This is a genomic window from Niallia nealsonii, assembly GCF_002835805.1.
GTDB lineage: Bacteria > Bacillota > Bacilli > Bacillales > Cytobacillaceae > Niallia > Niallia nealsonii.
On sequence record NZ_PISE01000019.1, the window covers coordinates 57,672 to 109,693 of the forward strand.

43 protein-coding genes and 1 riboswitch (1 of these 44 only partly in view) are annotated in these 52,022 nt (G+C 35.6%); of the genes, 12 read left to right on the forward strand and 31 right to left on the reverse strand.

What is annotated here, in order from left to right; translation table 11 throughout:
• The 13 genes from thiM to CWS01_RS10040 form a co-directional block, all read right to left on the reverse strand.
• Positions 1-34 carry the 5' portion of a hydroxyethylthiazole kinase gene (gene thiM / locus CWS01_RS09980; protein WP_407938554.1) on the reverse strand. 791 nt of this gene lie to the left of the window's left edge, so only the first 34 of its 825 coding nucleotides appear in the window; the start codon lies at positions 32-34; the stop codon falls past the left edge of the window.
• 193 nt (positions 35-227) lie between these two features.
• Positions 228-337, reverse strand: a riboswitch (TPP riboswitch).
• Positions 338-400: 63 nt separating this feature from the next.
• Entirely contained in the window at positions 401-1,165 is a 765-nt protein-coding gene (locus tag CWS01_RS09985; RefSeq protein ID WP_101177050.1) for a TIGR03943 family putative permease subunit, read from the reverse strand.
• Between the two features lie 57 nt (positions 1,166-1,222).
• Positions 1,223-2,230 (reverse strand): permease, encoded by a 1,008-nt coding sequence (locus CWS01_RS09990; protein WP_157827621.1) that lies wholly within the window; start codon positions 2,228-2,230, stop codon positions 1,223-1,225.
• Positions 2,231-2,341: 111 nt separating this feature from the next.
• Positions 2,342-3,256, reverse strand: coding sequence for a CobW family GTP-binding protein (locus CWS01_RS09995; protein WP_168714380.1), 915 nt, complete (start codon positions 3,254-3,256; stop codon positions 2,342-2,344).
• Positions 3,257-3,374: 118 nt separating this feature from the next.
• Positions 3,375-3,560, reverse strand: coding sequence for an H-type small acid-soluble spore protein (locus CWS01_RS10000; RefSeq protein ID WP_101177053.1), 186 nt, complete (start codon positions 3,558-3,560; stop codon positions 3,375-3,377).
• Between the two features lie 464 nt (positions 3,561-4,024).
• A complete protein-coding gene (locus tag CWS01_RS10005) occupies positions 4,025-5,248 on the reverse strand; it encodes a Zn-dependent hydrolase (RefSeq protein WP_101177054.1) in 1,224 nt (407 codons plus the stop codon).
• 108 nt (positions 5,249-5,356) lie between these two features.
• Entirely contained in the window at positions 5,357-6,763 is a 1,407-nt protein-coding gene (locus CWS01_RS10010; protein WP_101177055.1) for an amidase, read from the reverse strand.
• A 17-nt stretch (positions 6,764-6,780) separates the two neighbouring features.
• Entirely contained in the window at positions 6,781-7,614 is an 834-nt protein-coding gene (locus tag CWS01_RS10015) for an ATP-binding cassette domain-containing protein (RefSeq protein WP_101177056.1), read from the reverse strand.
• A gap of 2 nt (positions 7,615-7,616) precedes the next feature.
• Positions 7,617-8,645, reverse strand: coding sequence for an ABC transporter ATP-binding protein (locus tag CWS01_RS10020; protein WP_101177057.1), 1,029 nt, complete (start codon positions 8,643-8,645; stop codon positions 7,617-7,619).
• Positions 8,646-8,683: 38 nt separating this feature from the next.
• Positions 8,684-9,610, reverse strand: coding sequence for an ABC transporter permease (locus tag CWS01_RS10025; protein WP_101177058.1), 927 nt, complete (start codon positions 9,608-9,610; stop codon positions 8,684-8,686).
• Positions 9,611-9,620: 10 nt separating this feature from the next.
• Entirely contained in the window at positions 9,621-10,583 is a 963-nt protein-coding gene (locus CWS01_RS10030; RefSeq protein ID WP_205161145.1) for an ABC transporter permease, read from the reverse strand.
• A 135-nt stretch (positions 10,584-10,718) separates the two neighbouring features.
• Positions 10,719-12,335: an ABC transporter substrate-binding protein gene (locus tag CWS01_RS10035; RefSeq protein WP_101177059.1), complete on the reverse strand. Its 1,617-nt coding sequence runs from the start codon at positions 12,333-12,335 to the stop codon at positions 10,719-10,721.
• Positions 12,336-12,511: 176 nt separating this feature from the next.
• Positions 12,512-13,816, reverse strand: a complete 1,305-nt coding sequence (locus tag CWS01_RS10040; protein WP_101177060.1) for a hypothetical protein — start codon at positions 13,814-13,816, stop codon at positions 12,512-12,514.
• Between the two features lie 713 nt (positions 13,817-14,529).
• Between CWS01_RS10040 and CWS01_RS23470 the strand changes: the two genes are divergently transcribed.
• Entirely contained in the window at positions 14,530-14,676 is a 147-nt protein-coding gene (locus tag CWS01_RS23470; protein ID WP_407938555.1) for a DUF3898 domain-containing protein, read from the forward strand.
• Between the two features lie 79 nt (positions 14,677-14,755).
• Here the strand turns inward: CWS01_RS23470 and CWS01_RS10045 are convergent, their stop codons facing one another.
• Entirely contained in the window at positions 14,756-15,505 is a 750-nt protein-coding gene (locus CWS01_RS10045) for a MutS-related protein (RefSeq protein ID WP_168714381.1), read from the reverse strand.
• 546 nt (positions 15,506-16,051) lie between these two features.
• On the opposite strand from CWS01_RS10045, the gene CWS01_RS10050 reads away from it, so the two are divergent.
• Together CWS01_RS10050 and CWS01_RS10055 are read left to right on the forward strand one after the other, a co-directional pair.
• Complete coding sequence (locus CWS01_RS10050) at positions 16,052-16,594, forward strand: 3D domain-containing protein (protein ID WP_101177062.1); 543 nt, start codon at positions 16,052-16,054, stop codon at positions 16,592-16,594.
• A 265-nt stretch (positions 16,595-16,859) separates the two neighbouring features.
• Positions 16,860-17,453: a hypothetical protein gene (locus CWS01_RS10055; protein ID WP_101177063.1), complete on the forward strand. Its 594-nt coding sequence runs from the start codon at positions 16,860-16,862 to the stop codon at positions 17,451-17,453.
• 476 nt (positions 17,454-17,929) lie between these two features.
• Here CWS01_RS10055 and CWS01_RS10060 read toward each other — a convergent pair whose 3' ends face one another.
• The gene (locus CWS01_RS10060; RefSeq protein WP_101177089.1) at positions 17,930-18,793 is read right to left on the reverse strand and encodes a YitT family protein; all 864 of its coding nucleotides are present in this window, start codon (positions 18,791-18,793) and stop codon (positions 17,930-17,932) included.
• 534 nt (positions 18,794-19,327) lie between these two features.
• Positions 19,328-21,418: a class I SAM-dependent methyltransferase gene (locus tag CWS01_RS10065; protein WP_235852021.1), complete on the reverse strand. Its 2,091-nt coding sequence runs from the start codon at positions 21,416-21,418 to the stop codon at positions 19,328-19,330.
• A 732-nt stretch (positions 21,419-22,150) separates the two neighbouring features.
• Here CWS01_RS10065 and CWS01_RS10070 point away from each other — a divergent pair.
• The 5 genes from CWS01_RS10070 to CWS01_RS22650 all read left to right on the forward strand — a co-directional run bounded on the left by CWS01_RS10070 (position 22,151) and on the right by CWS01_RS22650 (position 24,875).
• Positions 22,151-22,537, forward strand: coding sequence for a MarR family winged helix-turn-helix transcriptional regulator (locus CWS01_RS10070; RefSeq protein ID WP_193603771.1), 387 nt, complete (start codon positions 22,151-22,153; stop codon positions 22,535-22,537).
• 61 nt (positions 22,538-22,598) lie between these two features.
• Positions 22,599-22,946: an MFS transporter gene (locus CWS01_RS10075; RefSeq protein WP_235852023.1), complete on the forward strand. Its 348-nt coding sequence runs from the start codon at positions 22,599-22,601 to the stop codon at positions 22,944-22,946.
• A 33-nt stretch (positions 22,947-22,979) separates the two neighbouring features.
• A complete protein-coding gene (locus CWS01_RS10080; protein WP_101177066.1) occupies positions 22,980-23,300 on the forward strand; it encodes an MFS transporter in 321 nt (106 codons plus the stop codon).
• Positions 23,297-24,373 (forward strand): saccharopine dehydrogenase family protein, encoded by a 1,077-nt coding sequence (locus tag CWS01_RS10085; RefSeq protein ID WP_101177067.1) that lies wholly within the window; start codon positions 23,297-23,299, stop codon positions 24,371-24,373. The genes CWS01_RS10080 and CWS01_RS10085 overlap by 4 nt, the downstream gene beginning before the upstream one ends.
• A gap of 358 nt (positions 24,374-24,731) precedes the next feature.
• A complete protein-coding gene (locus CWS01_RS22650) occupies positions 24,732-24,875 on the forward strand; it encodes a hypothetical protein (protein WP_168714383.1) in 144 nt (47 codons plus the stop codon).
• Positions 24,876-25,741: 866 nt separating this feature from the next.
• Here the strand turns inward: CWS01_RS22650 and CWS01_RS10090 are convergent.
• Complete coding sequence (locus CWS01_RS10090; protein ID WP_101177068.1) at positions 25,742-27,118, reverse strand: cytochrome P450; 1,377 nt, start codon at positions 27,116-27,118, stop codon at positions 25,742-25,744.
• Positions 27,119-27,604: 486 nt separating this feature from the next.
• Here CWS01_RS10090 and CWS01_RS10095 point away from each other — a divergent pair, with 486 nt between their 5' ends.
• From CWS01_RS10095 to CWS01_RS10105, 3 genes are read left to right on the forward strand one after another with little or no spacing between them, the layout of a single operon-like run.
• Positions 27,605-28,090, forward strand: coding sequence for a DUF2975 domain-containing protein (locus CWS01_RS10095; protein ID WP_101177069.1), 486 nt, complete (start codon positions 27,605-27,607; stop codon positions 28,088-28,090).
• 35 nt (positions 28,091-28,125) lie between these two features.
• Positions 28,126-28,605 carry a DUF2975 domain-containing protein gene (locus tag CWS01_RS10100; protein ID WP_101177070.1) on the forward strand — a complete coding sequence of 160 codons (480 nt, stop codon included), beginning with the start codon at positions 28,126-28,128 and terminating at the stop codon, positions 28,603-28,605.
• Positions 28,606-28,615: 10 nt separating this feature from the next.
• On the forward strand, positions 28,616-28,834 hold the full coding sequence (locus CWS01_RS10105; RefSeq protein ID WP_004434885.1) for a helix-turn-helix domain-containing protein: 219 nt from the start codon (positions 28,616-28,618) through the stop codon (positions 28,832-28,834).
• A gap of 334 nt (positions 28,835-29,168) precedes the next feature.
• On the opposite strand, the gene CWS01_RS10110 is transcribed toward CWS01_RS10105, so the two are convergent.
• The 6 genes from CWS01_RS10110 to CWS01_RS10135 all read right to left on the reverse strand — a co-directional run bounded on the left by CWS01_RS10110 (position 29,169) and on the right by CWS01_RS10135 (position 35,085).
• Positions 29,169-29,459, reverse strand: a complete 291-nt coding sequence (locus CWS01_RS10110) for a cytochrome P450 (protein ID WP_235852022.1) — start codon at positions 29,457-29,459, stop codon at positions 29,169-29,171.
• Positions 29,460-29,941: 482 nt separating this feature from the next.
• Positions 29,942-30,394 carry a hypothetical protein gene (locus tag CWS01_RS10115; protein ID WP_101177092.1) on the reverse strand — a complete coding sequence of 151 codons (453 nt, stop codon included), beginning with the start codon at positions 30,392-30,394 and terminating at the stop codon, positions 29,942-29,944.
• Positions 30,395-30,407: 13 nt separating this feature from the next.
• Entirely contained in the window at positions 30,408-31,442 is a 1,035-nt protein-coding gene (locus CWS01_RS10120; protein WP_101177071.1) for a DUF3231 family protein, read from the reverse strand.
• Between the two features lie 442 nt (positions 31,443-31,884).
• Positions 31,885-33,282: an MFS transporter gene (locus CWS01_RS10125; protein WP_101177072.1), complete on the reverse strand. Its 1,398-nt coding sequence runs from the start codon at positions 33,280-33,282 to the stop codon at positions 31,885-31,887.
• A gap of 112 nt (positions 33,283-33,394) precedes the next feature.
• The gene (locus CWS01_RS10130; RefSeq protein ID WP_101177073.1) at positions 33,395-34,417 is read right to left on the reverse strand and encodes a quercetin 2,3-dioxygenase; all 1,023 of its coding nucleotides are present in this window, start codon (positions 34,415-34,417) and stop codon (positions 33,395-33,397) included.
• 92 nt (positions 34,418-34,509) lie between these two features.
• Complete coding sequence (locus CWS01_RS10135) at positions 34,510-35,085, reverse strand: TetR/AcrR family transcriptional regulator (RefSeq protein WP_101177074.1); 576 nt, start codon at positions 35,083-35,085, stop codon at positions 34,510-34,512.
• A gap of 382 nt (positions 35,086-35,467) precedes the next feature.
• On the opposite strand from CWS01_RS10135, the gene CWS01_RS10140 reads away from it, so the two are divergent.
• A complete protein-coding gene (locus tag CWS01_RS10140; RefSeq protein WP_101177075.1) occupies positions 35,468-36,490 on the forward strand; it encodes an AraC family transcriptional regulator in 1,023 nt (340 codons plus the stop codon).
• Between the two features lie 86 nt (positions 36,491-36,576).
• Here the strand turns inward: CWS01_RS10140 and CWS01_RS10145 are convergent, their stop codons facing one another.
• From CWS01_RS10145 to CWS01_RS10185, 8 genes are all read right to left on the reverse strand, one after another.
• Positions 36,577-39,420, reverse strand: coding sequence for an alpha-L-rhamnosidase (locus CWS01_RS10145; protein WP_168714384.1), 2,844 nt, complete (start codon positions 39,418-39,420; stop codon positions 36,577-36,579).
• Positions 39,421-39,626: 206 nt separating this feature from the next.
• Complete coding sequence (locus CWS01_RS10150; protein ID WP_205161146.1) at positions 39,627-42,446, reverse strand: alpha-L-rhamnosidase; 2,820 nt, start codon at positions 42,444-42,446, stop codon at positions 39,627-39,629.
• Between the two features lie 176 nt (positions 42,447-42,622).
• A complete protein-coding gene (locus CWS01_RS10155; protein WP_101177077.1) occupies positions 42,623-43,894 on the reverse strand; it encodes an MFS transporter in 1,272 nt (423 codons plus the stop codon).
• A 220-nt stretch (positions 43,895-44,114) separates the two neighbouring features.
• The gene (locus CWS01_RS10160) at positions 44,115-45,452 is read right to left on the reverse strand and encodes a family 43 glycosylhydrolase (RefSeq protein WP_101177078.1); all 1,338 of its coding nucleotides are present in this window, start codon (positions 45,450-45,452) and stop codon (positions 44,115-44,117) included.
• Positions 45,453-45,792: 340 nt separating this feature from the next.
• Positions 45,793-47,361 carry an alpha-L-rhamnosidase-related protein gene (locus CWS01_RS10165; protein ID WP_101177079.1) on the reverse strand — a complete coding sequence of 523 codons (1,569 nt, stop codon included), beginning with the start codon at positions 47,359-47,361 and terminating at the stop codon, positions 45,793-45,795.
• Positions 47,358-48,722: an MFS transporter gene (locus CWS01_RS10170; protein ID WP_101177080.1), complete on the reverse strand. Its 1,365-nt coding sequence runs from the start codon at positions 48,720-48,722 to the stop codon at positions 47,358-47,360. The genes CWS01_RS10165 and CWS01_RS10170 overlap by 4 nt, the downstream gene beginning before the upstream one ends.
• Before the next feature lie 163 nt (positions 48,723-48,885).
• Complete coding sequence (locus tag CWS01_RS10175; RefSeq protein WP_101177081.1) at positions 48,886-49,869, reverse strand: AraC family transcriptional regulator; 984 nt, start codon at positions 49,867-49,869, stop codon at positions 48,886-48,888.
• A gap of 575 nt (positions 49,870-50,444) precedes the next feature.
• Entirely contained in the window at positions 50,445-51,851 is a 1,407-nt protein-coding gene (locus CWS01_RS10185; RefSeq protein WP_101177082.1) for a DUF1565 domain-containing protein, read from the reverse strand.
• Positions 51,852-52,022: the final 171 nt, after the last annotated feature.

Sequence of the window (52,022 nt, forward strand, 5' to 3'; positions counted from 1 at the left end):
TTAATATTTCTCCCGCTTCCATTACTTCTTTCATTATGCTCATATAATTTCTCTCCTTTTTTTCTCCGATTATTTATGCTTGTTTCTCTCCATACTAAAAAGCCATGCCTGTACAGGTTCCCCTTCTAGCTCTCCTCCTTTTTTGCCAACAAAAGAAGCGGCTTAAAGCGAACTCACAAGCATAGCTTAATAAAAAAACACTTCCGCCTTTTAGGTCAAAGTGTTCCGACATGTGTGTTTACACTCCCTGCGCTGGCATTATCCAACAGGTTCCTTCGGTCTATGGCAGCATATCCATACTCTCAGCCTGATTCTACAAGCTCCCGATTATTCATTTAGTTCTCATTTAGTGTATCTTATTTCTTTTATCGATGCAAGATTCTGTCTATTCGTTTTCCCATTATAAATCATAAATATATTCTTCCAATGGCTTTTCACTTTTTTCTACTTTTTGCACTTTTAATACAGGCATCATCGTGCCATCTATCTCTTTTTTTTGAATCGTCGCCGTAATTGTATACCAGTCTCCTGTTTTTAGCTTGCTAAGATCTCCATTCAGCATATATCCATATATGGACAAATCAGCAACACAATGGGTCATTACTTTTCTCGCAAGCACTGCTTCATTGTTTTTTAATCCTTCCTCTCGATAAATATATCCATTCATTACAATTTTCCTTCCAACTGCATCATCCAATTGATTATTAAGAAGATCCATCACAGAAAAAAAATTCGTATCTTTTACAATTATTTCGTCCTCCATTTTCATGTTAAGAGTTCTACCATCATCATTCGTTGTTTCTGAAATATAACCATTTGTAGATAATAAATCTTTATTTATAGAAAAATCTTCAATTGTAAAAAAGAAAAACAATGGACTAAAAAATAGCAGATAGGGGATGAGCTGCTTGATCGTTGAAGTGTTCTGGTCGCATACATCACAGTCACAATCTGCTCCTTTTAAATTGCTGTTTAAAAGACGAAAAAAACCTAACATAAACATCACTACCATTGATATTAGGAGAAAAGGAACCAATTTTGGCGCTACAAGCATGGTAATCATATTTTTGACAAATAGCTTAAAAAGAAGCAGGCTAAAGCTAATCAAAACAATACCTTGCAGCTCATTGGATAATTGCCAATTAGGACTCCAGCTGATTTTCACAAAACAACCTCCTTTCTTTTGCTTCTAATCCTTTTAAAATAGCTTCATCATTTTTTATTAAATCAAAAAATTTCCGACTATTATGGATAAAGCAAAAACCACAATCGTGACAAGCATAATAAAAAAGGCCACAAATTTTATTTTAAAAGAAGCAAGCATTACAAAGGTATTTTTAAAATCTAAAATTGGTCCAAACACCAAAAATCCTAATATGGCATGAGAAGAAAATATTTTGGAGAAAGACGCGGCCACAAAGGCATCTGCTTCTGAACATAATGATAGTAAATAAGCAAGCCCCATCATTACTGCCGTTCCTTGAAAGGTATTTTCAGCCGTTTGAACAAAAGCGGATCCTTGTAAATACAGCTGCGCAACACTTGCAAATAAGGCACCTATCATAAAAAATTTGCCAACTGTAAAAAATTCATGACAAGTATGATGCAAAATGCCTTTCCACTTTGAATCTCCTTTATTGACATTGACTTGTACACCATTCATCAAATCTTCCCTCTGTGTTTTTAGCACACGATCTTTTCCGAAAAAAAGATAGATAAATGCACTGACAATAATCGCTGCCAATATGCAGACAATAAATCGGCCATAAATGATTGCCGGATGATTCTGAAAAGCAAAAAAGGTACTGCCAAACACGATAAAATTTAAAATAGGAGCACCCATTAATAATACAACCCCAACATGTAAGGGAACCCCTTTTTGAATCAGCCTTCTGACAACAGGAATAATCGCACATTCACAAACAGGAGTAATAACAGCGGCAACTAGTCCCATTAGAATGCCTGCAACAGGATTTTTGGGAATTAATTTTGCAATCGCCTTTTCTGATACAAATACATTAATAATAGAAGAGGCAAATGCACCTAACAACAAAAAAGGAAGCGCCTCTAAAAAAATGCCTAAAAATAGAATAAAAACAGCTTTTCCGTCCGACGACAACGCGATTCCAATAGTTTGAATCAGCGCTTCATCTCCAAAAAAGAATAAATAGACCATCATCATAAATAAACTAAAAATCAGCAAATCTTTTAACGAAGTAGGAATAGACATCATAATACTCCTTTAAATTTAATAAGCGAACATAAAGTGCTTGTCTTATGATATGTATGTAGCAATATCAACAAATATGCATAAAAAATAAGCAGCTATATTTGCTGCTTATTATGAAAAAATCTCTTCTCTTGAAAGTTTTTCGCCAATTAAAATAATCTGCCCCTTTTCTTCTCTCGGCTTATCGGCGAGTTTTTCCCATACCAACTGACCGGCTGCATATTGAAAATGATACCACTGCAAATCCTCTTTATTTTGAACGCTTCCTTTTGCACGAATAACTTTATTTTGATGCTTATGCAATAAATCAATAATTTCCTTTTTAGAAACAGCCGTTTTCTGCTCGATTTTTACTGCTTTTACATGAACATGATGAGCATGGCCTAAAGCTTCTATTCGAGTTGCAGGTATAAGGCTCTCTATACGCTCGACAACACCCTTTCCATAAGAAGAATAAATGATCGGTGCAGACGCATTATATTTGCGCACTACTTTTTCTACCTTTTGCAGACTATCTTTTTTCGACAGCTGATCTAATTTATTCAATACAAGCAAGCTGCCTTTTTCAATTTGTTCTTTCTGCAGTTCCCTTACTTCTTTCGAGCTTGAAAAGATACTTGTATAATCAAGCACATTTACACTATCAATCACACAAACGCTTTGCACAATGGAAAAATAATCAGCAAATGGCTGTTCCGCAAAGGTTTCGATAATCTCCCCAGGATTGGCAACACCAGTACCTTCTAATAAAACTATATCGATTTTTTCCTTTTCCACCGTTTCTTTCAGCTCAGATAAAGTTGTTTTTAAGTCATCCTTAATGGAACAACAAATGCAGCCGTTTAATAATTCAAATAATGATTCTTCTTTAAATAAATGTTTTTCTACATTGACATTTCCTAGTTCATTTAAAATAATCGCCACTTTTGTGTTGTTTTTTTTAAAATAATTCATGCATTCAAGCAATACTGTTGTTTTCCCGCTTCCTAAAAAACCGTTAATTAAATAAACTGGCGTTTTCAGCACAGCCACCCCTCTCCCTTTTCCCTGTAATCATAAGGTTACTGTATGAAAACATTTTAGTTTTTAGTACCATATGAGGAAAAAGAAAAAAACCATCGTAATGATGGCTTTAGTCAAAACATTAATGAACTTCTTTTAAGCTTTCAATATCCACTTCTGTTTTTTCCTTTGTGCCGCCGCTTAGCAAATGCACAATGGCTGTTTTATCTGCTTCCTTAATATCATCAATCCAAATCGACTCACCGTTGTATTCTACTTCAATATTGGCTGGAGAAGAAAGAATTTGTTTTGCTCTATTCATGTCCATTTTTTCTGCCGCCTTCCTATACAAATTTTTTATCCGCTTTTCTACTATATATAAAAGCGTTTTTTTAAAAATTTTGTTTTGCTACTTTTCATTATTCCAATAAAAATTTATTCTATTCTTACTTTTATATGATATTTTCTCTTACTTTTTGGATATTTTAATAATTGACCTGCCATTTAACGGAATAGGCTACACTTAGTTGGACAGATATTTTAAGATCAAGTAGAAGACACATAAGACAAGTGCATCAGTCAACAACAAGCTTATGAAAAAAACGATACCATCAAAATTACGGCATTCATAAGATTAATATAGAGTTAAAAAGGCAGTGCAAAGTTTTTCTCCTTTCACTGCCTTTCTCCCACTATTCCGTTAAATTCTCACTAAGCATTTTATTATCTAAATATCCTAAGGACTTAATTTATTTTTTTAGCTTTTCATCACAGATTTACTCCCCATCTCCCCTACATGGAAAGAATAGTTTCAATCAGGACATTTACCCCTTTTTCGCAGTCTCCCCAACTCGTAAGTTCGTCTTCGCAATGGCTTTTTCCATCTACGCTTGGGACAAAAAGCATAGCGGTTGGAATATATTTAGCGATAAATTGAGCATCGTGGCCTGCTCCGCTATCCATTCGTTTATAGGAATATCCAAGGTTTGCAGCTGATTTTTCTAAGGAAGTGCAAAGTTTTTGATCGAATAGAACGGTGTCCCTATCCCAGAGCTTGGTTACTTTGATTTCGCAGCCTTCATTATTTTCTATTTGTGAAAGACCTTGAATAATTTTTTCTACTTGTTTAATAACACCCGCTTCCTTATGTCTAGATTCAATTGTAAACACAACTTTATTCGGAATAACAGTATGGATATTTGGAAGGACATTGAATCTTCCCATCGTATAAACCAACGCCTTATCAAGTTTGTTCAGCCTGTTCCGAGCTTCTGCAATAATATTATTGGATGCAAAAAGGGCATCTTTTCTCATTTTCATTGGGGTAGTTCCTGCATGGTCGGACACACCGGTTACTTCAATTTCATAACTGCACATGCCGATTACACTTTCGACCACCCCAATCTTTACATGTTTGTTTTCCAAAATCGGACCTTGTTCTATATGTAATTCTAATAAAGCAGTCGCTTCTTTCAAACGGTTTTCTTCGCTGCCATTATAACCAATTGCACTTAAAGCTTCTTCAAAAGTGATACCATCGACATCTTTCACTTTCATCATCTTATCTTTTTCAAATTTCCCTGATAATACCCCTGAAGACATCATAACCGGTTCAAATCTTGCTCCCTCTTCATTGGTAAAAGCAACAACGGTAAGGGGAAGACGTGGTTTAATGTTGTTTTCCACTAATGTACGAGCTACCTCCATGCCAGCAGCTACTCCCAATACGCCGTCAAAACGTCCACCTTTTTTGACAGTATCTAAATGTGATCCGATTACAATTGGATCCTTATTTTCTTGTCCTTCCAAAGTGGCATAGATATTCCCCATATCATCTACCTTAATAGCCATTCCCAGTTCTTCGCAAAAAGAGCAAAAGAAATCTCTGGCTGCTTTATCTTCTTCTGACAGAGACAACCGGGTAACACCATTTTTTTCTGTTCGGCCAAAGTCAGCAAATTTCTCTAATGTATCTTTTAATTTTTCCCCATTTACGAGTACCATTTGTTTTTCCATCATTATTTGCTCCTCTCTAGCAATCCATTATTCATCCATTTTTTTGCAGCAGCAACCCAAATAAGCAAAACGGATTTTCCATTATGACAGTCTGCTGTATCGGCAGTATTATAGCGTAATATTTTCTGTCTTATAAGCAGTATTTTTTTCTAAATAAGACACCCAATTTGTAGAGTTTTCATATACTTCAGCGATATTTAAGATTTTTCCGTCATCATACGGCTTGCCAATTAATTGGAATCCTACCGGCATTTTTTCTTCCGTAAAACCGCATGGAACGCTGATAACAGGAAATCCTAGTAAATTTCCGAGCGGGGTCTTTCCTAATGTGAAAATATTATTCAATGATTCTTCTGGCGGGATGCTGCCAATATCAAAAGGCGGGGTTGTATTTGTTGGTGTAAAAAGAACATCCAGTCCCTTCTGAGCCATTTTCTCTAATACGTGCCTGATAAAACGTTTGCGGGTGTTTCTAGCTCTGATATATTCGGTGGCAGGAATACTATGCCCTAAACTCAGACGATAGGCAGTATCTTTTCCATATAGTTCAGGTGTTTTTGCAAAATTCTCCTCGTGGAATGTATAAGCCTCTGATTTGGAAATCATTTTTTGTGCTTCAATCGCCTCTTTCAAATCTTGGAGCTTAATAGCCACTATTTCTGCACCTAGTTCCTTTAATCGCAGCATTGCCGCATCCACCACATTTTTCATTTCAAGATTCATATTTTCAAAAAAGTACTCTTCACATACACCTATTCTAACCCCATGCAAATCTGTCATTTCCGCATCTAAATCAATAAGATTGACATTTTCCGGATCAGCCATGATTCGCAGCATCATTCGGCTGTCTGCTACTGTTCTCGTCATTGGGCCGATGTGATCAAGTGTCCAGCTTAATGGTGTACATCCATCTGTATGAACTAGATTATATGTTGGCTTTAAGCCGACAATACCGCAAAGTGCAGCAGGCAGGCGAATGGAGCCGCCTGTATCTGTTCCAACCGCTCCAAATGCTGTCCCTGCTGCTACTGCAACAGCAGAACCGCCGCTCGAGCCACCCGGTATTTTTTTGATATTCCATGGATTTCGAGTAGAACCATAATGAGGATTTTCTGTAGTAGCACCCATTGCAAACTCATGAAGATTGGTTTTGCCGATGATGATTGCTCCAGCAGCCTTTAGTTGTTCAATTACCTTAGCATCCCGCTCTGCAATAAAATGTTCAAATACTTTTGAGCCGGATGTTGTAACGCTGCTCTCCGTTTCAAAAATATCTTTAATCGCAATCGGTACACCGTGAAGGGAGCTGCGAATATTTCCTTCTGCTAATTCTTTGTCCATTAAGACTGCTTGTTCTAAAGCTTCCTCTTTCAATACCGTGATATATGCATTAAGGGTTGGTTCAAGCTCTTCAATTCTCTTTAAAAGTTGGTTTGTTAATTCTATCGATGAGATTTCTTTTTTTTGTAATAAAGTAGAAATAGTCTGTATGTCCTTAAAAAATAATTCCTTCATTATGATCCTCCTCTAGTTTAAATTACATTTCGGTTTCGATACACTTCTCCCAGATCCCCGTGCAGGGTCAAAATGGAACTTAATAATTTTTTTGTCATCTCATGTTTCGGATTTTTAAACAACTCCATTGTAGAAGATGTTTCGATTACTTCCCCTTTTGATAAAACGGCCACTCTATCACAAAAATAAGCAACTAAGTCTAAATTATGTGCAATAAATAAATAGGTTAAGTTAAATTCTTTTTGTAAATCCATCAATAGATTAATAATCTGTGCTTTAACCGAAACATCTAGTGCAGATACTGGTTCATCGAGAACAAGAAATTTAGGTTTCAAAATTAACGCCCGTGCAATTCCTGCCCGCTGCCGCTGCCCACCAGATAGTTCGTGGGGATAGCGGTCATAGAAATCTGCTCTTAAACCAACTACTTCCAGCATGCGGAGAGTTTCCTTGTGAATTAATTGACTATCTGAATTGTCTCCAAATTTAAGCAGAGACTGAGCAATTTGAGAACCAATTGTTTTGCGTGGATTAAAGGCTGAGCCGGAATCCTGAAAAACAATTTGAACCTCCTTTCGCAAGGCAGCCATTTCTTTTTTAGATAAATCCATTAATGAGTGTCCATTATAGATAATGGACCCGCTTGTTGGATCAATCAATCTTAGGATCATTCGTCCAACGGTTGTTTTGCCTGACCCAGATTCGCCAATTAACCCAAATGTTTCTCCCTCACGGATGGAAAAACTGACATCCTTAACGGCTGTTACCTTTTTAGTGGAAAGAAATATACTTTTTTTTCCGCCATAGACCTTTTGCAATCCTTTTACTTCAATTAAAGTATTGTCCTTCATCTTTAATGGCTCCTTTCAGTCAGCACACAGCGCACTGAATGGTTTGATTTATAACGCTGTTGTTTTTTTAATAATGGTTTCGTTACATGACACTCATCCTTCGCTAAATGACAGCGACTGGAAAAACGACATCCCTGCGGCAATTCTAAGAGATTAGGCAGTTCTCCCTTAATTTGGAATAATGGTTTTTTATGAACTCCTTCCTTAAATATCCAATCCATATCAGGGATACATTTTAATAAACTTTGCGTATAAGGATGTTCGGGATGATCAATGATATCACCAACTTCCCCGTATTCGACAATCTGTCCAGCATACATGACAGCTACCTTATGTGCGATCCGAGCAACAACCCCAAAATCATGTGTAATAATTAAAATCGCTGTACCGAACTCGCGATTTATTTTGGTAAATAAATCTAATACCTGTAATTGCACGGTCGGATCTAAAGCAGATGTCGGTTCGTCCGCAATAATTAAATCAGGATCACAAGCCAGTGACATCGCAATAACCACCCGCTGCCGCAAGCCACCGCTTAATTGATGTGGGTACGACTGAAAAATCCGCTCTGGATCATCAATTCCCATTTGAGCCAAAAGCGATAAGGCCTTTTCCTTCGCTTGGGACTTCGTTTTATTCGTTTTTTCCACTATTATTTCGACAATCTGTTTACCAACTCGGTAAGAGGGATCCAATGAAGTCATTGCATTTTGTGCCACAAGAGAAATTCTTCTTCCTCTTATTTCCCGCATTTTATTTTCATTGAGGGTAATAACGTCTTTGCCGGCTACTTTTATTGAACCCTTGTATTCTTCTATCAGATTTTTAGGCAACAGCTTCAAGATCGAGTTAATGGTCATTGACTTTCCGGAACCGGACTCCCCAACAATCGCCATAATTTCGCCTTTTTCCACAGTAAAATTAACATCCTCCAAAACGGTAAGAATACCGTCCGCTGTTTTTATTTTCGTAGAAAGATTTTCGATATTAAGTAAAACACTTTCTTCTTTTAGTGAAGCAGCAAATTTCATCTAACCATCCTTTCCTTTTGCCTGTATAAAAACTTCCATCAACCTTCTTTAGCTGTTTGTCCTACACCGACTCCTGCCGTTTTTTCTGCTTTCACTTTCTTCTTAGCTTTCATTTTTGATTGTTCATATGGATCTAGGGCATTTCTTAATCCATCACCAATCATACTGAAAGCAAAGGATAGGATTAAAATGGCGATGCCGGGAATGAATGTAACATGGGGATACCCTTGCATTAATACTTTACTGCCATCACTCGCCATTCTGCCCCAGTCAGCTGTCGGCGGCTGAACACCAAGCCCAATAAAACTTAAGCCCGCTACTGTGACAATGGTTACACCAGCAAGCGTTGTCGCATATGCAATCAAACTTGGCAATACATTAGGAAGAATCTGTTTAAACATGGTTTCCAAATCTCCTATTCCAAAAGCTTTGGCTGCTTCTACATATTCCTTCTGACTTTCTTGCAGAACATCTGTATAAACAACTCGTGTCATATAAGGGATGCGGACAATAATCATCGCAATAATGACATTGAGCAGCCCTGGTCCTAAAATAGCAGCAATTGCAATAGCCAATAAGACGGCTGGGAAAGCAAAAAAGATATCCATTAACCTCATAATCAAACTTCCAATAACACCTTGATAGTATCCTGCTATAATGCCAAGGGCAATACTGACAACAGCTGCAATGATAACGGGAACAACTGCTGAAATTAAGGAGGTTTGCGTTCCGAAAATAATTCGGCTTAAAATATCTCTTCCTTGCTGATCTGTTCCAAGGATATGTCCATCTGTTCCTGGAGGAAGCAATCGAGTACTTCCTTCAGCTACCATATTCGGATCATACGGTGCAACAAAGTTCGCAAAGATTGCTAGAAACAATGCTAATAGAATAATAACTGCCCCGATTGCAGCCATTTTATCGCTAAAAAAAGCTTTACATGAGAGTTTCCACTTCTCAGCCATACTTTCACCCCTATTCTGCTTTTATAGAATCTTGTAATTTTGGACTTAACCAAACGTTTAACAGATCCACGACTAAATTAACGATGACAAAAGTTAAGGAAATTAAGAGAATGCCTGCTTGAACAGTAGGATAATCATTGGAAGTTACGGCTGTATAAAGTTGCTGTCCGATGCCAGGCCAGTTAAATACAACTTCACTAAACAAAGCACCTCCCATAATATAACCGACTTGCAATCCGGAAATATTGATAATTGGCGGGAGAGAATTCCGCATCACATGAACGAGGTTTATTTTCGTGTTGGAAAGGCCAAATGAATGGAAATATTTAATATAATCTTTTTGAAGCACATCAAGAACTGTACTTCTTGTTAATCTAGCAATTACAGCAAGAGAAACGGTTGCTGTTGCGAAAGCTGGTAAAACTAAATGATGCAGCAAATCTGCAAAGCCTCCGGGATTTCTCATATTATACATTCCACTAACCGGAAACATTTGTAATTTAATAGCAAATAACCACATAAGCATTAAAGCAATCCAAAACACCGGCATACTAGCACCAATTAAAGCAGCTCCCATGCTTACTTTATCAATCACACTATCTTTTTTTAATGCACTGATAAGCCCTAAGATAACCCCTAATGTAATACATATTAGTAGACTAGCCACTGTTAAAATCAAACTATTCACAAATCTTGGAAAAAGCTCATCTATAATTGGTTTATGAAGAGTATAGGAATAGCCTAAATCCCCCTTAAGCAAATCCATCATCCATAATCCGTATTGTGTCAAAAGTGGCTCATTCAGTCCCATCTCACCTCGTAAGGCTTTCACTGCTTCTGGTGTTGCATCACTACCGAGAATTGATTTTGCGGGATCTCCCGGTATCATTTGGATTAATAAAAAAACAATAATTGTAACCCCAAAAAGTACAGGGATAGTTGATAAGATTCTTTTCAGTATATATCCCAGCAACTAAGCTCGCCTCCTAACCGATTCATTATAATGGTCATAACTCATAATTGCTTGGGAAAAACCCGAGAAAACAAATTAGAGATATGTATTCTGCGGGTCAGCCCTTGCTAATAGATCAGGTTCTTTCTAAACCAATTATTCTTCAATATATACAGGTGCTAATGTGTACCATTCTTCTGATGGTATAACGAATCCTTTCACACGAGAATTAATAACATAAGGTGCTGAATCATTGACAATTGGAGCAAACGCTGCATCCTCCATAATCATTGATTCTGCCTGTTTCCATAACTCCAATGCTTTATTTTCCTCTACAGAGGTAGAAGCTTTATCTAGGATCTCATCTAATTTTGTATTCACATATTTACCAGAGTTAAAGCCACCTGGTGCTACAAATTCAGAGTGGGCAACCATAGATAGGAAGTATGGAGATGTACGGCCGGATGACATTTGATTCATCCCCACATTTGGTTTCATTCCATTACTGTAAGCAGAATAATAAGTAATCCATTCCTGTGTATCTAAAGTAACATCAATTCCAATTTCAGCTAAATCCCTTTGAATCCATTCGGCTATATCAACTGGAATCAATTGTCCTGAACCATCAACAGATGTTTGCAGTGTTGTTTTAAATCCAGCTTCCAAACCTGCTTCTTTTAGTAGTTGTTTTGCTTTTTCCGGATCATATTCATACCATTTTTTCTCAGCATCATAGTTTACTGCACCAGGTGATTGAATCGTGTAGGCTGGCGTTACGGTTCCATTTAATAATTCATTGGCAATTCCTTCTCTATTAATCGCATAGTTAATTGCTTGTCTTACTTTCTGATTCTTCATATTTTCATTATCAAAATTAAACGTTAAATACCAAACATGTGGAGGTGTACCAGAAACAATCTTAAATCCTTGATCTTTCAAATTTTCAATAGAATCAGGAGACGGAACAGCAATCATATCAACCTCGTCATTTTGAAGTGCTAACACCCTTGCTGCTGGGTCTGATAATGGTCGAAAAATCACTTTATCCAGTTTCGCCTTTTCTCCCCAATAGTCTTCATTTTTTACAAGGGTAATATGTTTGCCTCTTTCTCTGCTATCGAACTTAAAAGGACCTGTTCCAACTGGATTTTCCCCCATACTATCATTGCCATTCTTCTTAATCGCCTCAGGGCTGACAATTTGCAATGAATTGATTTGTGCCAGCATTCTCGGAAATTCTGAGAATGGAGAAGTTAAATGAATATTAATGGTATTATCATCCACTACTTCACTGCTCTCAAAAAACTTCCAGGTTCTAAAGGTACGTCCTGCACCTAATTTATCATAATATTCAAATTTTTCATCTGTTAATCTTTTAATATTAAAGTCTACTGCTTCCGCATTAAAATCTGAGCCATCATGGAATTTAACGCCTTCTCTTAAATGGAAGGTATAAGTTTTACCATCTTTAGAGACTTCCCAACTTTCCGCTAATACAGGGATTAACTCTGGTACTGCTGATTCTTCTGATGATTTGCTTAAATCTTCCCCAATTAGAGGTTCAAACATTTGATTCGTGATTCTCATCGTTACCCATCCGCCTGCACGATGCGGGTCTAGAACATCTGCTTCTGACTCCATCCCGATAATTAATTCACCTCCACCAGAGCTTTTTTTGCTATCATCAGCGGATGATCCTGAATCAACATTACATGCTGTTAAAATAAGTACGAAGCTCAATAAAATGGATAGGACCAAACTTTTCTTTTTCATTTTTTTCCTCCTATGTAAGTAAAAAAATTACTTCTATTATATATAAGTAGATCTGTAAAGCTTCGTTTTTGAAGATGAAACGGTGCTCCGGCTGTCTATCCTATAAGTAAAGTTTCCCTGAAGGAGGTGCTTCTAAGATGAGGTTTTTATTTAGTTATAGATAAGATTTGATGGTTCTATCTTGTTTCATGAAGTTGATCAGCCAACCCATGTAAATCAATTTTATAGACAAGCCGGGGTCTCCCTTTTTGATTCAGTGATTCTTTCCCCACAATTTTGGCGACATTTTGCTGGTGAAGGCTTTTTAGGATTCTGGCGGCATGTCTTTCGCTTGTACTCATTCCTAAACTTATTTCCCTTGTTGTCACTTCACTTTTTTGCATTAGCAATAGCCACGAGTAAAACTTTCTAAGAGTCAATGAATGTTGATTATCTACTTCACTACTCACCAGCGTATAATCAATGGATTTTGTTGTTCCTAACGGACCATAAATTCTTTTCTGTTCATCAATTAAAAAGCAGCTTCCTTTTTCTTTTTTCATAGAAAATTCCAAGGCATTGCTTGCATTGTAGGCAGCATCTTGAACTGTGTTTCCTATGCCAATGCCAAGATTCACTTGAAAAGATGTCATTTTGTTAAACTCATGGAGAAAAGAAAAATTTTGTCTTTTATATGTCGCTTTTTCAAAAACTCCTTTTGTTGTATACAGGGTAATCATCCCGTCTTCGATTTGATTGGTACTAGAAAATAATGTTCTTCCAAGTTTAAGAATTTTATCGATGATAATCTGATTCTGCTGTTTATAGAAAGTATCTTTTTCCTTTTTCTCATAAAGAATTTGAAATTTCAAAACGATGATTTGCCTTTCCCCTCTCCGTTGCTTCTCCTCCCTCAGAAGTATCTTTTGCAAGGTGTCTCGGATTTTAGCCTTCGTGTGTTTGATTAAAAACACTGATGCGCCTTCTTCTTGCAATTGTTCATAAACTGAATTTAATGTAGTAGCAACGACCTCTGCCTTGCCTTCTTTTAGTAAATCCAAATGATAATTTGTTAGCTTTTTACTATCAATTCCTTCCTCCACCGTTTGTAAATAATAAGGGATACGGGTAGTTGTCATTTCATGATAGATTTCATTTAACTCTTTCCTATCAACGATATCAAAACTGATTTTCGGATAGTAATGATAATGTTCATATACTTGTAATAAAAGTCTATAAATATCGGTGCCCTCAAAAGGAATGTAGACTGCTTTGCTATGGACAGGAACACTGTATTTCCCTATCAAATAAGGGGTAGGACCGGAAAAAAGAAAAATATCTTCCAGCTCTTGGTGCCGTTTCACTAAGTCTACAGATTCTTCCGCTGTTTCATAAATCAGTGGCGTTATTACTACTTCCTTAAATTCAGAAGCTATCTCACAAATATCTGCCACTAATGGTTCAGGACCAACGACTGCTATACGAAATTTGATAAGTATCAACTCCCCTCTGTTGTCTTTAATATGTCTTTAATTATCTTATGGGATTCATTATATTCTGAAAATTCATAGTATTCAATATAAACGTAAGGAAATCTCACATGCATTTTTCAAAAATAGACAAAACTTCTTGATTCTTCTCACCTTACAGGGATTCCAGATAGACTAAAATCAAATAATCTCTCAGATTTTGCAGGAAATATGTATTATTCTATCTCTTTAGCGTTATATGCATGTCGCAAAATATAACATAATAAGAATCTCGTTTTTGTTACTTTATAAGACTATTTATTGATAGATGTTTTATTATAACTTGGTAATAAAAATACAGGCTCTGTTAAATCCCAATGTTGCTATCTGCTAAAATCTACTCGTTTTCCGCTAGAGTATTGCGGATTTTTTCTCCTTACGAAGGTTTGGAATAACCTTTTTATTTTTTGATCATTAAAATATTGATCATATAGCAAGTTGGGGTTTTCTTCGTTTTTAATGGAGGATTTTCTTCAAGAGATATTCTTTCCCTCTTTTTCCTAAAATTAATATAAGACAAGCATTGGTGCCTAAAAAAGACAAAAACAGCATCACTTTTAGTAACACTGTAACACTGCTCCTATCAACCTTGTAGCGAAGATAAAGAACAGTTCGAAACAGCGATGGAAGCATGGGCAACCAGTCCAAAACGGGAAATACAGGAATAATTTACAACCGAACAAGTTATAGCGGCTGACATGGTGCAATTTGAGCAAAGGGGATATTCACCGATTGAGCTTTTAAGACCTGATGAGTTGGATGTGGTGTTGAAGCAGATTAAGCAGAAGGGGGATAAATATGTGACCACGAAATCGGCACGAATCCGATATTAAACCGGACTCATGCCCTTTAATTTTGCCTGGATTCATTTATGATTATAGTAGTGAATACACTTCTCTATGTTTTGTTACTTTACTTAATAAGTTCTTTAGAATGAATTAAAACCTCGCGATATACTTTTTCTGGAAAATTCGTAATCCTCAATAATTCAATAGCATTTTTTGTCTTAGAAGAGCCTTTCTTAATTAAATAATCAAAAACAATTTCATCATTTATGATTTGTTCTCTAAAATGATAATTATCATACTTTGTTGATAACTTATCCGTTAGTTCTAAATCATGAGTTGCTGCCATAATCCTTGTCTCACTATAATCACTTAAATAATTTAACACAGACTTTGCTGCAGCAATCCTCTCTATGGTGTTTGTACCTTTAAAAATTTCATCTATAAATAAGTACATAACTACACCTTTGCTGCTATCTCTTCTATCAAATATTCTCTTTAGTGCATTTATTTCTTTTAAAAAATAACTTTGTCCTTTTTCAATATCATCAGACATTGCCATAGAGGAATAAACTACTCCTCTTGTTAAAGTGACCTCCCTGCTGGTACGAGTATTTAAAGCCTGTGATAAAATACTATTAAGTGCTATCGTTTTGATAAATGTAGACTTTCCTGAAGCGTTGGAACCAGTAAGAAGAATATCTTTATCGAAGTCAAAGTCATTTCCTACTGGTTTGTTTAATAAAGGATGGTAGGCATCTTCAATTATTAGTTTTTTACTATTATCATATTGTGGTAAACAGTAAAATGGCAGGTTTTTTCTCCATAATGCAATGGAATAGGAACCATCAACATCCCCTATTTTCCCCCATGCCATTTCATATATATCTCTATTATTATTTAAACTATTTATTATGTAATGGAATACAAAGTAATTAATTAAAAAGATTGATTTGACTAATTTATAAAATAACGATTCACTTTTGAACGGAAAACCATTTAATAATTGCATCCCTTAATACCTATACGATTAATTAGTAACTAAAGATTCGGGTTCAACCGAAATTCTAAATATTAAGTTAATACAAATCATTTAGAAAATCACTGTAAAATACCATTTTCCCTCTAAATAGATTCATACATAAGCGAGAAAATAAACACCTTATTCTTTTATGCTTTTAATATAAAAACTTAATATTTTTCAAAAGTTTAAATGACTCTAACATTTTTTTATCGAAATTTTCTTCATCTCTAATAATATTGACACTGTAAAACTAGTATGGAAGAAAAGAGTATAAAAGATAAGAAATGCCCAGGATATGGATGTTTTACCATATTGTCATGAAACTAGTAAATTTCTGATACAGAACTGTAATAATAGCTTGGTATAATTTTCATATCGACAAACAAAGGAGTTTTAAAAGTGAAAAAATCCTTCATAACAATTTCTGTATCTATTATGCTAGCACTTGGAATTAGCAGCGGCGCATCAGCAGCTTCAAATACATATACCGTAAAAAAAGGAGATTCTCTTTCCAAAATTGCAAAAAACTATCATATTACTGTTAGTCAATTAAAGCAATGGAATAACCTTTCATCCGATCTCATTAAAGTAAAACAAGTATTAAAAGTTAAAAAAACTAGCACAACTAGTAAATCTAGCAAAAAAGCAAAGAAAACAAAAGAGATTACGGTTAACGCCTCTGCCTACACATTATTCAAGGGTTCTACTGGTATAACAGCAACCGGTATCAATTTAAAGAAAAACCCTAATCAAAAGGTGATATCTGTTGATCCGAAAGTAATTAAGCTAGGTTCTAAAGTCTATGTTCCTGGTTATGGTTATGCGGTAGCAGGGGATACTGGAGGCGCCATAAAAGGCAAAAAAATTGATGTATTTATGTCTTCTCAAAAATCGGCTATAAACTGGGGCAGAAAAAATGTAAAAATAAAAATTATAGACTAGCTAGCATACAAAAGCTAACCTGAAAGCGCGTGTCGATATTCTATCGGTACGTGTTTTTTTATTTTCTAATCAAATAAAACAATTGCTTCTTTTTCAATCTTGATCATTCATCGCTTCCCCCTCCCTTTTTCCATTCAATTCCCTATTGCTTGATCATTTAAGCGGATTCATCATCACAAATTACAGGGAAGGGCTTTTACCTTTTTTCATTCATTGGCATTAAACTGTTTTTATATAAATAACTTGATAATAGGAGGTGTTTCTATTGCTAAAACTCTTCAAAAAACGGTGGGTTCTCTTTGATCAAGCAGTGCGTCCTTACAAACCCTATGTCACTGTTGATTTCGGCATCACATCGATTTCACCAAAAAATATTATCGGACTGACCTTTCCAACTAGGGAAATAAAAAATGATAATAAATTGACAGATTTACGTAAATCAGTTGAATTAAAAGGTTGGAACGATAAATCTCCTGCTGATTTACATTTATTTCTCCTTCCTAATGGGAAATATACTGTTGCGACAGGTGGAAATCATCGTTCTTATCTATCCAATAAATTAGAAATACCAAAGATTAAAGCAATGGTAACCATTTTAATCCCCGAAAAATACATCACTGAAAATATAAAATCCCAACTCGATTATTATTCTAACAAAGAAGATATGTATAAAAAAGAAGCTCTCGAACTTAATAAATTTTTGCAAAAACAAGGAACCAGGCGCAAAAATTATCAAAAAGAAGAAAAGCTCTATAACGATTACTGTAAGTTAGCTGAAAATATGAATCATAAAAGAGACGCTCTTCTTCTTTCTTTGGCGAAGTTTCTTAACCTATTGCCTAAAGAAGAGGCGGATTAATCTGCCTCTTTTTAATTGGCTGTTTTCTAAAAGATTGTTGTTGTTCGGATCGTTTCCATGAGTAAATCCATTGTAAAAACAGGTTGATTGGAGTGAAAGGTGCGAGACTCCTCTGGGATTAGCGGGACAGGTGAGACCTCGCAAGGCCGCAGCCTGAGGAGACTCACCGCCCGCCCCACGGAAACACGGAAAGCGGGCATCCCTTCACTGCAATCAACCTACTCCTTTAAAAGCAACAAAGTTTACGAAAAAAGCCTTTGAATTAAAATAGAAAAAACTCCTCTTTAGAAACTAAATAACTGATAAAAATACCTTATAATGGACAGGGTAGAGAAATTAAGAAAAAACAAGGGAAAGCAAAGAACCTGGTCAAGGAGACAAGAAAGACTACTCTTCCTGAAGATAAAACAGAACGTTTAAAAACCAAACACGGCATTCTAAAACACTCTTAAAGATGTGAAGGGAGGAATGGCAGATTAATGAATATCACGCTTTTTAAAGTTGCCGCCCTTAACTTCTGATACATCGTATATTGCGACAAAGGCTTTTGGATCAATTTCTTGAATGATTTCTTTCATTTTGCTTTCTTCCAAACGGTTAATAACACAAGTAATTTCCTTAAATTCTTCATGAGAATAGCCACCAAATGCTGGTGTATATGTTGCTCCACGACCTAATCTGTCACGTATGGTTTCCACCATTAATTCAGGTTGAGTGGTAATAATTTTAAAGGTTTTCGAACCGCTTAACCCTTCTTCAACAATATGTATTACCTTAGATGCGATAAAGTAAGCAATCCCTGATAAAATGGCCCCTTGGAGACCGAATACAGTTGATACTACAATAAAAACAAACAAATTCAAAAATAGAATTAGATCACTTGTTCCAAAAGGTAATTTTCGGGAAAGCAATACAGCCAACATATCAATTCCATCTAATGCACCGCCATTACGTAAGGCTAATCCCATCCCAAAACCGAGAATAACACCACCAACAACGGTTACTAATAATGTATCGCCTTCAATTATCGTTGGCACATGATGCATTAGGATAGTTCCAATGGAAAGGGAAACAATACCGATTATTGAATATATAGCAAAACTTTTCCCAATTTGCTTGTAACCTAAATATACGAAAGGAATATTCAGGACAGCAATAAAAATACTTAATGGCAATTCCAAAAGTTCTGAGCCAACAATACTTAGTCCTGTCACTCCACCATCCGATATATTATTTGGAATTAATACTGCCTCTAGGCCGTATGCTGCGAGAAGTCCCCCTATAATAATCAATAATGCTCTTGAAACTATCATAAGTTTACTGCGTTTTTGCTTTGTCATTGTACTCACTTTATCTTCCTCTTTTCAAACTTATTCAACCAATCTTCCTCTTTCAATTACAGACTACATTCCATTTTAACATAGTTATCCATTAACCTAATAAAGCTTAACTCAAAATATCTAAAAAAATAATAAGCCTTCCTCTATTTTGTATGTATTTTAACCAGCACTGAATGGCTTTCGAGAATCTGAATGAAAAGCTCTTAAAGCAGTTTGCTGGGATAGACGAATTGACAAAATATATTAAACTTTTTTAGTCTCAGAGACAATAAGACCAAATTTGCTCCAAAGCTTATGATGCTCATGTGAAATTAAGAACTGGATTGTATGAATTATTCTGTATCTGAACCACTAATGCACTTATCTGACAAGAGATTGAACATATATGGGACAAAAAGGTCCTTTGTTGATTTCCAGCAGAAAAAAACAAAGGACCTTCAAAATCCAAAAAACGCATCGACTTCTGGCTCCTAAATAAGCTGCTGCCGGCTTTGGCATCTAGCCTTCCAATATACAGCCGATTTTTGAGCTTATTCATTCAATTTTTTCAATTACAATAAAACAAGTGCTGTCAGGAAGTCTTGCCGTATTTCGGTCTTTATCCATCACTTTAACATGTGGCAGGATATGTTCTTCATATCCATCCTGCAGGTAATGCTGAAATATTAGCAACCGTCCCTTTTCTCCGAGGATATTTTGGATGGCTTTTTTATACTCGCTCGGCGTAAAATAGCCAAACTGTTCCTGAACTTCATGAGGATACGCTTCCTCCCCCCATGTATATGTATAAAGAAATTCCATTACATCATTAATTGACAATTGAATGGTGCGATCATTTACTTGTTCGTAGGATATTTTTCTTCCTTTAAAGTCATTCACATATCTTCTAAAAAATTCAATTCCTTTTAATTGATCAAACTCGATGATTCTTACTTGATCTTTCGGCTCCGTCATAATTCCATCCCTGATAATAATTCTTCCCCCAGGTTTCAAAACTTCAAAAGCGCTTTTAAGACTATCGATGATTACTTCCGGATTGAATTTTCCCCCCTTATAAGGAATATAGGAATACATTTCATGAAGAATGGAAGAAAATACGATTGTATCAATACTATTTATTTCATAAAAATCTTTTAATAGCAGAGCATCTGCTTGTTTAACAAACCAAGGTTTGTTTTCCCGCATTTTTTTTCTTTCTAATTCTTCTATTACATTGGTGGAAATATCAATGCCAATCACCTCTGCGTTTGGATGATATTCAGACAATACATCTAACATAACGCCGCCGCCTGCACCGATATCGAGCATCTTGCTCCCTACCGCATATTCTGCAATCACTTTTTTATGGTTTTGCGACTTATTCATGTCAGACAAATAAATTTGTTCGTTTTGCATCCGGTCAAAACCATCTTTTCTAAAACCAAAGAAGTCATATAAAAGAATAATAGAACGTTCATACAATGGAGACTTTTCTGCTTCCTGACAAAACTCAATTAATTTTTCTCCTGCTTTAGAATAAATAAACTTTACTCCTATTATTTCATCCAATTGATCCATTGCCACAATCGCCATTTCTACATGCTCATTCTGTACATACTTGCCTCTCATCAAATCTTCTATATTCAGTTCTTTCAAATAAGCCTCTATTATTCTTTTTTTATATAAGTTAATCATTTTTTTGCCTTTATAATCATAATAGATATCCTTCATAAAAGGCTCAAAACTAATTTGCTTTAAAGTTAAAGGATTTGCTTTTTGATAAATTAATAGAAAAATTTTCAGAAATTCATCAAAAGAGAAATCATGGAGTGCTGCCTCTACATACCACATATCTGTTTTTCTAAAAAAGGTTTGGAATAACTTTTTTAGTTCTTGATCTAAAAAATATCGATCATACAGCAGATTAAAGTTTTCTCCATCTTTAATGGAGGATTTTCTTAATTTCATAAGCCTGTTCTTCAAAAAATATTCTTTCCCTCTTTCCCCTTCCACAATCCAATTAATTACATTTCCCACTTCCCCTTGAACCTCATTCCAAATAACTTTTGAAACAGCTTCAATAATACACTGATTAAGAACATACAGCATATTGCCTATATTTATTGAATACGTCTCTCTATTTTGATGAAGAAAATCAATTAAAGGCTCTAATTGGCGAAAGCGAACTTCTCCTCTAATAAATTGTCCTATTAGCCCATGAGTGTAGATTAAAATATAAACAAGCTCTTCCTTATCCAATACTCGCTCTTTAATTGGAACAGCCATTTTTTCATCTGCATAAATCTGCGCTGATCCAATATTATGTATGCCTAATTGAAAGCCACGTTCTCTCCATTCTTTTCTTTTATGCTCTAAACCACATTTGGCAACATCGCTCCAAATCAAAACTTCTTCTATAATTTCTTTTTCATATTCGTTCACTTTCGGACTATCGTTTAATATTTCTAATGATTTTTCAACATAGGAAAGGACAGGATTATCTTCTATTCCTGCCAGTGATTCCACTTGTTCTAAATTAACATTCTTTTCTTTTGTTAAATACAGATAATGCAGCCATTTTTGTTCACGAAGTAAGGTTTTATCACCCATTTTTACTTTTTGAATGGAATATAAAGAATGTAGCATGATAATTCCTCCCCAACTTTCCGATTAAAGAAAGTCTCTTTTTTTCTAATGTTAACATAGGCCAAGCATAGATTTCGAAAAAAGGCAAAAGCAGTATCCCTTTTAGCGACATTGCTTCTATGACACTTGCAGCGAAGATGGATTCTTTTTATAGAAAGGCTGTTTTCTAAAAGATTGTTGTTTTTCGGATAGTTTTCAGGAGTGAATCCATGGTTAAAACAGGTGGATTGGAGTGAAAGGTGCGAGACTGCTGTGGGATTAGCGGGACAGAGGAGGCTCACGGAAAGCGAGCATCCCTTCACTGCAATCAACCTACTCCTCTAAAAGCAACAAAGTGTATGAAAACAACCTATACAAAAAACATCAATTGTCTAAATTTTTATTCTGAAGCAAGCAAAAGAAACATAGCAGCATAATTGATACTTCCCCTGTCTGCATGCTTTCTGTTTAAAAATTCAACTCCCCTACTATATAAGCCATAATAAACATTGATAAAAATCATTCTGAAAAATTCTGATTCTAAAGTAAATAGTAGGAGTTAAACTTTCCTCTAGTACAGGCACCCTTTCAGCTAAAATAGCTTAAACATTAAAAACTTCAATAATCCTTATAGGAAGTGCATTTTATATTGACGAAAAAATGTTTAGAAACTATACTAACTACATGAATAAAAATAAAAATCAACTACCAAATAATACAAATAGCGGAAGTCGTAATCTAGGTCGACTGATTATGCAACTTCGGCGACTTGAACGCAAACCTCATCATTTTGGAACTGCTGGACCATTAACACCTAGTGAAATTCATACAGTGGAGGCGATTGGAACGGAAGGAGATGTTCTTATGAGTGAGCTCGCTATGCGGCTGGGCATTACAAAAGGTGCCGTGACACAGCTTATTACACGCCTAGAAGCAAAAGAACTAGTTAAACGTTCTCCACATCCGAATGATTCGAGAGGAATTTTAATATCACTTACAGAAAAAGGAAAGGATGCATATATAGCACATGAGGAAGTGCATTTTCAATTCTACAATCAACTTCGATTACAATTAAGTGAGCAGGAGATTGAAGTATTTGAGAAATGTATAGATAAACTAAATAATTTCTTGCAAAAGTAAATTATTTTTTTAGGCATTTAGTTAAGTAACTATACTTTTTTTAAAAAAACTAAATTAGTTGGTGATTGTAAATGCATCTACACTACATAATAGGTCAAAACAAACTAATATAAGCACTCCTTATTTTTTTATGATGATTGCTATTTGCATCGGCGCATTCATTTCTCATTTTACAGCAGGAGTCGTAAATATTTCACTTCCTCATCTGACAAGCGTTTTTCACACAAACTTTGGAACGATTCAGTGGATTACGACTGGTTATTTACTTGTTATTACTGCTTTGCTTCCAGTAATGGGGAGATTAGGAGACCGCTATGGGCACAAACGGTTTATCTTTTTAGGACTGGCAGGAATGGGGAGCGGACTTTTGCTTTTTACACTGTATCTCGATCAATTGTCCCCCCCTTAGATTGTTTCTGTACTCGCTTTGATTGGATTAGGGATGGCATTTATTGCATCTCCAACTAATAGCTTTATTATGCAGCATGCTCCTAGAGAACAAGTCGGATCTATAGGAGGAATGATTGCGTTAACTCGTAATGCCGGCATGGTTTTAGGAGCGGCTCTTGGATTAAGTGGAATGATGGATCAAGAAAAGATAATACCGGCAGAATCTTTTCAACAAAGTTTTCAAATTAATGTCTGGATTTGTATAGGGGCAGTAATTCTATTGTCGTGCAATAGTTATTCGAAAATGGTCCAAAACAAAAAGCGAAACAGTGCGGATCAACAAAATAATGCAAAAGAGAGGAACTTTTTATGAAAGAAAACATTATTGTAGTGGGTGGCTATGGATATGTTGGGCAAAAAATATGCAAAGAATTAGCAGAACAGTACCCTGGTAAAGTGTATGCTGCTGGAAGAAGCCTAGAGCGTGCCGAACAGTTCAGCCGCTCTACTGATGGAACAGTTCATCCCTTACAATTGCACATAGGAAAACAAATTCATCCAAATATTTTAAACAATGTCAAGTTGATTATTATGTGCTTAGACCAAACAGATACTGAATTTGTTCAGATGTGTTTAAAAAAAGGAATTCATTATATCGATATATCAGCAAGTTATTCTTTTCTTTCTCAAGTGGAAAAACTACATAAGAAAGCTCTATCCAGCCAGGCAACCGCTGTATTAAGTGTTGGACTTTCTCCGGGATTGACGAACTTATTCGCTCAACATGCAAAAAGCCTATTGGATGAGACAGATGCCATAGACATATCCATTATGCTAGGACTCGGGGATCAGCATGGCAGAGCTGCAATTGAATGGACGGTCGATAACTTAGACAAAAAATACAACATAATGCAGGATACAGTTCTTATTGAAGTATCTAGTTTTACAGAGGGGAAAAAAATCCTATTTGGGCAAGGCATAGGACGAAAAAAAGCATATCGTTTCGATTTTTCCGATCAGCACGTACTTCCTCAAACACTCGATGTGCCATCTGTTTCTACTCGTCTCTGTTTTGATTCTGCTTTTGTAACCAGGCTGCTCGCTTTTCTAAGAAAATTGGGATTAGCCCGCTTATTAAAATTCCGTCTTATTCGTGAGACTTTTGTTCAATTGTTCAGCAAGATACAAGTAGGAAAAGCAATGTTTGCGGTAAAGGTGGATGCAAAAGGAAAAATAAATGATGAAAATATGTTAGTGGAATGTTTCGCACAAGGAAAACGTGAAGCAGCGATCACTGCTAAGATAGCTGCCATAACAGCCTCGAAGGTATACAGCACTATTAACCCAAAAGGCGTATATCATATCGAACAGTTATTTACATTAGAGGATATGTTGCAAACCATTCAACAAAGCACTTTCATAGAAACGATAATAAAAAAAGCGTAAACGCCCTTTGAAAAGCAAAAAAACATATTCCACTTGCCGAGTGCCCCCCCCTCTTTGTACCATAGAGTCCATGATATTAGTAAGATCCATAAACTTCGCCTTTTATATCATCATCCTTTTTAGGGCTCTCGATAGGTTAAGTATCCTTTGAAAAGTTTAGAAATCCACTACTGTAATAGATCAGCGAAAAACTTATTAATACCTAAAACACATAAATAACATTTCTATATTATTTTCCGAAAAACAATCTCAAATTGATATTTGTTTAATATCAATTTGAGATATATAATAAAAATAAGAAATGAAAGCAAACACTTACAATCATATAGCTACTTCTTATACATAAGGAGGAATTAACATGGAATTAGCAAGAGAAGACAAAGTGAAAGATTTGTTAGAAAAACAAAAATTCAATCAAAAAGAAATTGCTGAAATGACAGATCCACAGATTGAATATTATCACTGGCTCTATTTTGAAGATTTTGTGTACGATTATATGTGAGTTAAAAATAAAATGATAAGAATACAACTTTTATACCAAGGGCAGCAGTGCCTCCCCTTATTGATACAGTAAAAAACAAACATTTTATTAAACAGCTGATTATCGGCATAGTGCCGGCGATAGGCTGTTTAATTTTGTTTATATACATATTGAATTCTGCGACTGTATTTGACAAGCAGGAAATGATTCTTACATAATTTGAGCGAAAGATGCTACAGATAGTTTATTGCTATTTAACTAATAGTTTTATATTTATAATTTTACTAGTATAAAATAATGAAAATTCCAATAATAAAATAGAGATTTTTTCTTTATTTTATAAAATAAAGACTTAACAATATTATTAGAAAGTACTATTTATACTAAAACAGCAATGAAACTAACTACCTTTTTCATTTCAACATTCTCCTCTTTATTACATAGAAAAATTGGATATCAAAATGGAATAATTCCCTTAAACCACTAGTTATTTCTGCTAAAAAAATCAAAATGATAAACCCTGTATTTTAAGATAGGTAGAAATTGTAACGTTTCTATTTGATCTTCGGAATATTTTCTCCTTTCCTTTTAATGCATAGCTTAAAATTCCAGCGATGCTGCATACAATATGTAGTAAAATCTGCTGGCAGCCAGTTTCATCATCAGACACTTCGAAAAAGCATTATGGTGATCTTTTTAAAATTTATCACGCATTAACAGGCTTTTGTCCCCCCACCTAAGGAATGATAAGAGAAAACAAGAAATCTAGATAGGTAGAAATTTGCTGAGCAAAAACGTAATTGGTTCCACTCACAATCAGTGGGGAATGTGGAACCTCCCCTACTGATTGAAGTTTCACTTTATTGGCACATGCTATCATAGCTATTTTAAAGAGTGTTCCTTTTTAGGTTTCTTTCTTGTATAATCATCCGCAAACCACGCTTCGGTCTGAGGGTAATGGTGGAATAGTTCTTTACTACATGATGGTCTGGTGCTAGCTTAAGCCGGAATCGCTGCGCAATGGTTACTAGCACAAGCACTGCTTCCATCATTGCGAAGTGATTACCAATACAGACCCTTGGACCACCGCCAAACGGAAAAAAAGCATAGGAAGGAATAGTTTTTATAAAATTATTTTCAAATCTTTCTGGAATGAAAGAGGTCGGATTTTGAAAGTATTCTGGCTTTCTGTGCATGACATATTGGCTTACAAGGATCACATCGCCTTTTTTGAAACGATAGTCTTTTATCTCCACATCTTTATCTACTTTTCGGCTAGTGACAAAAGCTGGCGGGTAGAGACGCATCGACTCCCACATGATATTTTGTGTGTATGTTAATTTCATAAAGTCATCTGGTGTTGGTGGGCGGCTTCCAATTACCCTATTTATTTCCTCGTACATCTTTGCTTCCACCTCAGGATGCTGGGAAAGCAAATACAATGTCCAAGACAAGGCGTTTGCGGTAGTTTCATGTCCGGCAATGAAGATGGTCATCAGTTCGTCACGGACCTGCTTGTCTGACATGCCTAAGCCATCTATATCATCACGAGCGTCCATGATGATGCCAAGCATATCCTCATGCTTCGCTGGATCATTCCTACGTTTTTGGATAATTTCGGCGATTATGTGATCAAGTGATCTTATCGCCTTTTTAGAATCACGATTCCTTTTGGTAGGAACCCATAATGGCAGCTGGATAAGGCTTCTCATTCTTCTAACAGCCAAATTCATGGCCGTCTCTATCGGTTGCCCGATTTTTTGGTAACCCTCTTTGAAATCAATGTTGAACATCGTCTTGCAGATGACACCGAGCGTGATGCTCATCATGTCCTGAGTGATGATTCGTTCTTCTCCATCTTTCCACGTCGATAAATAATCGCTTGCTACATCAATCATATTCTGGCCATAATCAATAATATGTGATTTTTTGAAAGCTGGTTGAATCAGTCTTCTTTGCTGCATGTGAAATTCTTTGTCGCTCGTAAGAAGCCCTTCTCCAAATATGGGTTTTAAAGCCTTAAAGTCATCCGACTTCATGAAATTTTTCTGTTTTGTCACGAGTATTTGTTTGATCATTTCTGGATCTGAGACTAAATAAAAATTTTGCAATGGGCCAAGACGGAATTTTACAACCTCACCAAACTCTGTTGCCAATTGCGTAAGAAATCCAGGTGGATCCGATCGGAATGCCTTCAGATTTCCGGTTATGATTTTTCCCTTCGGTCCTTTGGGCGATTTAAAAAAGGTAGTCCTGTCACTCAATTATCTATTCTCCTCCTTTGCAATAGCTGTGTTTCTTTTTATACTATGGGGCAAAGGGAAAAACGGATTGTACAATAGTCAAGGACCTATAAACAATTCACTTATATTATAGAAGCAATGCTTTACGGATGAGTATGCTGTCAGGTCACAGTTTGGAACACTATGAACCCCTAGTATTAAGATTTTACATCATTATTATAAAAAGGCTAAATAATATACTAACGGGTTCTCTTTTTGGGTGCAAAAATCAATTTCACAGTACATTTTTAACGTGAATTCACGTTTCAGACTGTAGACAAATGCTCCTTAAAAAGGAAGTTTGTTTACAGTTTGAGCATTTCTTTGTAAGGAGAAATGCTTTTTATTTTCGTCAAAATTAAAAGTATATAACAATAACAATATAATTAAAAACGATATTAGTTTATTGCAAAACAATAAATAATGTGTTAAAGTCATTTTATTATTAAATCAGTGAGGTGCTTTAAAATGAATGTTAAACAAGGTTCAACCACTTTCTTAAAGGTAATTATTTTTCTGATTGGAATTGCGATGCTTGCTTTATGTATCTATTGGTTGCCTGAGATAGCCATTAAAGATGCAAAGGTACATCCAGATACGGCTTATTTCCTAATCCCCTTTTTAGTATGTACATATGGATTCTGTATTACGTTTTCTATTGCGTTGTATCAAGCATTTAAACTACTAACCTATATCGAAAAAAACAATGCTTTCTCTGAATTATCCCTTAAATCTTTGAAGGTTATAAACAAATGTGCTTTTACAGTCATTTTTCTCATTCTGTTAGGAATAGTAAGCTTAAAGGTGCTTGCTAAAATCACAGGAGACGACCCAGCAGGTCCTATATCACTAAGTCTAATGGGTATTTTAGCAACAAGTATCATCGCAGCCATTGTGGATGCACTTCAAAAGCCATTAAAAAATGTCCCAGATATTAAGTCGGAAAATGATTAACGGTTTGAGAAAATTTAATTAACGAGGTACTTTTTATGAAACAAGTTACGACACTCTTTTTAAAGCTAGCTGTTATTTTTATAGGAATCCTAGTTCTTGCATTGTGCATATTTTTAGTGCCCCATATGGCGAATTTCGCAGCAAAAATGTATCCAAATATTGCCCCAATGAAATATCTCGTTTTCATCGTGATGTATGGAGCGGCTGTGCCTTTTTACTTTGCTCTCTATCAGGCTTTCAATCTTTTACGGTACATTGACGAGAACACAGCGTTCTCGGAATTATCTGTAAAGGCGTTAAAGAACATAAAGTGCTGTGCGATTACAATCAGTGGTTTGTATGTATTAGGTTTGCCACTCTTTCATTTTATAGCGAAGAAAGTAGACCCTCCTATTGGATTAATGGGACTCATCATCATTTTTGCTTCGTTGATTATCGCCGTTTTTGCTGCTATCCTCCAACGGCTTCTACAAGAAGCGATTAACATAAAATCAGAAAATGATTTGACGGTCTGAGGTGGAGGATATGGCAATTATTATTAATATTGATGTGATGTTAGCAAAACGAAAAATGAGCGTAACGGAACTTTCTGAGAGGGTTGGAATTACTATGGCGAATCTTTCCATTCTGAAAAATGGGAAAGCAAAAGCGGTTCGTTTTTCAACATTAGAAGCGATATGTAAGACTTTGGATTGTCAGCCAGGTGATATTTTGGAGTACAAAAGCGATGAGGACACTCAATAAAAACAGACAACAAATTTATTTAACTAACAGGAGTCGATAGAGAATTTAAGGGATAGCCATTAAGCTATCCCTTCTTTGCATTTATTGATGTTATTTACTCAGAGAATTCCATTGAGAATTTCATTGATATTAGTGACGATGTGATTTGTAATGTTTGCACCTCAAAAGGGAACCCGTTAACAATATACCTAGCTCTTTTTTTCAGTTAAACAACTTACATTATTTTAAATTGTCCTTTCTTTTATATCTCTTGATAATAAAAAAAGTTACTTTTCCTCTGTTCCAATTTTACACTAGACTCAGAAAAGAAAAGGGGGCATTTTTTGATTAAATGTTACGCAAATTTATCCGGAATCGTTGGGCAATGGTGACTAGCACCAGCACTGCCGAAGTGATTACTAATGCAGACTCTTGGACCACCGCCAAACGGAAAGAAAGCACATGAAAGAATAGTTTTTATAAAATTATTTTCAAATCTTTCAGGAATAAAAGAGGTTGGATTTTGGAAGTATTCTGGCTTTCTGTACATGACATATTGGCTTATAAGGATTACATCCCCTTTGAGAAATCTAGACTTGCCCGTAAAAGCCTGATTGGTTCCACTAACAATCAGTGGGAAACGCAAAAAACCCCCATTGATTGAAGTTTCACTTTATTTCTTTTTTTAAAAGTTCGATCCAATTAGATAGAAGATCAATATAATAAAATTATCTATCCAACGTTTTTGGGTTTCTTCAGCTAGCAAATCCTTGTTAAGGATACTCTTTCTATACTTTAAGTTGATATAATTAATTTAAAGATAAAACAAATTTCTTTAGTTTTTTTCTATAAAGTAAATAATATCGATCTATAGAAAAAGTACAAGGACTGAGCAAATTAAATATATTTCAGCATAATTATTATATATAGCTATTTTGCCTAGCATAAATGATCCACTTGCAAAACAGCTATTGCTGTTCTGCTGCTTGTAGAAGGTGAAATCTGAATTGCGATGGATTAAAAGCTGGATACTCCAAATCCAAGTCCAATAAGCCATCTGCTAATAAGAGTATCCATCCTAAGCACAATTGATTGCTTAATATCAGTCTCTAATTTTTGAGGCTCCGATCAACCTATTAGCTTTTTTAATATTACTTTTAACAGCAGCCCTATAGAAAGTCCTGGGATAACACATAACATTGGAAACCACATAGTACCTAACAATACTCCAAATAATTGTACTCTTGATGAGTATATAAGTCCTGCTGTAACAAAAATCGCTGATAATGCAAATGGCAGGTATGAATACGGTTCTTTATTCCCACCTGCATCCTTATATGCATCCCACATAGCCATAAAGTACACACAAGGATAAAACATCAGCCAGTGATATTCTGTAAGATTAATGGCTTTGTTTATTTCTCCATTAAAGCTAAAATAAATAATCTCATTAAATTTGGATTGAACATTAATAAGTACTTCTAAAAAGATAAAAATAATTCCTTTAAGGTACTTTTCGTTAAGTAATTGCCCGAAACCTGGAAATGCAATACTCCAGGCCAGTTTTTCTTTTGGATTCACATTTGCCGAACCTCTATTCAGATGCCAAATTTTTTCTATCAACAGCACTTGGTGGTTGCTCCATCCACCCTTTTTCAATCATAATTGTTGCAGCATTCTCAACAAATGCTGAAATTTTCAGGAATGATTTAACATAAAGCAGCCCTACATCATGTCTTCCATTTACTGCTACTGAATTGCCAAACGCTCTTATTTTCATTGAAAACATATCCATCTTATGAAATAACATTAGCTTATCTGAAAAAGGAGAAAATGTAGATGCTGTTACTAAATCGTCAAGAAAAGATGGTGCAGGTAAATTCTCATTACTTAACATTTTCATGTAGTTTTCAATATTTGCCGTTGTAAGATCTCTCCCTTGTACAAACAATTCCCGAACTTTTTCATCCCTTGCTACTTGTGCAAATGCCATTATCAATGCTTTACTTGTTACATTATTTTCAATATTGTCGTAAAAATGGGTAATTTCTAACGCGTGCAACGGCCTTATATGTCCAAAAAAACCATTTAAAAAATTTTTATGAACAAACTCAACTTTATCTGCTACCGGAATAACGGGTGGCTTAATGATTAATCCTTTATTCATTAATATTTCTTGAATCTGACTTATCAAATCTATAGTAGCATTAATACAATAAGTAAAAAATTCTTTTACATCTTTTCTATATACAAGCGGGATAGCTATACTATAAATACTCATTCCTGCTTTTGCTGCATATTTCAAATAATGCACATAGAACGCATCTGCAAATAATCTAGGAGCACCAAGATTTACGTCTTTCTCTCCAAATCCTTGTGGAACAGGAATGTTTTCCTTTTCAAAAATTTCTTTCGTTGTTTTTATGAATTCGTCGCATAATTTTAATGCATTTTCTAATAAGGTTTTAATATCCTCATCTTCCACATGTTGAAGGTAGTAGCTTAAAATGCATTTTGACATGCTATTGCCTGTATAGGTTGCCCAAAGTTTTCCCATTTCTGCTGATGTTAATTTTTCATTGATGTTTGTTTTATTGGAGCCTAATTTAATTGGTTTAATGGTTGACAAGATACCATCTCCTTCTCCCTCTTTTTTTTAGTATTTTTCTCCCGTTTAAAATATATTCTTCGGCTACATTTTATCCGTGAAAATTCCTTTAGTTTGAAAAAAAATAGGCAAAAGTCTACTTTAAAAAGGCAAGCATAAAAATATGCCTGCCCTTTTACTTTAATGTGAATTAAATGCCCTTAAAAATACTCTCATGCTTAGATTAAAGATGGTATTCTCCTCAATAGTGAGTGGAACCAGGCTGCCTTCTGATTAATGCAGAATGATATCTCCATCAATAATATGATAAAAGTTGAAATTAAGCTGATAAGAGTATACACAGTACATCCCTCCACATTTATGTTGAGTGTTAATCGTTAACACTAGACTTATCCTTTGTTGAAGAGACAATTTTATTCCTTTTAACTAAGAGTTGCTTAAACAAATTTGAACTACCCGCCACTTAATTAATATTTTTACTGTGAAATTTTAGTTTAGAAGCTTTCCTAAAATTACTTGTATAAATTAGAGATACAACTATGATAAATAGTGCCAATACAGCATAAATATTACTAAAGTTCAAGCTATCCTGATCTTGTAGGAAAGGATTTAGGTGGAGGGTAGTGTGTTTAATTTCCAATACTTTGCTTATTAAGGTAGTATCGGTAGCACCAGCGATAAAGTTTATCATCATAAAAACCCCCATCCCTACTCCTGCCTGTTCTGCCGGCAATGTGCGGGAAACCGTATTTGCCAGAGCAATTTGTATAAAAGTTTGGCCAATACAAGCAAATATCAAGACAACCATAATAATCAGCGGGGATAATCCTGCCATAAAGGATAGAAGGCTGTATCCGAGAAAGAAGCTTAATAACGCTGTATACGTTAAAAAGTTGTTTCCTTTGATATCTGCTATTTTACCAGCTTTCTTGCCTAATGCAGCTGCTAATAAAGCACTTGGAAACATAATTAGACCGCTTAATATAGGAGATAAGCCATTGATACCTTGCAATAAAAGAGGTGTTAAATAGGGAATTCCGAACCCAATCCCTGAGCTTAAACCAGAAACAATAATTGCAACAGTGTAGTTTTTGTTTTTAAATAATGTTGCTTGTACAAAAGGTTCCTTTGTTGAAGTAATCCTTCTTACGAATAAAAGAAGGAAGAGTGCTCCTACGATTGCACATAATAGGGAACTTCCGGTAATAGCAAGTAGGAGCAAAGCTAGAGTTCCCGCAAGTAGCCCAGCTCCAATCAAATCTGTCTTTGCATTCTCTTTCGGTGTTTCATCGTTTAGATATTTTCTAAAAAAAGGAAGAGTGACCAAAGCAAAAAGAGAAATGATAAAGAGATAATGCCAGCTTATAAAGCTGGTTACGAGACCAGCAACAATAGGTCCTAGCGCTGTTCCTAAAGCCATTCCAGCTGAAGTCATCCCCAATGCTCTTCCCCTTGTTTCAAGAGTAAAGTAACGAGCAGGAATAATCATGGAGGTGGCGGGCATAACTGATGCACCTATTGCCTGAAGAACTCGGCCAGCTACAATCATTTCGAAATTAGCTGCTGTAAAACCTATAATTGACCCCACAGCAAAAATAATTAGCCCCGTCGAAATTAAGTTTTTAAGCTTATAGCGATCCGCTAATTTTCCATACATAACTGAACCTATGGCATAAACAATAATATAGCCTGTTACAATCCATCCCGCTTGTGAAGGCTGAAGATTAAATTCCTTTGTGATGGTTGGAATGGCCATATTAAACATAGTTGAATTCATAACCGAAATAACCAGAGCAAAAGCAAGAATCAAGATAAGTTTTTCTCTATGTTGTTGCTCGGCATTTAAACTAGTTTGACTCATTCTTTATCTCCTTTTTTAAATAGGATTAATAATTTTATACACTAATAAACATGAGCAAAAGGAAGTCTGTTTCCTCTTGCTTATATTTATCGATTAAACAGTAGTGCAGGATTTATTGAGTTACTTTGTTGACAACTTTTAAATCTAATTCATTAATAATCTGTAGCACTCTATCGAACCTTAGAGGCTGAGGGTCACTTGGGAAAATATAATGCTCATATGGATCTCCCAAAGTACGAAAAAATGGTTCAAATAAGCCTGAAGCCAATAACCCTACCATTTTTGTATAATGCGAATCTAAACGATATGAATGTACAGTGTGAGCAGGAACATGAAGGAAATCCCCAGGGTTTAATTGAATTTCCTCACCGTTTGCCCACATAGTCATCTGTCCTTCAAGGCAGAAGAAGGTCTCTGTATGATGTTCATGATAATGTTCTACAATTCGGTCGCCTTTTGGACCCTCTGATGAAACAATGATAAATCGTCCATCTGTATTCTTCTGGGCAGCAATAATTCGATGAAGCTGGTCACCGGTCAACAGACGATCACCTTCTCCAGAGGCAAGAACATAAGGAATCACTTGATCAGGCAACACCGTATTTCCAACTAATTTAGCGGTACTTGGCTGTCGTCTATTGAGTATAAATCGAATATCAGTCCCAGCAGCAGCTGCCTGCAGCTTTTCATGCGGAATATCGCTACTTTTATGCGGGGGATATTCTACTTTATCGTACGGTTGGCCAATTACAGAATAAAGCCGAGCGATTTCACCTTTTGATGTGTAAGATACGAATCGGGTTCTATGGCTATGCATTTGATAGCTGTGAATAGTTCCAGCCGGAATATGAGCATAATCTCCAGGTAAAAGGAGATGGGTATCCTCATTAAGCGCAAGTTCCAATTTACCGTCAAGCACTAAGATTCCTTCATGAGTTTTGTCGTGAAGATGGGATGGAAAAGCGTCACCTTTCCCCCCAGACACCAATACCATTTCAAATATACTATCAGTACTGTTTACATCCGCCATAATAGTGGCGACTTGTCTACCAAAAAGATAACGTTTTCCTTCACCACTTCGAAGCAGATAAGGTACCTTCTTTTGCGGTAGTCCATTTAATAGTGTAGTTGTCATAATAATCCCTCTTTCTATATAGACTAATCTGTCTAGATATATTTTAAAAATAGACCGGTCTGTCTAATTATAGAATAAAGGATTGCAAATTGCTACCCTTTTTTTTCTATAAGTAATGGTATAACTTCCATGATAACAAGAAGAGGGGTTTTATCCTTACTTGTTAAAGAATGCATAATACCTCCTCCAATCATTGAATTTACTAATAATCCTTTCTTTGTAGCCTCTTCTTTTTCATATCCATTTTGAATCAATTTTTTTGCAATAATCATTTGCCAATTTTTAAATGCCTGCATACACGCATTCCGTAAGGGCTCGCTTATTAAAGCCGTTTCACTTGCCAGCAAACCGACAGGAATTCCTTTAATATCCTCTAAGTTATCAAATTGACTAGCTGTATCCCTAATAAAAGCTTGTATAGCTTCTACAGGACCTTCCTTTTCATTCATCAATTTTTGCAGGTTTTCTTCAATAAATTTGCTTGTATATTGAACAGCTTCAATAGCTAACTCCTCTTTTCCATTTGGAAAATGATGATAAAGAGATCCTTTCGGTAAGCCACTTTCTTTGATGATTTGATTTAACCCTGTTCCATGGTATCCTTGCAATTGAAAAAGACGTGATGCTGTTTGAAGAATTTTTTCTCTTGAATTAACTTTACTAACCATTAAGGAATAGCCTCCTTGTTATGTTGAACATTTACTTATACAAATATAGAAAACAGCTAATAATTTGTCAAAGCTTTATAATAGAGATTTGCAATACAAAAGAATAAAACCCTTCTTCAACTGCATCCTTTAGTCGAATAAGCAAGATTTAAAACCCTAATTTTTATAAATAGCTAAATATATTGCAGAAAAAAACGCCAATAAAAGAATTTTTTTATCATTATGACCTATAAAAAGAGCTGCCACCAACTTAAAGATAAAGTAAGCATTGTTTCCTTTTTATAAGAAATCGCTTACAATTATATATAGGAACAAAATAATATCTCTATCCGTTCATTAGCAGGTAAGCAAAAATTTTAAAAAAGGCAAATAGGTGATTCTTATGGAGATTTCAAAGCTTGAAAAGCAATTATTTGAGATGGATGAATTTGAAAAAAAGTATTCAGGAACCCCGGAACAGCCAAATTTTTTCTCTGAATTAGTTGAATCGGAACTTACTTTTTCGCCAAATTCACAATCTCCTAGTGTCGTGCCAATTGACCATTTCTTTAAACCCAATCAAAATGTTGTATTTATAAAGCATCCTCGGTTTGTTAGATTTACGGAACATAGGCATTCATTTATCGAAATGAATTATATATATTCAGGGACCTGTAAACAATACATTAATGGCAAAGAGATTATTCTAAAACAAGGAGATCTCTGTTTGCTAGATACGAATGTACGACATGCCATTGATAGCGCATCTCAAAATGATATTTTGATTAACATTATGATACGGACAAACTATTTTGATTCAGCTTTGCTACAAAGGTTATCTGGTAATGACTTGTTGACAAATTTTTTTGTAAATACTATTTATCAACAGAAGAAAGAAAGTCGTTACATCTTATTTTCTAATAGTCGAAACAATAGGCTTAAAGATTTAATCATGCAAGCTTGGGAGGAATTCCATAACCCGCAGCTATGTTCTAATGAAGCAATCAATTCCTATATGCTACTAATTTTTACTGAGCTTTTACGGATTTATCATAGTTCTCCAAAAAGCAAAGAAGAACCCATTGTAAAAAAGGCAGTCATCTCGGATATTCTGAACTTTATGGAACAAAATTATCATGCCGTGACACTGGAGAAAACAGCTGAAAGATTTCATTTCCACCCAAATCACCTAACAAGGCTGTTGAAAAATAATTTAGGAAAAACCTTTATCGAAGTTTCCCATCACATTAAAATAAAAAATGCTTGTGTCCTTCTGGAAAATACCAATTTAACCATTGAACAAATTGCCAATAAAATCGGCTATACTAATATTACTTTTTTTTATAAATCCTTTAAAAAGATTCACGATGTCACACCTGCGGAATACCGCAAAAAACATGAAATCCTCACTCTTAATAAGGAGTGAGGATTCGTGTTTTTATATTTTTTCATCCTTTTCCCGCTGTCCTTCATTACGGATCTTAGAAGGGAAGCGTACTTATTTTAGTGGCTTTATTTCATTATTGATTCAGGCTTACCTATCGTTCTTAACTTAGCATCTAACTTCCTTAACACAACAAAATTGCTCTTTGAAAATGGTGTAAGCATAATCTCTTCTAAACTTCCATCAAGAAGAAACTCAGGCATATAGTTTAGTTCCGGCATATACTCTAGGATTATTTTCTTCGCCTCGTCATCTGCGAGTAACGTTTTTACATCCATTTCAATATGATAATTTTTGCCTCTTGTTCTTTCTTGTTTGTACATAAACTCGTACGTTCCACTTTCTACTTCAAAACTGATATTACCTCCCTGCACAATTGCATTTGGATATACATCCTTTAACATGCCTCCGTTTACTTTTACTGTGTTAAGATCTGCATCAGGAAGAACTACTGTGGCTGAAGTATTAAAAGGTACGACAAGCTTGATGGTCAATTTCCTATTTTCATCATAACTCCAAGCACTTTCATACGTACCAGCAGGACTACTATATATTCCTTTTACCCATTTAAACTTTTCTTCAGGCATTGCCGTAAATTGGATATGTCTGAAGCCCGGCTTCCCCTCTACTGGATTAAACCCTACCATATAACGATACATCCATTCCACTATAGATCCATATGCATAGTGATTTAAAGAATTCATTCCTGTATCGCTGATCGATCCATCTTCAAGGACAGAATTCCAGCGTTCCCATATTGTTGTGGCACCAAGATTAACAGCATATAGCCAACTCGGATAGTCTTCATTTAATAGTAAGCGATAGGCAAGGTCATTGCGTCCATACTTTGACAGGACTAAACAGAGATAAGGAGTTCCAACAAAACCTGTCTTTAAATGATACTTACTTTCCTTTAGCTTTTTAACCAGTCCATTAACAGCTTTTTCCGTGTATCCCTCTGGTACAAGATTCAGGAACAAAGCAAGAACATATCCGGTTTGAGTATCAACCGTCAATCTGCCATTCTTAGAAAAGTATTCATCTTGAATGGCCTTTCTAATTTCCGCTGCTAGTTCACTATATTCTTTTGCCATATTCTCTTTACCTAATACTGTTGCAGCTTTTGCAACTAATTCAGAAGAATAGCAGTAGTAGGCAGAAGCAATATAACCTGTATCTGTACCACCCGTCATTATGCTAGGTTCTGGTGCATCTAACGATAACCAGTCACCAAAATGATTGTTAATTACCCAAAGTCTTGTCGAACCATTAGCGTCATCAATATTCTTAATATAATCAACCCAAGCCTTCATGCTAGATAATTGATTTTCAAGAATAGCCTTGTCGCCAAAATAAAGATAGACATTCCAAGGAATTACTGTTGCAGCTTCACCCCAAGCAGTCGATCCATGCATATTAAACCCGTTAGTAGGAACTACATAGGGAACACTTCCACCAAACTTTCTTTGTTCTGCCGCTATATCATAACCATATTTTTGAAAAAAGGCTGCTGTATCCATGTTAAAACTGGCAGTTCCAGAGAATACTTGAGCATCTCCTGTCCAGCCCTGCCTCTCATCACGCTGTGGACAGTCTGTTGGTACATCTAAGAAGTTTCCTTTTTGTCCCCATAGCACATTTAGAAAAAGACGATTTATCTTCTCATTGTTGGTTTCTATATGACCTGTAAGTTCCATATCGGAATATACAACGTGTCCCACGAAATAATCTAGAGAAATTTCACCGTACCAGCCTTCCACTTTAACATATCTAAACCCATAATAAGTAAAATGAGGACGGGTTTTTATTTGTTCTCCCTCTGATATATACGTATACTCTGCCTTAGCAGATCGTAAATTTTCACGATAAAAATTACCCCTCTGCAATATCTCACCGTGTGAGAGTTTAATAACCGTACCCTTTGGGGCTGTTGTTGAAAATGATACCCATCCCACCATATTTTGGCCAAAATCTAAAACAGTTTCTCCCGCAGGGGTATAAATAATATCAATCGGCTTAATTTCTTCTTTCATCTTCACAGGTAAACTTAACCGTGCTTTTAATTTTTCATAGCCATAATCTACTTCAATAACAGAAAAAGCTTCAGAAGTATCCAGAGTTGCATCATACACTTCACCATCATATATACTACTTATCGTAATGTTGCTGTATCGGGCCTTCCAAGTGTTATCCGTTATAATTGTTTCATATGTTCCATCCGCATAATGAACAAGAATTTCTGCCAAAGCTACAAATTTGTCCCCATAGGTATTGATAGGATTAGAATCAAATCCAAAAACACGGCCCTTATACCAGCCATCCCCCAAGGCGATTTCAATTAAATTCTGGTCCCACTGTATATTCTCTGTAATATCATAGGTTTGATATTGAATCCATCTGTCATAGGCATTAAAGTTTGGAGTTAAGTACTCATTTCCAACTTTACTCTTATTTACATATAGTTCATATAAACCTAAACCTGTCATATATACTCTTACTGATTCAACTTCTTTATCAAAAGATACCGTTTTGTATATCACAGGGTTTATATTGGCAGCAAACTCCGGAGTAACCCATTTTGCTTTCCAAGGTTTATCTAACTTCGCTGTTTCAAACCAGGCAATCTCACTTGTTGCAACCTCACCATTATCTGCCCATACTGTCACTTTCCAATAGTAGCGAGTCTGTGGCTTTAAATCTATTTTTAATTCATAACTTATACTATCTATATCACTGCTTATACCAGTATCTAATATAATTTGGTTAAACTCGATGTCCATAGCTACTTGTATTTGAGCTGCCTTTTGTTTTTTTGCAATACTAGATTCTGTAATCCAACTCACACGGGGACTACCTAAATCAAAACCCATTGGATTTGTGATACGATTTGTTTTGAGATTTTTAATAATCATTGTCATCCCTCTTTATTAAGAATGGAATTTCCTACTATAATAAATTTATAAAATGCTATTTTATTAGTTATAATTATTTTCTGCTAGATTCTTATCCAATTCACACATACTATATTAAAAATGACACTGACAACAAAAAAAGAATAAAAGCACCCCCTCTATTATTTAGACAAGTCTTTTATTCTTCTTTAGTCTAACTGCTCTTTTTATATATTTTGGAGAGCATGATGCAGTTTCCAGTTCACTTCAATCTGTCCCGAAGACACGGTGAATTCAAATCGTTTTTCCTCCTGATAGAATTTGGGATTTGAATATCCTTTCTTCTTCACATATTTTTGTAGATAAGCAATGTTGTCTAAACTTACATTTTGCAGGGAAATTATGGCACATGTATTAGCTGGCACCTTGACTTGAAGGACCATTTCCTTCTCGTCTTGAATCTCCCATTTCACCTTAATTTCGCCATATACAGATTCATATTGGGTTTCAGCGAACTTTAACCGATTACCATAATGTGGTTCAATCTTGAACTTACGGTACCCAGGTTGTAGTGGGGTTAAACCGCCAATATGGCGAACGAGCCAATCCCCGATACAACCGAATGCATAGTGATTAAAAGAAAAAGATCCCACTCTTCCGTCCGGTTTAATAGCTTCCCATGACTCCCAAATAGTCGTAGCCCCATTTTTCACCTCATATAACCAAGAAGGACAGGCAGTCTGGAAGAGAAGCTTAAATGCAAGATCCTCGTGTCCATTTTCACATAGGACATCCATAATATAAGGAACCGATAAAAATCCAGTATCGATTTTATAATTGTTTTTTTTGATTAACGCTACTAATCGATTTACAGCATTTTTCTTTCTATCGCCTGATAGAAGGTTAAAGGCAATGGCAATGGTATAAACACCCTGATAATCCGCTGTCAGCAGACCTGAGTCTTTAACATAAGCCATTTCAAAGGCTTCTTTCACCTTATTATGGAGATCCTGATAATAATCAGCCTCTCCTTGTTTGCCAAGAATTTTGGCAATTTCAAATAATAAGCCTGCTGAATACGCATAAAAGGCAGTAGCCATACAGTCTTTTGTTGCATGAGCAGTAGCAATTGGCCCTTGCGGCTTTTCACCGAGCATAAAACTTGGGATCATCCAGTCTCCAAAATGGAACTTCGTATCCCACAAATAACGCTCATACTCATGCTTAACATTTTCTTTATTTTGTGCCGCACTTTTCTGTACGAAATCCAGCCATTTTTCCATTGCCGGGTAGCATTGTTCAAGAATTTGTCTATCTCCATACCTTTGATACATGACCCATGGAACAATAATAATAGCGTCTCCCCAACCCGCAGAGGAAATAGTGCCCGTAAATTTGACATCATTCCAGATATCCTTTGGTGCCGGACAGTAATTGAGGACTTCCCCTTCTTCTGTCTGTTCCAGCTGTAAATTCCATAGCCATCTTGTTAAAAATGCTTGCACATCCATATTAAAAGCAGCAGTAGGAGCAAAAACCTGTAGATCACCAGTCCAACCAGCTCTTTCTCGTTGCGGACAGTCCGTTGGAATAGACAGCATATTGCCCTTTTGGCTCCATTGAATATTTTCCCATAGTTGATTAAGGTCTGGATTAGAGGTGGTAAATTGACCTGTTATCTTCATATTTGAATACAAAACAATGGCTGATATATCCTCTGGTAGTAATTCAGAATCATAGCCTGATAGACGGACATAGCGAAAACCATGAAAAGTGAAAGTCGGTTCAAAAACCTCTCCTTCCTCGCCGCTCGCCACATAATAATCTGTTTGTTCTTTGTTGCGTCCCACAATATTATTAAAAAATTCTCCTTTTTCGTTCAAAACTTCACTATGTTCCAGTTTAAGTTCCTGTCCTTTTGAACCCTTCAACTTCAGCCGAACACGTCCAGCAATAACTTGGCCGAAATCTATAATATAAGCTTGACTCTGATCTTTCCATATTCTATTAGGAGATAGGATTTCAATTGGTTTTACAAATTCTCCATATTGGGCACGCAGATTGTCAAATTTATAATCAGCCAGTTCAACTGGTACCCATTCACGGGTTTCACAATAATACCCTGGTTGATCCCAGCCAGACTTTTCTAATCTTTTATCTTGTTTCTCCCCTATGAAAATATCACTATAAACATAGTGACTGTCAGCAGATAAAAATGAGTGATCTGATGCAATAATTTGCTTGGTTTGATCCTCAAAAGTAATTTCTAGCTGAGCAAGCAATCCCAGTCTGTTGCCAAATTGGGAGCTGCCTCCAGGGATGCTTATTCTTCCTGCATACCATCCATCAGCCAAGATCACCCCTAAAACATTTTCCCCTATGCAAAGATAAGGCGTCACATCATAAGTTTGGTACTGCAGATAATTAGAATAAGAAGTGTGATCTGGTGTGAATTTCGCCTCCGTTATCCTTTGTCCATTTATTTTTGAGTGATATAGACCATGAGCGGTAATATAAAGCCGAGCTTTTTCTATTTTTTTTTGGTCAACCTGAAAAGATTTTCGCATCATTTTTGGCGGGTGCAATCTTTTTTCCGGAGGAAGTCTATCTGATTTCTTCTTATTTATAAACATATCCTCCAATGTTAACTCAGGTTCTTCTGTTACATTTAACTGTTGCGGTTCGATCCATTTTGCCACCCACTCTTCCTCTTGTAAAAGACCCATTTCCCATTGTCCTTCATCACTCCAGGCTGATTTTTCTTCATGGGAACACCAAACACGTACTTGCCAGCAGTATATGGATTTGCTCTTTAATAGAGGGCCTTCATATTTAATATTCACAGACTCCTTAGCAATTACTTTATTTGAATCCCATATTAAGCTTTTTAAGCCTGAGGATTCTTTTTCAAATACATTTATTTGATAGGCCTCCTGTGAAAGGTTTGGTTTTTCACTTTCTAGATTCCAGCTAAAACGCGGCTGTAAAATATCAGTTCCCATTAGTGTATATTGATTTTCTATTTTTAAGTTAATGACCTTTATCAAAATTATTTCCTCCTCAAGTTCCTTCGATTTCTCGTGTTGTTTATAAAGTAAGGTGCTACGATCATTTCAAAAAGAACAGCTGTTGTTGCCATGATAATCAAGGTTATATTCACACAGAACCTCCTTAATATATAGATAAAATCCAACAAGCACCGCGTCGATTTTATTTCGAGTATTTACTTAGCAATGTTTATTTTAGGAAATTCTTCTCTTTCCATTTCCGGTATCGGTTTAACCATCACGCCGGCTAAGATTCCAAAGGCAGCTAGAACTCCAAAGAATACAGGATAGCCTCCTGCCGCAACAATTGGACCTGCAGTAGAGTTTGCAAGAGATCCCCCAATGTCATGTGCAATATTGACAATCCCCATATCTTTTGCTGCGTCTTCAGGGTGTGGAAGGATTCTTGTCATAAGGGCCATATCTACTGCCAAGAACATTCCAAAACCAAGGGAAATAACAGCACCACATACGTAGGAAATAGAGATACTCGGAGCAAAACCAAGACCAATAATACCTATTGCGGTAATCACTGCAGCAAGAAAAACAAATGGTTTTTGGCGGCCAAATTTATCTGAAAGGGCACCACCAATGATACTAGCAACCGCCAAAACAGGTATGGTTATGTTTGAGTTAGTTGAAACAATTCCTGCCAATGCCTCTTGGGAGACATGAAAATGTTCAAGATAATAAACACTCGTAAAAGAAGTAGCAGTGTAGGCCACCCCCATAAAAAGTCTTGTTAACACTCCATATGTGAAGGATGGATATTTTTTAGGGCTTGGATAAATGCGAGACATTTTTTCACTGAAGGTTAATGTATTATTTTGTCCGCGTTCTTTTTGATACTCCACTTTCCCTTCTTTTACTAATACACATGTAATAATTGCGGAGATAATACTTATGATTCCAAGTAATAAAAATTTGTTTTCAACACTCCAACTATTTAACATGAACATTAAGTTGAGCCCAACAAGAATCGCAACTGGACCGATGAGACCAAAGATTCCTGACGCCGTACCACGTTTATTTTCCGGCACTTGATCGGGAATAATTGCTGTTGTTGCAGTCAGCATAAAGGATAGAAGGATTTTAGCTAGCAACCAAAATACCAAAAGTATGGTGAAGGATTTAGCCGTACCAACTCCGTAAAGTGCTGCAGCTGCTCCAATTGCACCAATTAATATCCAAGGTCGGCGACGGCCAAATGCTAATGTGGTTCGATCACTGATCATACCGGCCAGATATTGACTAAAAACACCTGTGATTCCAGTAGCTAATCCAATAATACTAAAATTAATGGTAACGTTTTCAGGATTAAGCATAGCCAATTTAACTGTAAGCAAGAATGCAAGTGGGATAACCATGGCAATGTTATAACCAAAGCTTCCAATAGAAATACCTGCAATTAATCGAGGAAAAGGTGTTTTAATTACATTAGAATTCATTTTTATAACCTTCCTTCTTTAATATTTTTTAAACTTTGAAAGCGCTTCTATATACAGTGTATCCCAAGAACCAATAGGTAACTATAGCCATATACGACAAAAATACTATCCATTTCAAACCTTATTGTTAGATAATTATCACGATTATGATAAATATACCTGTAGCAATCTAAAAAAATCCACACAGATGCATGGATTTTTTAACATAGTCTCTAGAATTTTATCTAAAGATTATTGTATGAACTTCTAGGCTATTAACCTTACTAAATTTTAATTTTATCTGATGCTTACCTGAAGATCCTTGAAAAGAGGAATTCATAATATGTCCTTTATCTAGAATAATACTTCCTGAAGCTTCTTTTTCATTATCTAAATAAATTTTAATTTCACCACTACCAGTGCCTTCTATTGAGATATCATTAACTGGCTTTTCCCATTCTACATATCGATAAATAGCCTCGTCCCCGTCTCTTATATCAGTTAAACCTTCCCATCCATTTTTTAAAGGAGCAATGTAAACACTGCCGGTTAACTGACATGCCCGATAAGCCTCTATTATTTCAGTAATGGCAAATGGTCTGCCAGCCCCTTGAGAAGTCATTTTAACTTCCTTAATGCTACCATCTTCATTAAAGAAAATGGGTTCAATGCAGAGCCTACGTTTTTGCTGCCTATTCTGAGAGCTTCGATGATAAAATACATACCACTGTCCATTCACTTCTTCAATTGAACCATGATTATTCCAGCTCTGCGGATCACAACCATCGTTATCAACAATAACTCCCCTATACTGAAACGGTCCAAGCGGTGATTTACTAGTTGCATAGGCCAAGGACGTAGGTTTGCCGCGAACCATGCTGGAATATAAAAAATAATATGTATCTTCACGTTTTCGAAGTGAACTGCCTTCATGAAAATAATGTTCCTCTTCGGTAACAATATTATATAAAATAGATCCTTCTTCAAACTCGACCATATTGTCTTTTAATTTTGCAACATGGGCAAAGAACTGTCCCCAATAGAAATAGGCCTGACCATCATCATCGATAAAAACGGCTGGGTCAATTCCACCACATGGTAGTTGAGCCGGGTTATTAAATGGACCTTCTGGTTTATCTGCCACTGCAACCCCTTCGCTAGAATCGGCCATACAAAAATACAGATAATATTTCCCATCCCTGTAAATGGCATCTGGTGCAAACAACATATCATCCGGGAACTTGGGAATCTCTAACTTTCCATCCTTGGTATCTTTTTGAATCATTTTCTTCAAAAATGGTGTCGGCTTTGTCCAGTCAATACTACTTGGATACTTTGGTGCATTCTTATCAAAAATCCAAGGTATTTTACTTGAATCAAACGATACTCCATGATCTACCCAATCAACCATATTGTCTGATGAAAAGACCCGATACTCTTTACTACAGAATATATTCTCCTCTTGATCCCAAGAACCATATACATATACTCTGCCATCTGGCATAACATGTGCTTCTGGATCCGGAATATGTAAATTTGATGGTAGAACTGGATTGCGACAATCTTTATATTCTTTCATTTTTCCACTCCTCTAAAAATCTCTTTAAAAACAAACTAAAAGCTGGAGATTACACTATTATCCATTAATAAATGCCCTGGGTTCATAATAAATCTCAAATGAAAGCGCTTCTCATTTAGTGTATAAAAGGTACTAGCTAATAACAATAACAATATCCACCAAAAATCCTATCCATTTCAAACATGATAAAAACACCTAAATCCTCTTAAGGCGCCAAAGTAATTTTTAATTTTGTCCAGGTAACTCGTAAACTTCTTTATCTAACTTTTTAGCTAGTTCAAAAACAGGTAAAAAAAGAACAACCACTACACAACAGAAGTGATTGCCCTTTTTATTTACCTTATAAATTGAACTTTCTAATTAAATATGTTGGTGTACAGCTCCATGCATGACAATAGCTATTAATTAAATGGCTTCCATAAGGTGAATAGTCTTTATTCTTAGGATCATATAGTTCCCAGAAAGTATCCGCTCCATCTTTAATCATTCCACCCCAGTATGCTTTCATTTCGGTTATTGCCCGCTCTTTTTCATCAGAAATAATTAGGGCTTCTACGAGATGATGATACATATATGGAGTAGCTAATCCAACAGCTGGTTTAACTTCCAATAAACGCTTCATGAGTTGTTTATTTTCTTCCTCATTAAAGACCCCTGCAAGTACCATCCAAATTTGGCTTGCCCATGATATCTGTCGGTCTGCCCCACTAATAAAAAACTGTTGTTCTTCATCCCAAAGATGTTTTTTTGTGGCTTCCACTATTTCTTCTAATCTCTCTTTCAGTGTGTATCTCTGAGGCGATTTTAATACATTTGCAAGATTAATAGCCTGCTTCATAGAATAAATTAATACCGCCTGAGAAGGTGTTTGCTTATTTAGACCTTCCTCCCAATCAATGAATGACCACCAGTCTGAAGAATCTCTAACAATATGATTCTCATCAAGACGGTCAAGCGCAAGCTCTATTTGTCGATATGCGGTAGACCATAGTTCCTTTAACGTCTCCATATCCTTTGTTGCATAATAGTAATCATGTAAAGTGGAGATGAAAAAGAGCGAATAATCAAATAAATAAGTGTCATCTGCAATAAGTGTTGGCGAAACAAAAATATTGGCAGTAACTTTACCATGTTTATCTGGTACAGCAGCGAAAAGGTAAAGACACCGCTTTACAAGATCATTCGTTTTAAATGTTTCATAGTTTGCAAGTGCCTGCAATCGTAAATCACCAAGCCATAGACGGCGGTCACGCTTTGGTCCGTCTTCAAATACATCCTGCATGCAATCTGCCAGAGTTTTAATACTGATTTCATCCATTTTTTTTAGTAATGGATCTTCATGAGAAATGGTTCCAATAGCAGCTATATCTGCCGATGTAATCGCTTTGCATTCAATATTTTCAAAAACAACCCGATATTTTGGAGATGTCTCCAGTACTTCAAATTTTATATACCTAAAACTATAGCGCCTTGGTAATTTAATAATACCTGGAAGAACATCCACGAATATTATTTCTTCTTGTAGCCATGAACTGCTTAGCCACCCATTATAGTTTTCAAATGGTTCTGCCATCTCAACAGGCATTTCACCAATCGTCAATTTTAATTTAAGTGGTGCATCTGGAGGACTCCCAGTTGAACGAACATCGATAGTAAGATAGCCTACATAATGATTGCCAAAATCGAGTATAAAAGAATCATTTTTACCATAATCTTGGTCTGAAAGGGTTGAAATGGGAGCTATAAACTCAGACTTCCAGCCATGAATAACGTTTGAATCTTCTTTTACTTCTATTAAAGCTGCCGGCTTCACAATGGTTTCAAAAAATTTGGGCTTTAATCGTTCTGCTTGATCAACAAACTTTTCATTTCTAACAATGACTTGATCCTTCATTTTTTGAATACTCATACCGCTTCCCCCTGATTTGAAGTCTTCTTTTTAGAATTACGTGCATCAATATCTGCACGAATTTGTGGGTATATTTTATCTAAATCGTAAAATCTCATGATAATCATGGAAATTACAACAAATATTGCCGGGATGATAAGATAGCCCATTTTAATTGCCAGTAAGGCATCATTTGTCTGTGTGGTATTCGGTGCATAATTTCCCCATGTTAACATTAGTCCAAATAATGCTCCAGCAATTGCCATTGTTACTTTCCCAATAAATCCATTTAATGCGGATAAAATACCAGCTGCATTAATACCAGTTTTCCATTCTCCATAATCAACAGGATCTGCTTGCATAGAAAAATAGATACTCTGACGTGTTCCGTGACCTATTGCAGCAATAATAGCTCCTACTATAATAAATGGAATAGAGGCACCCACAGCTAGCATAAGCAAAATACCTAACAAATTTACAGCGCTGGCAATCATAAATAAGTTGCGCTTGTACATTCTTTTCGCAATGATTGGGGTAATAAAAGTTCCAGCTAGAGGAACAAATGAACCTATTCCTGCTATTAAACCAACAAGATCTGGACGATTAAGATTGTATGTGAAGTAATAAATGAGAGCACCTTGCTGAAAGAAATATGCACCCCACATAAACAAAATATTTAATGCAAAAATATAATATGGCTTATTTCCTTTCAAGGTTAAAAATGCTTGTTTTACAGTTATTTTTTCCTCTTGTACTATTACTTTTTCTTGAACATTTTTAAATGTAAAAAAGAATAAAAGGCAAGCGATTACAGAAAAGATTACCATGGTCCAGAAAAAGCCTTGTGCTTGTGAACCATTTCCTAGTCCTTTTACCATTGGCATAGTTAGTACACTAACAGCAGTCGCCCCAATGAATGAAAAGATTATACGCACTGTTGCCAACATAGTGCGTTCTTGAGGATCGCTAGTTAAGCTTGGCAAAATAGAAGCTAGAGGTATATTTACCATCGTATATGCAATAGAAAGTCCTGTATAAGTAATATAGGCATAAAGCAATTTGGAAGCTGGACCAACATCTGGCACATAGAATGCAAGAATACCTAGTAGCGCGAAAGGAATAGCCCCATATAAAAAGTATGGTCTTGATTTCCCCCACTTTGTATTCGTTTTATCAATGAGAATTCCCATCAATATATCAGCAACGCCATCTATTATTCTTGTTAACAAAAAGAGCAAACTTACTTGGACTGCTGCAATTCCCACAACATCTGTATAATAGAACATTAAGTATAACCCAATCATTTGCCAAACTAAGTTACATGATAAATCTGCTACACCATAACCAACCCGTTGACGCCATACACCTACTGCTGATTTCATTGTATTTCCTCCTGTGCATTACAAAAAGTTGAACTAGTTCTTATTTATATTAAAACGCTTTCTGAATACGGATACAACGAACGGTTTACAGATAAAACATGCTCTTTTTACAGGCGCATATAAACACTTCTCTACAAAGTAAAAATGTAGAGTTATTGTTGGTTCATTTTTTTTTACGGTAATGATTTGGTGTACATCCGTAATGATCTTTAAACTTTCGGTGAAAGAAACTACTGCTTTCATATCCGATTTCAAATGCAATTTCTCCGATACTTTTAGATGTATTTTTTAGTAAAACAGAGGCCCGAACCATTTTTTGCGATTGCAGAAGCTCTATAAATGTTTTTCCAGTACGCTCTTTTAGCATATTCCCTAAATAATTAGAGTTAAAGTTAAATTGCTTTGCAAGGGAAGTTAAAGTACACTCTTTATAATTTCTTTCAATATAGTGAAGAATTTCCATAATATTAGTTCGACCAATTTTTTCTTCACTTTCAAAATTTTTATCTAGTTGGTATATACGCATTAATTCTATAAAGAGCACAGGTAATAACGCAGAGACTATTTCAAGGGAATAATCAGATGGATCAAAAAACTCACATAATACCTTTTTAATCGTGTATTGCAATTCATCATTATCTTGAGAATGAAATAATATATACCGATCATGTACCTGATTCTCTGTTAATGCATTTAATAAAAACTCTGATACAACCCCTTTGCCAGTAAATTGTGTCCAGAATGCAGTAGAAAAAGTCTCTTTTTTCATAATAATATTAATAAGAATATCGTCTTTACCTAAAGCTGGTATGCTATGAGGAACGTCCGTATCTAATAAACAGACCTGCCCCTTTGTTAAGGTGATTTCCTTTTCATTAATAATTTGTTTGCAGATTCCAGAATATACATAGTTAATCTCAATAAAGGAATGTATATGAAGGGGCATATCCGCAAAGCGATGATGCTTATTAATAAAAATAGGTCCCCTATGAAAAAAATATTCTTCTTGCATTCTTGGAATATTACTTCCACTTTCAATGAGCAGTTCATGTCCATCAAAATCATTCACATTATTTCCTGTTTTTATTTGAACTTCTTCAATATAATCAAATTTTCGTAAGTATTCATCAAGTTGCTGATGATTCACTATTTGGTACCTCCCCTTCTTAATAGTTTACTACCTAGCTTTATTTAAATAGATAATGGCTAATTATACCTTGGAGAGAAATCACTAAGCAAACGAATTTTTTTATCAAATGTATACTTAAATCTCCCCTATGCTGTCTTATATAAACGATTTAGGATTCTGTCTGATTAAGGAATTCTTCAATATGTCAGTCCCGTAAACACTAAAAACATGGACCATCCTGGAAACGATTTTGGCTTTTGCGGCTTTTGGAATGGTATTAATCCTAGATTTATTTAATAGGCAAAACCGCAGAATTTTTTTCTCTGCGGTTTTTTACTAGATTAAATTAAGAGAATAAGCTTATTGAAAATATCAATACGTAAGCAGCTTACGAACCCACAACACATCCGCTCAAGAAACAGGAATAAGAGCTAATTAAAAGTCTCCTTTTTCACATCATTTCTATCCCATATAATTTTTACTAAGTATATAAATTTCTTTATGGACTATGTTCATAAAGAATGTTGCAATTGCAAATAGTTTTTTGTTCGGATCAACTCAGTGCTAGTTAAGCCGTAGCTATCCTAATGCGTCTAATTGGTTGAACTTTTGGTGTTCAACCGGAAGTCGCGTTTACTTTCATCGGCGAACTTTGGCTTCCTAAAAACACTGTTTCTATCTTGGAGACTTTTCTTTTTATAGGCAGTGAATCCAATGATTTCTTCTGTTTTCCAGATCCACCGCGTCTCTTTTTCTCCCCTATGTAGGTAATAGACATTGTTGTCTATTTTGTCCTCTCCTTTTTGCTTGAAAGGACTACTAATAAGGAGATTGGAATTTCCTGCGACCATAATGTTGTTTTCAATTCTATTTTGTTTTGTATTATATTGAAGGAGCAGCTGTCCGCCATCTTGGTATTTTGTATCGTTTTTATACAGGATATTGTCGGTAATTATGCTTTTTATGGTGCTTCCTCTTTTGCTGTCATATCCTCCTATTGCAATCCCTGCGCTTCTATTTTCATAAATCATATTTTTTCGTATAGTAATAAAACTGGTGAATTTGCCCGCATGTTCGCTAGCCGCTTCTATTCCTATATCGTTTTTATATGTCTTATTTTTTTCAATAATAATCTCTTTTCCACCGTCCACATAGATTCCACCAGCGGAATAATGGTTTCCATAGGCTGGATTTCCGTAACTGGATATTTGATAGACCGTGTTATTACTGATAATTCCGTTTCTTGCCTGATCAAACGCTTCATCAGGGGATACGCCTTCAAATCCGATAGCATCAATTCCTATATTATCGTTTCGTCTTACGATATTGCGTGTAACTTTGAAGTTCGATACATTCCCGTTTAATACCAGCGTTTCACTGGCACCCAGTTTCATGTCTTCTAGTTTATTGCCCGAAATCAAAATATCTTCAATCGCTTGTGGTGCTTTTGTTCCGTATACAGCAATCCCATGAGCGTTCCCATTTTTATGATGCGTTTCGATATGGTGAACATGGTTCCGCAAAATGCGGATTCCTTTTCCGCTCCCACTGATGAAGATGCCAATTGGCACTAAGTCTTCTTGTCTTGTTTTGTAATTTTTGATTTCAAATCCATCAAGGGTGACATAGCTTTTGTCCTGTACCGATACTAAACCTTGATAGTCCCATGATACCTTAAGACCTCTCCCATCAATGATTGCCTTTTCCTTCGGATAAGCTTTAATAATGATAGGAGCATTTTTTAATCCAGATCGTCTTATGACAACTTGTTCATTGTAGATACCCTTTCTTACATAAACAGTTGTACCAGGTTTTGCTAAATTAACGGCTTTTTGTATGGTTTTTAAAGGCTTTTTCTTGCTTCCCACGTTTTTGTCATTTCCAGCCGAAGACACATATAATTTATTTTTCAAAGAGACCTTTTCTGCATTTCCATGCAGGACCATCCCAATTGAAAATGCCAGCAAAAGAGACATCATTACTCTTACTTTTTTCTTCATCTATGTTCCCCTTTGTTGATTCTTTTAATTTAAACTATTACTTTTTCATCTTCTCTCATTTTTGTGTTCGCCTATATTCATTTGAGCAACTATTTATACGAACATAACCTTACTTAAATGTTGCGTCCTGTTAGGTGAAAAAGAAGCTGTGGAGTTAGTATATTTTTATGG

Excerpts from the sequence above, each read along its gene's own strand:
- CWS01_RS10035 (WP_101177059.1), bottom strand. The coding sequence starts at position 12,335 with ATGAAAAAGAAAAGTTTGGTCCTATCCATTTTATTGAGCTTCGTACTT.
- CWS01_RS10010 (WP_101177055.1), bottom strand. The coding sequence starts at position 6,763 with ATGAAGGAATTATTTTTTAAGGACATACAGACTATTTCTACTTTATTA.
- CWS01_RS10170 (WP_101177080.1), bottom strand. The coding sequence starts at position 48,722 with ATGAAATCAGCAGTAGGTGTATGGCGTCAACGGGTTGGTTATGGTGTA.
- CWS01_RS10095 (WP_101177069.1), top strand. The coding sequence starts at position 27,605 with ATGAATGTTAAACAAGGTTCAACCACTTTCTTAAAGGTAATTATTTTT.
- CWS01_RS10100 (WP_101177070.1), top strand. The coding sequence starts at position 28,126 with ATGAAACAAGTTACGACACTCTTTTTAAAGCTAGCTGTTATTTTTATA.
- CWS01_RS10085 (WP_101177067.1), top strand. The coding sequence starts at position 23,297 with ATGAAAGAAAACATTATTGTAGTGGGTGGCTATGGATATGTTGGGCAA.
- CWS01_RS22650 (WP_168714383.1), top strand. The coding sequence starts at position 24,732 with ATGGAATTAGCAAGAGAAGACAAAGTGAAAGATTTGTTAGAAAAACAA.
- CWS01_RS10025 (WP_101177058.1), bottom strand. The coding sequence starts at position 9,610 with ATGGCTGAGAAGTGGAAACTCTCATGTAAAGCTTTTTTTAGCGATAAA.
- CWS01_RS10080 (WP_101177066.1), top strand. The coding sequence starts at position 22,980 with ATGGCATTTATTGCATCTCCAACTAATAGCTTTATTATGCAGCATGCT.
- CWS01_RS10125 (WP_101177072.1), bottom strand. The coding sequence starts at position 33,282 with ATGAGTCAAACTAGTTTAAATGCCGAGCAACAACATAGAGAAAAACTT.
- CWS01_RS10185 (WP_101177082.1), bottom strand. The coding sequence starts at position 51,851 with ATGAAGAAAAAAGTAAGAGTAATGATGTCTCTTTTGCTGGCATTTTCA.
- CWS01_RS10105 (WP_004434885.1), top strand. The coding sequence starts at position 28,616 with ATGGCAATTATTATTAATATTGATGTGATGTTAGCAAAACGAAAAATG.
- CWS01_RS10135 (WP_101177074.1), bottom strand. The coding sequence starts at position 35,085 with ATGGTTAGTAAAGTTAATTCAAGAGAAAAAATTCTTCAAACAGCATCA.
- CWS01_RS10140 (WP_101177075.1), top strand. The coding sequence starts at position 35,468 with ATGGAGATTTCAAAGCTTGAAAAGCAATTATTTGAGATGGATGAATTT.
- CWS01_RS10070 (WP_193603771.1), top strand. The coding sequence starts at position 22,151 with ATGCAACTTCGGCGACTTGAACGCAAACCTCATCATTTTGGAACTGCT.
- CWS01_RS10145 (WP_168714384.1), bottom strand. The coding sequence starts at position 39,420 with ATGATTATTAAAAATCTCAAAACAAATCGTATCACAAATCCAATGGGT.
- CWS01_RS10060 (WP_101177089.1), bottom strand. The coding sequence starts at position 18,793 with ATGACAAAGCAAAAACGCAGTAAACTTATGATAGTTTCAAGAGCATTA.
- CWS01_RS10160 (WP_101177078.1), bottom strand. The coding sequence starts at position 45,452 with ATGAAAGAATATAAAGATTGTCGCAATCCAGTTCTACCATCAAATTTA.
- CWS01_RS10000 (WP_101177053.1), bottom strand. The coding sequence starts at position 3,560 with ATGGACATGAATAGAGCAAAACAAATTCTTTCTTCTCCAGCCAATATT.
- CWS01_RS10130 (WP_101177073.1), bottom strand. The coding sequence starts at position 34,417 with ATGACAACTACACTATTAAATGGACTACCGCAAAAGAAGGTACCTTAT.
- CWS01_RS10045 (WP_168714381.1), bottom strand. The coding sequence starts at position 15,505 with ATGGCATGGGGGAAAATAGGGGATGTTGATGGTTCCTATTCCATTGCA.
- CWS01_RS10005 (WP_101177054.1), bottom strand. The coding sequence starts at position 5,248 with ATGGAAAAACAAATGGTACTCGTAAATGGGGAAAAATTAAAAGATACA.
- CWS01_RS10020 (WP_101177057.1), bottom strand. The coding sequence starts at position 8,645 with ATGAAATTTGCTGCTTCACTAAAAGAAGAAAGTGTTTTACTTAATATC.
- CWS01_RS10155 (WP_101177077.1), bottom strand. The coding sequence starts at position 43,894 with ATGAATTCTAATGTAATTAAAACACCTTTTCCTCGATTAATTGCAGGT.
- CWS01_RS10015 (WP_101177056.1), bottom strand. The coding sequence starts at position 7,614 with ATGAAGGACAATACTTTAATTGAAGTAAAAGGATTGCAAAAGGTCTAT.
- CWS01_RS10165 (WP_101177079.1), bottom strand. The coding sequence starts at position 47,361 with ATGAGTATTCAAAAAATGAAGGATCAAGTCATTGTTAGAAATGAAAAG.
- CWS01_RS10065 (WP_235852021.1), bottom strand. The coding sequence starts at position 21,418 with ATGCTACATTCTTTATATTCCATTCAAAAAGTAAAAATGGGTGATAAA.
- CWS01_RS09990 (WP_157827621.1), bottom strand. The coding sequence starts at position 2,230 with ATGTCTATTCCTACTTCGTTAAAAGATTTGCTGATTTTTAGTTTATTT.